Source organism: Bradyrhizobium sp. SZCCHNRI2009 (assembly GCF_032485115.1).
Classification (GTDB): Bacteria; Pseudomonadota; Alphaproteobacteria; order Rhizobiales; family Xanthobacteraceae; genus Bradyrhizobium.
Genome location: NZ_JAUEUH010000002.1, coordinates 688,444 through 744,368 on the forward strand (window position 1 = coordinate 688,444; position 55,925 = coordinate 744,368).

55 protein-coding genes (2 of these 55 only partly in view) are annotated in these 55,925 nt (G+C 65.7%); 33 read left to right on the top strand and 22 right to left on the bottom strand.

The window, feature by feature from the left end; all coding sequences use genetic code 11:
* The 6 genes from bamA to lpxB all read left to right on the top strand — a co-directional run.
* Window positions 1–188: the 3' portion of an outer membrane protein assembly factor BamA gene (bamA, locus tag QX041_RS10720; RefSeq protein ID WP_315711604.1), read on the top strand. The gene continues 2,353 nt to the left of window position 1, outside the view; only the last 188 of its 2,541 coding nucleotides appear in the window; its start codon lies off the left edge, out of view; it ends in the stop codon at window positions 186–188.
* 117 nt (window positions 189–305) lie between these two features.
* The gene (gene lpxD, locus QX041_RS10725) at window positions 306–1,373 is read left to right on the top strand and encodes a UDP-3-O-(3-hydroxymyristoyl)glucosamine N-acyltransferase (RefSeq protein ID WP_316165249.1); all 1,068 of its coding nucleotides are present in this window, start codon (window positions 306–308) and stop codon (window positions 1,371–1,373) included.
* The gene (gene fabZ / locus QX041_RS10730) at window positions 1,373–1,831 is read left to right on the top strand and encodes a 3-hydroxyacyl-ACP dehydratase FabZ (RefSeq protein WP_284418776.1); all 459 of its coding nucleotides are present in this window, start codon (window positions 1,373–1,375) and stop codon (window positions 1,829–1,831) included. The genes lpxD and fabZ overlap by 1 nt, the downstream gene beginning before the upstream one ends.
* Before the next feature lie 29 nt (window positions 1,832–1,860).
* The gene (gene lpxA / locus QX041_RS10735; RefSeq protein ID WP_315711606.1) at window positions 1,861–2,670 is read left to right on the top strand and encodes an acyl-ACP--UDP-N-acetylglucosamine O-acyltransferase; all 810 of its coding nucleotides are present in this window, start codon (window positions 1,861–1,863) and stop codon (window positions 2,668–2,670) included.
* Between the two features lie 4 nt (window positions 2,671–2,674).
* Window positions 2,675–3,532: an LpxI family protein gene (locus QX041_RS10740; RefSeq protein WP_315750910.1), complete on the top strand. Its 858-nt coding sequence runs from the start codon at window positions 2,675–2,677 to the stop codon at window positions 3,530–3,532.
* Between the two features lie 26 nt (window positions 3,533–3,558).
* Window positions 3,559–4,716 (top strand): lipid-A-disaccharide synthase, encoded by a 1,158-nt coding sequence (lpxB, locus tag QX041_RS10745; protein WP_316165250.1) that lies wholly within the window; start codon window positions 3,559–3,561, stop codon window positions 4,714–4,716.
* On the opposite strand, the gene QX041_RS10750 is transcribed toward lpxB, so the two are convergent.
* Window positions 4,717–6,198 carry a GAF domain-containing sensor histidine kinase gene (locus tag QX041_RS10750; protein WP_316165251.1) on the bottom strand — a complete coding sequence of 494 codons (1,482 nt, stop codon included), beginning with the start codon at window positions 6,196–6,198 and terminating at the stop codon, window positions 4,717–4,719.
* On the opposite strand from QX041_RS10750, the gene QX041_RS10755 reads away from it, so the two are divergent.
* On the top strand, window positions 6,092–6,457 hold the full coding sequence (locus QX041_RS10755) for a response regulator (RefSeq protein ID WP_315711610.1): 366 nt from the start codon (window positions 6,092–6,094) through the stop codon (window positions 6,455–6,457). The two genes, QX041_RS10750 and QX041_RS10755, sit on opposite strands and share 107 nt — an antisense overlap.
* Window positions 6,458–6,559: 102 nt before the next feature.
* Here QX041_RS10755 and gltA read toward each other — a convergent pair whose 3' ends face one another.
* Window positions 6,560–7,864, bottom strand: a complete 1,305-nt coding sequence (gene gltA / locus QX041_RS10760) for a citrate synthase (protein ID WP_315711611.1) — start codon at window positions 7,862–7,864, stop codon at window positions 6,560–6,562.
* A 303-nt stretch (window positions 7,865–8,167) separates the two neighbouring features.
* The gene (gene gltX / locus QX041_RS10765; RefSeq protein ID WP_316165253.1) at window positions 8,168–9,592 is read right to left on the bottom strand and encodes a glutamate--tRNA ligase; all 1,425 of its coding nucleotides are present in this window, start codon (window positions 9,590–9,592) and stop codon (window positions 8,168–8,170) included.
* A 136-nt stretch (window positions 9,593–9,728) separates the two neighbouring features.
* On the opposite strand from gltX, the gene QX041_RS10770 reads away from it, so the two are divergent.
* Complete coding sequence (locus tag QX041_RS10770; RefSeq protein WP_316165255.1) at window positions 9,729–11,417, top strand: glutamine--tRNA ligase/YqeY domain fusion protein; 1,689 nt, start codon at window positions 9,729–9,731, stop codon at window positions 11,415–11,417.
* A 30-nt stretch (window positions 11,418–11,447) separates the two neighbouring features.
* Here QX041_RS10770 and QX041_RS10775 read toward each other — a convergent pair whose 3' ends face one another.
* A complete protein-coding gene (locus tag QX041_RS10775) occupies window positions 11,448–11,660 on the bottom strand; it encodes a hypothetical protein (RefSeq protein ID WP_315711615.1) in 213 nt (70 codons plus the stop codon).
* A 142-nt stretch (window positions 11,661–11,802) separates the two neighbouring features.
* On the opposite strand from QX041_RS10775, the gene QX041_RS10780 reads away from it, so the two are divergent.
* Window positions 11,803–14,094 carry a ComEC/Rec2 family competence protein gene (locus QX041_RS10780; protein ID WP_316165256.1) on the top strand — a complete coding sequence of 764 codons (2,292 nt, stop codon included), beginning with the start codon at window positions 11,803–11,805 and terminating at the stop codon, window positions 14,092–14,094.
* Between the two features lie 393 nt (window positions 14,095–14,487).
* Here the strand turns inward: QX041_RS10780 and QX041_RS10785 are convergent, their stop codons facing one another.
* From QX041_RS10785 to QX041_RS10805, 5 genes are all read right to left on the bottom strand, one after another.
* A complete protein-coding gene (locus tag QX041_RS10785; RefSeq protein WP_316165257.1) occupies window positions 14,488–14,928 on the bottom strand; it encodes a hypothetical protein in 441 nt (146 codons plus the stop codon).
* A gap of 274 nt (window positions 14,929–15,202) precedes the next feature.
* Window positions 15,203–15,901, bottom strand: a complete 699-nt coding sequence (lexA, locus tag QX041_RS10790) for a transcriptional repressor LexA (RefSeq protein WP_172109545.1) — start codon at window positions 15,899–15,901, stop codon at window positions 15,203–15,205.
* Between the two features lie 205 nt (window positions 15,902–16,106).
* Window positions 16,107–17,318 carry a gephyrin-like molybdotransferase Glp gene (glp, locus tag QX041_RS10795; RefSeq protein ID WP_316165259.1) on the bottom strand — a complete coding sequence of 404 codons (1,212 nt, stop codon included), beginning with the start codon at window positions 17,316–17,318 and terminating at the stop codon, window positions 16,107–16,109.
* Between the two features lie 293 nt (window positions 17,319–17,611).
* A complete protein-coding gene (locus QX041_RS10800; protein ID WP_316165260.1) occupies window positions 17,612–17,845 on the bottom strand; it encodes a hypothetical protein in 234 nt (77 codons plus the stop codon).
* The gene (locus QX041_RS10805; protein ID WP_316165262.1) at window positions 17,811–18,008 is read right to left on the bottom strand and encodes an alpha/beta fold hydrolase; all 198 of its coding nucleotides are present in this window, start codon (window positions 18,006–18,008) and stop codon (window positions 17,811–17,813) included. Before QX041_RS10805 ends, QX041_RS10800 begins: the two co-directional genes overlap by 35 nt.
* A 16-nt stretch (window positions 18,009–18,024) precedes the next feature.
* Between QX041_RS10805 and QX041_RS10810 the strand changes: the two genes are divergently transcribed.
* The gene (locus QX041_RS10810; protein WP_316165264.1) at window positions 18,025–18,270 is read left to right on the top strand and encodes a hypothetical protein; all 246 of its coding nucleotides are present in this window, start codon (window positions 18,025–18,027) and stop codon (window positions 18,268–18,270) included.
* Between the two features lie 26 nt (window positions 18,271–18,296).
* Here the strand turns inward: QX041_RS10810 and QX041_RS10815 are convergent, their stop codons facing one another.
* The 3 genes from QX041_RS10815 to QX041_RS10825 all read right to left on the bottom strand — a co-directional run bounded on the left by QX041_RS10815 (window position 18,297) and on the right by QX041_RS10825 (window position 20,935).
* The gene (locus QX041_RS10815) at window positions 18,297–18,665 is read right to left on the bottom strand and encodes a hypothetical protein (protein WP_316165266.1); all 369 of its coding nucleotides are present in this window, start codon (window positions 18,663–18,665) and stop codon (window positions 18,297–18,299) included.
* 458 nt (window positions 18,666–19,123) lie between these two features.
* The gene (locus tag QX041_RS10820) at window positions 19,124–19,753 is read right to left on the bottom strand and encodes an HAD family phosphatase (protein ID WP_316165268.1); all 630 of its coding nucleotides are present in this window, start codon (window positions 19,751–19,753) and stop codon (window positions 19,124–19,126) included.
* Between the two features lie 45 nt (window positions 19,754–19,798).
* Complete coding sequence (locus QX041_RS10825) at window positions 19,799–20,935, bottom strand: alpha-hydroxy acid oxidase (RefSeq protein WP_315711627.1); 1,137 nt, start codon at window positions 20,933–20,935, stop codon at window positions 19,799–19,801.
* A 420-nt stretch (window positions 20,936–21,355) separates the two neighbouring features.
* Between QX041_RS10825 and QX041_RS10830 the strand changes: the two genes are divergently transcribed.
* Window positions 21,356–22,690, top strand: coding sequence for a S41 family peptidase (locus QX041_RS10830; RefSeq protein WP_315711628.1), 1,335 nt, complete (start codon window positions 21,356–21,358; stop codon window positions 22,688–22,690).
* A 241-nt stretch (window positions 22,691–22,931) separates the two neighbouring features.
* Here the strand turns inward: QX041_RS10830 and QX041_RS10835 are convergent, their stop codons facing one another.
* The 5 genes from QX041_RS10835 to QX041_RS10855 form a co-directional block, all read right to left on the bottom strand.
* On the bottom strand, window positions 22,932–25,643 hold the full coding sequence (locus QX041_RS10835) for an EAL domain-containing protein (RefSeq protein ID WP_316165270.1): 2,712 nt from the start codon (window positions 25,641–25,643) through the stop codon (window positions 22,932–22,934).
* Window positions 25,644–25,795: 152 nt separating this feature from the next.
* On the bottom strand, window positions 25,796–26,290 hold the full coding sequence (gene moaC, locus QX041_RS10840) for a cyclic pyranopterin monophosphate synthase MoaC (protein ID WP_316165272.1): 495 nt from the start codon (window positions 26,288–26,290) through the stop codon (window positions 25,796–25,798).
* 2 nt (window positions 26,291–26,292) lie between these two features.
* Window positions 26,293–27,111, bottom strand: a complete 819-nt coding sequence (gene trpC / locus QX041_RS10845; protein ID WP_315827486.1) for an indole-3-glycerol phosphate synthase TrpC — start codon at window positions 27,109–27,111, stop codon at window positions 26,293–26,295.
* 16 nt (window positions 27,112–27,127) lie between these two features.
* Entirely contained in the window at window positions 27,128–28,141 is a 1,014-nt protein-coding gene (gene trpD, locus QX041_RS10850; protein ID WP_315711632.1) for an anthranilate phosphoribosyltransferase, read from the bottom strand.
* 22 nt (window positions 28,142–28,163) lie between these two features.
* Window positions 28,164–30,071: a peptidylprolyl isomerase gene (locus QX041_RS10855; protein WP_316165447.1), complete on the bottom strand. Its 1,908-nt coding sequence runs from the start codon at window positions 30,069–30,071 to the stop codon at window positions 28,164–28,166.
* A gap of 222 nt (window positions 30,072–30,293) precedes the next feature.
* On the opposite strand from QX041_RS10855, the gene tpiA reads away from it, so the two are divergent.
* Window positions 30,294–31,049, top strand: coding sequence for a triose-phosphate isomerase (gene tpiA, locus QX041_RS10860; protein WP_315750930.1), 756 nt, complete (start codon window positions 30,294–30,296; stop codon window positions 31,047–31,049).
* 27 nt (window positions 31,050–31,076) lie between these two features.
* Here the strand turns inward: tpiA and QX041_RS10865 are convergent, their stop codons facing one another.
* Window positions 31,077–31,604, bottom strand: coding sequence for a GNAT family N-acetyltransferase (locus QX041_RS10865; RefSeq protein WP_315711635.1), 528 nt, complete (start codon window positions 31,602–31,604; stop codon window positions 31,077–31,079).
* 2 nt (window positions 31,605–31,606) lie between these two features.
* A complete protein-coding gene (locus QX041_RS10870; RefSeq protein WP_315711636.1) occupies window positions 31,607–32,173 on the bottom strand; it encodes an XRE family transcriptional regulator in 567 nt (188 codons plus the stop codon).
* Between the two features lie 210 nt (window positions 32,174–32,383).
* On the opposite strand from QX041_RS10870, the gene secG reads away from it, so the two are divergent.
* The 7 genes from secG to QX041_RS10905 all read left to right on the top strand — a co-directional run bounded on the left by secG (window position 32,384) and on the right by QX041_RS10905 (window position 39,870).
* A complete protein-coding gene (gene secG, locus QX041_RS10875) occupies window positions 32,384–32,767 on the top strand; it encodes a preprotein translocase subunit SecG (RefSeq protein ID WP_315711638.1) in 384 nt (127 codons plus the stop codon).
* A 167-nt stretch (window positions 32,768–32,934) separates the two neighbouring features.
* Entirely contained in the window at window positions 32,935–34,566 is a 1,632-nt protein-coding gene (locus QX041_RS10880) for a CTP synthase (protein ID WP_315750932.1), read from the top strand.
* Between the two features lie 127 nt (window positions 34,567–34,693).
* Window positions 34,694–35,851, top strand: a complete 1,158-nt coding sequence (locus QX041_RS10885; RefSeq protein ID WP_315759740.1) for an IS481 family transposase — start codon at window positions 34,694–34,696, stop codon at window positions 35,849–35,851.
* Between the two features lie 185 nt (window positions 35,852–36,036).
* The gene (locus QX041_RS10890; RefSeq protein WP_316165273.1) at window positions 36,037–36,363 is read left to right on the top strand and encodes an NIPSNAP family protein; all 327 of its coding nucleotides are present in this window, start codon (window positions 36,037–36,039) and stop codon (window positions 36,361–36,363) included.
* 117 nt (window positions 36,364–36,480) lie between these two features.
* Entirely contained in the window at window positions 36,481–37,344 is an 864-nt protein-coding gene (gene kdsA, locus QX041_RS10895; RefSeq protein WP_316165275.1) for a 3-deoxy-8-phosphooctulonate synthase, read from the top strand.
* On the top strand, window positions 37,344–38,552 hold the full coding sequence (locus tag QX041_RS10900; protein WP_316165277.1) for an MFS transporter: 1,209 nt from the start codon (window positions 37,344–37,346) through the stop codon (window positions 38,550–38,552). Before kdsA ends, QX041_RS10900 begins: the two co-directional genes overlap by 1 nt.
* 736 nt (window positions 38,553–39,288) lie before the next feature.
* Window positions 39,289–39,870: a hypothetical protein gene (locus tag QX041_RS10905; RefSeq protein WP_316165278.1), complete on the top strand. Its 582-nt coding sequence runs from the start codon at window positions 39,289–39,291 to the stop codon at window positions 39,868–39,870.
* Window positions 39,871–40,184: 314 nt separating this feature from the next.
* On the opposite strand, the gene QX041_RS10910 is transcribed toward QX041_RS10905, so the two are convergent.
* Both QX041_RS10910 and queF read right to left on the bottom strand, forming a co-directional pair.
* Complete coding sequence (locus tag QX041_RS10910; RefSeq protein ID WP_316165280.1) at window positions 40,185–40,490, bottom strand: hypothetical protein; 306 nt, start codon at window positions 40,488–40,490, stop codon at window positions 40,185–40,187.
* Between the two features lie 25 nt (window positions 40,491–40,515).
* The gene (queF, locus tag QX041_RS10915; protein ID WP_316165282.1) at window positions 40,516–40,992 is read right to left on the bottom strand and encodes a preQ(1) synthase; all 477 of its coding nucleotides are present in this window, start codon (window positions 40,990–40,992) and stop codon (window positions 40,516–40,518) included.
* 169 nt (window positions 40,993–41,161) lie between these two features.
* Here queF and eno point away from each other — a divergent pair, with 169 nt between their 5' ends.
* The 8 genes from eno to QX041_RS10955 all read left to right on the top strand — a co-directional run bounded on the left by eno (window position 41,162) and on the right by QX041_RS10955 (window position 48,936).
* Window positions 41,162–42,445 carry a phosphopyruvate hydratase gene (gene eno, locus QX041_RS10920; protein WP_315738192.1) on the top strand — a complete coding sequence of 428 codons (1,284 nt, stop codon included), beginning with the start codon at window positions 41,162–41,164 and terminating at the stop codon, window positions 42,443–42,445.
* A gap of 39 nt (window positions 42,446–42,484) precedes the next feature.
* Entirely contained in the window at window positions 42,485–43,627 is a 1,143-nt protein-coding gene (locus QX041_RS10925) for a zinc-binding dehydrogenase (RefSeq protein ID WP_315750942.1), read from the top strand.
* A 119-nt stretch (window positions 43,628–43,746) separates the two neighbouring features.
* Window positions 43,747–44,742: an MBL fold metallo-hydrolase gene (locus QX041_RS10930; protein ID WP_315750944.1), complete on the top strand. Its 996-nt coding sequence runs from the start codon at window positions 43,747–43,749 to the stop codon at window positions 44,740–44,742.
* 247 nt (window positions 44,743–44,989) lie between these two features.
* The gene (locus QX041_RS10935) at window positions 44,990–46,159 is read left to right on the top strand and encodes a serine hydrolase (RefSeq protein WP_316165284.1); all 1,170 of its coding nucleotides are present in this window, start codon (window positions 44,990–44,992) and stop codon (window positions 46,157–46,159) included.
* 147 nt (window positions 46,160–46,306) lie between these two features.
* Window positions 46,307–46,864, top strand: coding sequence for an NADPH-dependent FMN reductase (locus tag QX041_RS10940; RefSeq protein ID WP_316165286.1), 558 nt, complete (start codon window positions 46,307–46,309; stop codon window positions 46,862–46,864).
* Between the two features lie 145 nt (window positions 46,865–47,009).
* Window positions 47,010–47,801: an aldolase gene (locus QX041_RS10945; protein ID WP_316165288.1), complete on the top strand. Its 792-nt coding sequence runs from the start codon at window positions 47,010–47,012 to the stop codon at window positions 47,799–47,801.
* 26 nt (window positions 47,802–47,827) lie between these two features.
* Window positions 47,828–48,538, top strand: coding sequence for a GNAT family N-acetyltransferase (locus QX041_RS10950; protein WP_316165289.1), 711 nt, complete (start codon window positions 47,828–47,830; stop codon window positions 48,536–48,538).
* Window positions 48,539–48,618: 80 nt separating this feature from the next.
* A complete protein-coding gene (locus tag QX041_RS10955) occupies window positions 48,619–48,936 on the top strand; it encodes a septum formation initiator family protein (protein ID WP_315711657.1) in 318 nt (105 codons plus the stop codon).
* 134 nt (window positions 48,937–49,070) lie between these two features.
* On the opposite strand, the gene QX041_RS10960 is transcribed toward QX041_RS10955, so the two are convergent.
* Window positions 49,071–50,750, bottom strand: coding sequence for a methyl-accepting chemotaxis protein (locus tag QX041_RS10960; RefSeq protein ID WP_316165291.1), 1,680 nt, complete (start codon window positions 50,748–50,750; stop codon window positions 49,071–49,073).
* 480 nt (window positions 50,751–51,230) lie between these two features.
* On the opposite strand from QX041_RS10960, the gene pdhA reads away from it, so the two are divergent.
* The 6 genes in view from pdhA to lpdA are tightly spaced (at most 39 nt apart) and all read left to right on the top strand, a layout consistent with a single transcriptional unit that may run on beyond the window.
* Window positions 51,231–52,253: a pyruvate dehydrogenase (acetyl-transferring) E1 component subunit alpha gene (pdhA, locus tag QX041_RS10965; RefSeq protein WP_315711659.1), complete on the top strand. Its 1,023-nt coding sequence runs from the start codon at window positions 51,231–51,233 to the stop codon at window positions 52,251–52,253.
* Between the two features lie 30 nt (window positions 52,254–52,283).
* Window positions 52,284–53,678 (top strand): pyruvate dehydrogenase complex E1 component subunit beta, encoded by a 1,395-nt coding sequence (locus QX041_RS10970; protein WP_315827496.1) that lies wholly within the window; start codon window positions 52,284–52,286, stop codon window positions 53,676–53,678.
* A gap of 18 nt (window positions 53,679–53,696) precedes the next feature.
* Window positions 53,697–54,002 (top strand): DUF5076 domain-containing protein, encoded by a 306-nt coding sequence (locus QX041_RS10975; protein WP_015666657.1) that lies wholly within the window; start codon window positions 53,697–53,699, stop codon window positions 54,000–54,002.
* Between the two features lie 2 nt (window positions 54,003–54,004).
* Window positions 54,005–55,360: a pyruvate dehydrogenase complex dihydrolipoamide acetyltransferase gene (locus tag QX041_RS10980; RefSeq protein WP_316165292.1), complete on the top strand. Its 1,356-nt coding sequence runs from the start codon at window positions 54,005–54,007 to the stop codon at window positions 55,358–55,360.
* Window positions 55,361–55,399: 39 nt separating this feature from the next.
* Complete coding sequence (locus QX041_RS10985; RefSeq protein WP_210262323.1) at window positions 55,400–55,636, top strand: hypothetical protein; 237 nt, start codon at window positions 55,400–55,402, stop codon at window positions 55,634–55,636.
* Between the two features lie 32 nt (window positions 55,637–55,668).
* Window positions 55,669–55,925, top strand: partial view of a dihydrolipoyl dehydrogenase gene (gene lpdA / locus QX041_RS10990; RefSeq protein WP_316165293.1) — the 5' end (the start) only. It continues 1,165 nt past the right edge of the window; 257 of the gene's 1,422 nt are visible here — the first part of the coding sequence; it begins with the start codon at window positions 55,669–55,671; the stop codon falls past the right edge of the window.

The following is a 55,925-nucleotide window of genomic DNA, read 5'->3' on the forward strand; positions in this document are numbered from 1 at the left end:
CGAACAACGCCGGCACCTGCCTTGGTCTGCAGTTCGATGACCAGAACAAGGTCCGGACCTCGGTCGGCGTGGGTCTGGTGTGGGCGTCGCCGTTCGGTCCGCTGCGCTTCGACTACGCGATCCCGCTCACCAAGGGTCAGTTCGACCGGACGCAGGAATTCCGGTTCGGCGGCGGTACATCGTTCTGAGCCTGGGCCGATCGAATCCGGGTTGGCATCGACCAACCTCGCCGGTGTAAGAAATGGGAGCTCGGTTCCGGGACACCGGAGCCGGGCTCTGACTTTTTGTCTTGAGAGTACGACGGAATGGCCCAGCCGACCTTCTTCCAATCGCCGCCGCCCACGACCCTGGCAGCGATCGCCGCCGCCGCCAAGGCCACCCTGGTCGACCCATCCCGCGGCGAGCAGGTCGTCAAGGGACTGGCGTCGCTCGACGAGGCCGGCCCGATGCATCTGGCGTTCTTCGACAACCTCAGATACGCAGGCCAGCTCGCCGGGACCAAAGCGGGCGCCTGCTTGGTCAGTCCGCGATTCGAGGCGCGCGTGCCGTCCCATGTCGCAGTGCTTCGCGCCAATCAGCCGTTCCGCGCCTTCGTGCTGCTCGCGCGCGAGTTCCATGCCGACGCACTGCGGCCGCAGCCCTGGTTCGGCGACGATGGAATCTCGCCTCAAGCCATCATCGATCCCACCGCGCGGCTGGAGGACGGCGTCATCGTCGAGCCGCTGGCGGTGATCGGCGCCCATGTCGAGATCGGCTCGGGGACGATCGTTGGTGCGGGTGCCGTGATCGGTCCCCACGTCAAGATCGGTCGCGACTGCAATGTCGGCGCCCGCACCGTCATCCAGTGCGCGCTGATCGGCAACGACGTCCTGATCCATCCTGGCTGCAGCATCGGCCAGGATGGCTACGGCTTCATCTTCTTCGGCGCGGATGGGCACACCAAGGTGCCGCAGACCGGGCGGGTGCTGATCCAGAACCATGTCGAGGTCGGCGCCGGCACGACGATCGACCGTGGCAGCCTGCGCGACACGGTGATCGGCGAGGGCACCAAGATCGACAACCAGGTGCAGATTGGCCACAATGTCACAATCGGACGGCATTGCCTGCTGGCGGCCCAGATCGGGCTGGCAGGAAGTCTCACGATCGGCGACAACGTCGCGCTCGGGGCGAAGGTTGGTATCAACAATCACCTGACGATCGGCGATGGTGCGCAGGTGACGGCGATGAGCGGCGTCAAGGACGACATTCCGCCGAACGGCCGGTGGGGCGGTTTCTTCGCCAAGCCGACCAAGCAGTGGTTCCGCGAGATCGTTGCGGTGGAACGGCTGGTGCGAGATTCGACCGCGACGAACAGGGACGAGGGACGGGAGTGATGGAGGAGTCACCCATCAGGTTTGCGGACGTCGACATCAACGAGATTCTCAAGACGCTGCCGCACCGTTATCCATTTCTCCTGATCGACCGCGTGAAGAACATCCGGGCCGACTACAGCGGCATCGGCGTCAAGAACGTTTCGATCGGCGAGCCCTGCTTCCAGGGGCACTTTCCGGAGCGGCCGGTCTATCCGGGCGTGCTGATGATCGAGGGCATGGCCCAGACCGCCGGCGTGATCGGCATCAAGTCGGTCGAGGGCACGGAAAAGCCGCGCGCGGTGTATTTCCTCACCATCGACAAGTGCAAGTTCCGCAAGCCGGTGCTGCCCGGCCAGACCATCGAGTATCACATGCGCTCGATCGGCCGGCGCAAGACGATGTGGTGGTTCCACGGCGATGCCAAGGTCGACGGCGTCGTCGTCGCCGAGGCCGATGTCGGCGCTATGCTGACCGACTGACGGGCTGGTAGAAAGTTGATTGCGTCGAAATGAGCAAGATTGATCCCACCGCACGCGTCGAGGATGGCGCCGTCATCGGTGAGGGGACCGTGATCGGTCCTTACTGCATCGTCGGCCCCAACGTCGTGATCGGGGCCAACTGCAAGCTGATCAGCCACGTCCAGATCATGGGCCACACCACGCTCGGCGATGACAACGTGATCTCGCCCTTCGTCGTGCTCGGCGGCGCGCCGCAGGATCTCAGCTATCGCGGCGAGCCGCATCGGCTCGAGATCGGCTCCGGCTGCACCTTCCGTGAAGGCGTGACGATGAACATCGGCACCACGAAAGGCGGCGGCCTGACCAAGGTCGGCAATGCCGGGTTCTTCATGAACAATGCCCATGTCGCCCACGATTGCGTTGTCGGCGACAACGTGATCTTCGCGACCTCGGCGACACTTGGCGGCCATGTTGAGGTCGGTGATTCCGTCTACATCGGCGGCCTGTCCGCGGTGCATCAGTTCACCCGCATCGGCCATGGCGTGATGGTCGGCGGCGTCTGCGGCGTACGCGGCGATATCATTCCGTATGGCCTCGCCAACGGCCAGTATGCCGCGCTCGAAGGTCTCAACGTCATTGGCATGAAGCGCCGCAAGTTCACACGCGAGCGCCTCGCCACGGTGCGTGCCTTCTATCAAAAGCTTTTCCATGGCCCCGGCGTGTTCGCCGATCGCCTCGCGGCGGTGCGGCCGCTGGCCGGCGAGGATCCCGCCATTGCCGAGATCCTCGCCTTCATCGATGGCGGCCGACATCGCGCCTTGTGCCTGCCCGAGATCGGCAGGCCGGCCATCGAGCCGTAGCGCCATGGCGACGCCGGCCGCCGTGACCTCTCCGCCGATCGGCATGATCGCCGCGGGCGGGGTGCTGCCTTTCGCGGTCGCCGATGCCATCGTCGCGCGCGGCCAGACGCCGGTGCTGTTCGCCTTGAAGGGCATCTGCGATCCAAAGCCGCTGGCGCGCTTCCGTCATCACTGGATCGGCCTCGGCCAACTCGGCAATGCCCTGAAGCTCCTGAAGGCCGAGGGCGTTCGCGATCTCATGTTCATCGGCAATCTCGTTCGTCCGGCCGTGTCGGAGATCCGCTTCGACTGGGGCACGCTGCGCGAGCTGCCCTACATCTGGTCGGCCTTTCGCGGCGGTGACGATCATCTGCTGTCCGGCGTCGGCCGCATCTTCGAGCGTCACGGCTTTCACATGATCGGCGTCAAGGACGTCGCCCCCAATCTGCTCGTGCCCGAAGGGCGGCTGACGCGGAGCGGGCCCAACGATCTGGTGACTGGCGACATCGCCAAAGGAATGTCCGTGCTCCGCGCCATGGCGCCGTTCGATGTCGGGCAGGCCGTGGTCGTGATCGACGGCCACGTCGTTGCGCTCGAGGACATCGAGGGCACCGACGGGCTGCTGGCCCGCGTGGCGCGGCTGCGCGCCGATCGCCGCATTCGTGCTGCTGCCGGGCGCGGCGTGCTGGTGAAGGCGCCCAAGGCCGGCCAGGACCTCCGCTACGACCTGCCGACCATCGGTCCGCGAACCATCGAGGGACTTTCGGCCGCGGGTCTCGCCGGAGTCGCCGTCGCTGCCGCCTATACTCTGCTCGCCGATCCCCAGGAGACAGTGGCTGCCGCCGATCGGGCAGGCGTGTTCATCACGGGTGTCACGGCGTGACGCCCCGGCCTCCGGCAGGCCCGGCCATGCGCAGGATCTGCCTGGTCGCGACCGAAGAGTCCGGTGATCGCCTCGGCGCCAGCCTGATGAAGGTGCTGCGCCAGCGGCTCGGCGACGGCGTCGAATTCTCCGGCGTCGGCGGCCGCGGCATGACACGCGAGGGGCTCGCCTCGCTGTTTCCGATCGAGGAGCTCTCGATCGTCGGCTTCGCGGCGGTGCTGAAGCAGCTGCCCAAGATCCTCTGCCTGATCCGCGGCACCGTCGATGCGATCGTTGCGGACCAGCCCGACGTGCTCGTCATCATCGACAGTCCCGATTTCACCCAGCGCGTGGCGAAGCGGGTTCACGCGCGCGATCCCGAGATTCCGATCGTGAACTACGTGGCACCGACCGTATGGGCGTGGCGCCCGGGCCGGGCACGCGCGATGCGCGGCTACGTCGATCACGTGCTGGGCTTGCTGCCGTTCGAGCCGGAGGCGTTCCGAAGGCTCAATGGTCCGCCCTGTACCTATGTCGGCCATCCCCTGATCGAACAGCTCGCCAACCTGCGCCCCAATGCGGCAGAGCAGGCGCGCCGAGATGCCGACCCTCCCGTTCTGCTGGTGCTTCCTGGCAGCCGGCGCAGCGAGGTCGCTCGCCACAGCGCCGTGTTCGGCGAGACATTGGCGCGGCTGCGCGCCCAAAACCTGGCCTTCGAAGCCGTGCTGCCCACCACGCCGCATCTCGAAGCCGCGGTGCGGGCTGGAGTCGCAAACTGGCCGCTCGTTCCGGAGATCATCACGGGCGAGGCCGAGAAGCGGGCAGCCTTCAGGCGCGCGCGCGCCGCGCTCGCCAAGTCCGGCACGGTGACCCTGGAGCTCGCGCTGTCCGGCGTGCCGATGGTGACGGCGTATCGCGTCGGCGAGATCGAGGCGTTCATTCTCCGGCGAGTCGTCAACGTGCAATCGGTCATTCTCGCCAATCTCGTGATCGGCGAGAACGTCATTCCGGAATTCCTTCAGGAAGCCTGCACGGCCGACAATCTCGCGCCCGTTCTCGCCGATCTCCTGGGCGACGGTCCGATACGTTCGCGCCAGGTCGAAGCGTTCGATCGCCTCGACGCGATCATGTCCACGGGCGCGGCCTCGCCAAGCGTGCGCGCAGCCGACATCGTGCTGGCAACGATGCGCAACGGACGGCGCTGATCAGGCCTGAAGCGGCATCTTGAATTCGAAGGTCGCTCTGTCGCCGGTCGACGTGGCCTGGAGCGTGCCGCCATGCGCTCGCGCAATCTCAGAGGCGATGTAGAGTCCGAGCCCGAGACCATGCTGGCTCGGACGCTCGCCACGCATGTAGGGCTTGAACAGATTCTGCATCGCCTTGTCCGAGATCGGCGGTCCGTGATTGGTGACGGCGAGCACGAAAGAGCCTTCGCTCGTTGTTGCGGAGACCTGGATCGGCTTGTCCTTGTCGCCGTAGGAGATGGCGTTGCCGAGCAGGTTCGAGAACAATTGCCCGATCTTGCTGCGGTCGCATTTGACCGGCTCCGCGATGTTGATCCGGGTCTCGATCTCGTGATCGGGCCAGGCCAGCCGGATCTCGGAGATGACCTGCTCGATCACCGGCGCCAGCGGTTGCCGCGCGTCGGGCTTGATCGTCAGGCCGCCGCCGAGGCGCCCCCGGGCGAAATCCATGATGTTGTCGACCAATCCGGCCATGCGCATGACTGATTTCTGAATCATGGAAATGATCTCAGGCGCTCTGGCGCTGTCCTGACTGCGGAGCAGCACGCGCATTCCGGCGTCGATCGAGGCCAGCGGATTGCGGAGGTCATGGCCGAGAACGCCGATGAATTGCTCTCTCAGCTCGGCGGTCCGGCGCTCGTCGAGCAGGTCAGCCTGGGTGATCTTCAGCCGTTCCTCGGTCGAAAACCTGCGCTTCTCGCTGAGGCCGAGGCTGGCCTGACTGAGCGCGAAGCGCTGATGAAGCTCCAGCTGGGCCGCGATCAACTCCCCGAACAGCTGAAAGGTGCTGACGATCTCGGGCCGGTCAAGCTCGCGCGGCGCTGGATCGATCGCACACAGGGTGCCCCAGATGGTCCCGTCGGACAGGGTGATCGGAGCGGAGATATAGCTGCGAAAGCCGTAGAGCTTTGGCGTCGGGTGATCGCGAAACATGCGATCCGTCTCGACGTCACAGATGACGACAGCTTTGCCTCGCTCCCGGACCTCACTGCAGATCGTCGTCTTGACGCGCAGCTCGCCGCCCTCTTTCAGGCCGAAATTGATGTCGTCGCGAACCGCACAACAGACCCATCGATCCGAGGTCACGCGCGCGACCGCAACGAATCCCATCCCGGTGATCCTGCTCACCGAGTCCAGAATTTTGGGAACGGCGTCGAGCTGCTGGACAGCGTCGACGTCCGGGTTGGGATTGGTCGTCATCGTATGCTCGAGCTGGTCCCCGATCCAGGATGCAAGTCGTGTCTTCGATTTGCACCGTTCAACGCATTCAGCCCCGGAACGTTCGCCGGAACAAAATGATCGTCGTGCGATTGAATGAGATTGGACAGGAGACAGAGTGTCCCGCGTTCGGCTCACAAGAAAAACAGTTCTGGTCGTTGAGGACGAGGGGCTGATCCGCGCCAACGCTGTCGACATGATCAGAGACCTCGGTTTCGAAGTCATCGAGGCAGCTGACGCCGATCAGGCCATTTCGCTTCTCGAACGATGTGACCGCATATCGGTGGTCTTCACGGACGTCCAAATGCCGGGGTCGATGGATGGCCTGCGGCTGGTCGCCGTCATCAGGGACCGCTGGCCTCCGGTCGCGCTCCTGGTGACGTCAGGTCAGGTGACCCCTTCGGAACTGCCGTCCGGCGCGCGCTTCCTTGCCAAGCCATACGGGGCCGAGCAGCTCAGGTCTCATCTCGAGGCGCTGGCCTGATGCACTCCCGGCCGATGCCGCGAGTCAGAAAGCTGCGACCTCACAAACGAAACGGCGCCGTCGGGATCGACGGCGCCGTTCGAAAGCGGAGTTGCGCTGCGCTCAGCCGCGCTTGTCCATTTCGACATAGTCGCGCGTCGCGACGCCGGTGTAGAGCTGGCGCGGACGGCCGATCTTCTGTTGCGGATCCTCGATCATCTCGCTCCACTGGCTGATCCAGCCGACGGTGCGGGCGACGGCGAACAGCACGGTGAACATCGACACCGGGAAGCCCATCGCCTTCAGGGTGATGCCCGAGTAGAAGTCGACGTTCGGATAGAGCTTGCGCTCGATGAAGTACTGATCGCTGAGCGCGATCTTCTCGAGCTCCATCGCGACCTTGAGCATCTGATCGTCGGCGTGGCCCGTCTCCTTGAGCACCGCGTGACACATCTTCTGCATGATCTTGGCGCGCGGGTCGTAGTTCTTGTAGACGCGATGGCCGAAGCCCATCAGGCGCACGTCGCTGTTCTTGTCCTTCACCTTGGCGATGAAGTCCGGAATCTTGTCGACGGTGCCGATCTCGGCCAGCATGTTCAGTGCCGCCTCGTTGGCGCCGCCATGCGCCGGACCCCACAGGCAGGCGATGCCGGCGGCGATGCACGCGAACGGGTTGGCGCCCGAGGAGCCGGCGATGCGCACCGTCGAGGTCGAGGCGTTCTGCTCGTGATCGGCGTGCAGGATGAAGATCTTGTCGAGCGCGTCGGCGAGAACCGGGTTCGGCTTGTACTCCTCGCACGGCACGGCGAAGCACATGTGCAGGAAGTTCTCGGCGAACGAGAGCGAGTTCTTCGGATAAACGAAAGGCTGGCCGATGGTGTATTTGTAGGCCATCGCCGCCAGGGTCGGAATCTTCGCGATCATCCGCATCGACGCGATCATGCGCTGCTTCGGATCGTTGATGTCGGTGGAGTCGTGGTAGAACGCGGCGAGCGCGCCGACCGAAGCGACCATGACCGCCATCGGATGCGCGTCGCGGCGGAAGCCGTGGAAGAAGCGCGACATCTGCTCGTGCACCATCGTGTGGTGGGTCACGCGATAGTCGAAATCCTGCTTCTGGGCCTTGGTGGGAAGCTCCCCGTACAGCAGCAGATAGCAGGTCTCCAGGAAGTCGCCCTTCTCGGCGAGCTGCTCGATCGGATATCCGCGGTATTCCAGGACGCCCGCGTCGCCGTCGATATAGGTGATCTTGGACTGGCAGCTGCCGGTCGAGGTGAAGCCGGGATCATAGGTGAACATCCCGGTCTGGGCGTAGAGCTTGCCGATGTCGATGACGTCGGGACCCACGGTGCCGCTCAGGATCGGAAGATCGAAATTCTTGTTGCCGACGGTGAGGGTCGCGGTCTTGCTTGCGGATTTTGCGTCCATCGTTTGTCCCCGATGAGATCGTTAGGCTTGGCCCTTGTTCTTTTTGAGAGATGGCAGGGCAGGTGGACTTTATCTAGTGCGGTGGCTTTGACATTCGCGTCACTGTCGCTGCCAACAGCTTAAGCGAAGGTCAAATCCGAAACCGTACTGGAATCTTATACTTACTAGTGTCCTTCGGCCCTAACATCCGTCAACGAGCCCGCCGCAACGTGTGAAGGATGTTCGAGCCGGGAAAACCAGTGGGTGCCGCGCAAATGCGTATCGTATTGCCCTGTGCGCTGCAAGATGGGGGGCCATGAGACCTTATGAGGTGGTCTGGTCCTCCAGACGGCCCAAGGATTCATCACGCCCCAGGATCGCCAGAACGTCGAAAATACCGGGTGAGGTGGTTCGGCCGGTGAGCGCCGCGCGGAGCGGCTGCGCCACCGCGCCCAGCTTGAGATTGTTGGCTTCAGCAAACGCACGCAGCGCGGCTTCTGTGGCCGGTCCGCTCCAGGACGCGACAGCAGCCAGCGCGTCACGCAGCCGGCCGATCAAGGCGCGGCTGTCCGGCGTCAGCAGGGCGGCGGCCTTGGCGTCGATCGGAAGCGGCCGGTCGGCAAAGATGAAGGCGGCGCCGTCGATCAGCTCCAAGAGCGTCTTGGCGCGCTCCTTCAGGCTCGGCATCGCCAAAGTGAGCTGCGCGCGCGTGGCGTCGTTGAGCTTGGCCTTGAGAGCCGCGCCGTTCGGCACGTAATTCAGCACGTCCTCGAACTGGCGCACCAGCGCCGCATCGTCGCTGTGGCGGATGTAGTGGCCGTTGAGATTTTCCAGCTTGGCAAAGTCGAACCGCGCCGCCGAGCGGCCGATCGCCGGCAGGTCGAACGCCTTGATCATCTCCTCGGTCGAGAAGATCTCCTGGTCGCCATGGCTCCAGCCGAGCCGCACCAGGTAATTGCGCAGTGCCGACGGCAGATATCCCATCGCACGGTAGGCGTCGACGCCGAGCGCGCCGTGGCGCTTCGACAGCTTCGAGCCATCGGGCCCGTGAATCAGCGGGATGTGCGACATCGACGGCACCGTCCAGCCGAGCGCATCGTAGATCTGCTTCTGGCGCGCGGCGTTGATCAGATGATCGTCGCCGCGGATGACGTGGGTGACGCCCATGTCGTGGTCGTCGACGACGACCGCCAGCATGTAGGTCGGATTGCCATCGCCTCGCAGCAGCACGAGGTCGTCGAGGTTCTCGTTCTGCCAGACCACGCGGCCCTGCACCTGATCCTCGATCACGGTCTCGCCAGTCAGCGGCGCGCGCAGCCGGATCGTCGGCTTGACGCCTTCGGGCGCCTCCTTGGGATCGCGGTCGCGCCACATGCCGTCGTAGAGCCGGGTGCGGCCTTCCGCGCGCGCCTTCTCGCGCATCGCGGCCAGCTCCTCGGCGGTGGCATAGCAGCGATACGCCATGCCGCTGGCGAGCAGTTGCTCGGCGACCTCGCGATGGCGCGCGGCGCGGCTATATTGGTAGATGACCTCGCCGTCCCAATCGAGCTCGAGCCATTTCAGGCCGTCGAGGATGGCGTCGATCGCCGCACTGGTCGAGCGCTCGCGGTCGGTGTCCTCGATCCTGAGCAGCATCTTGCCGCCGCGGCCGCGCGCATACAGCCAGTTGAACAGGGCGGTCCGGGCGCCTCCGATGTGGAGAAAGCCGGTCGGGGAGGGGGCAAAGCGCGTGACGATCGGGGTGGTCATGGGCGGCAGCACGAAATCCAGGCAGGGGCTCAAGAGGGCGGGGGGTGTATAGCAGGCCTATCGCATAACTAAAGCCTTCCTTGGGGGAAGCGGATTTGGCAGATAGGCTGCCAAATTCCGGAGCAGGATATTCTTGATGACCACGACGACAGACACGGCGGCGACGGCAGAGGCAGGGCGCGACTTCATCCGCGACATCGTCCAGGCCGATCTCGACAGCGGCAGGCACAAGACGGTCGTCACCCGGTTCCCCCCGGAGCCGAACGGCTACCTGCATATCGGCCATGCCAAGTCGATCGGCCTCAACTTCGGCATTGCCCAGGAGTTCGGCGGCCGCTGCAATCTGCGCTTCGACGACACCAATCCGACCAAGGAAGAGCAGGAATATATCGATTCCATCCAGGCTGACGTGCGCTGGCTCGGCTATGACTGGGGCGAAAACCTGTTCTTCGCCTCGGATTACTTCGAACGCCTCTACGACTGGGCCGAGGGCCTGATCAAGGCCGGCTTGGCCTATGTCGACGACCAGTCTCAGGAAGACATTCGGCTGTCGCGCGGCACGCTGACCGAGCCCGGCAGGAACAGCCCGTTCCGCGACCGTTCGGTCGAGGAGAATCTCGACCTGTTCCGGCGCATGAAGGCCGGCGAATTCCCGAACGGCGCGCGCGTGCTGCGCGCCAAGATCGACATGGCCGCCGGCAACATCAACCTGCGCGACCCCGTGCTGTACCGGATCCTGCACGCCCACCACCCGCGCACCGGCGACGCCTGGAAGATCTATCCGAGCTATGACTACGCGCACGGGCAGTCGGACGCGATCGAGGGCGTGACGCACTCGATCTGCACGCTCGAGTTCGAGGATCACCGTCCCCTCTACGACTGGTTCCTGGACAAGCTGCCGGTGCCGTCGCATCCGCACCAGTACGAGTTCGCGCGCCTCAATCTCACCTATACTCTGCTATCCAAGCGCGTGCTGACGCGGCTGGTGCAGGACGGCCATGTCTCCGGCTGGAACGATCCCCGCATGCCGACCATCGCCGGCCTGAAGCGGCGCGGCGTGCCGCCGGCGGCGGTGCGCGAGTTCATCAAGCGCATCGGCATCGCCAAGGCGAACAGCATCGTCGACGTCGGCATGCTCGAATTCTGCATCCGCGAGGAGCTGAATCGCACGGCGCTGCGCCGGATGGCGGTGCTGCGGCCGCTGAAGGTGGTGATCGAGAACTATCCGGAAGGCCAGGTCGAGGAGCTCGAGGCGATCAACCATCCCGACGATCCCGCAGCCGGCACGCGCAGGATCGCGTTCGGCCGCGAGCTCTATATCGAGCAGGACGACTTCATGGAGAATCCGCCGAAGAAGTTCTTCCGTCTGTCGCCGGGCAACGAGGTGCGGCTGCGCTACGCCTATTTCATCAAGTGCCGCGACGTCATCAAGAACGACGCCGGCGAGATCGTCGAGCTGCGCTGTACCTATGATCCGGCGACCAAGGGCGGCAACGCGCCTGATGGCCGCAAGGTCAAGGCGACGATGCACTGGCTGCCCGCTGCACAGTCGCTGACCGCCGAGATCCGCCTCTACAACCAGCTGTTCGCCAATCCGAGCCCCAATGCGGCCGACTTCACCGCCGATCTCAATCCCAACTCGCTCGAGGTCCTGACCGACGCGCGCATCGAGCCGGCGATCGCCGAGAGCAATTCCGACGCGCCGATGCAGTTCGAGCGCCAGGGCTACTTCGTGCGCGATCCGGATTCGACACCCGACAAGCTCGTGTTCAACCGCACCATCGGCCTGCGCGACACCTTCGCCAAGGAAGTCGCGAAGGGGTGAGGCAAGCGGAGACCGCGGGACGCGTGTGGCTCAGCTGATCGCGTCCTGCCCGGCCTCGGTCAGCGTCGGCACGCCGTCGGTGAGTTCGACGAGGCCGCGCTCGGTGAGCAGCGAAAGATCTTCGTCGGCGACAGGGGACAGCGTCAGCCGGTGGGCCTTGATGTCCCGGAGAGTCCAGCGCAGGTGGATCGCCTTCTCGAGCGCGAGGTCGGCGAAGGGGTCTTCAGGGTCGTGGGCGTCCATCCCCTGAAAAGCACGTGCGGCGCAAAAAGTTCCCCCGCAGCGGCCGTGCAGATTTCCAGGATTCCCGTTCCGTTCTGCTAGGCGCGCTCGCGCAGCTTCCGGTAGCCTTTCCGCCCGTCGGGTAACGGGTGGTGTGGGGGCAATGGCGGAGCCGGTCAGGCCGCCGGGAGGGCGTCGCGGGATCGCGGGCGTGATGGCCGATGTCTGGCCGCCGCGCGGCGCGCTGGCCGGCGGCTGGCCCGCGATCGGGGCCGGTGCGTCGTCGGTGTTCGCCGCCCGCCTGAAGAGCTGGGCGGCCGAGGAGGCCGGGGCGGGCCGGCTGCTACCCTGGGTGCCGGTGGCGTTCGGGGCCGGCATCGCGCTGTACTTCACCGCCGATCACGAGCCCGTGCTCTGGATTGCCGCCACCACCGCGGCGCTGCTCGGCATCGTCGCCATCATGATGCGGCGGCATCGGCTGTTTCCGGTTGCCGTGATGATCGCGGCGGCGGCGTGCGGCTTCGCCGCGGCGACCGTCAAGACCGCGCGCGTCGCGCATCCGGTGCTGGCGCGGCCGTTGTATTCGGTGGCGCTGTCCGGCTTCGTCGAGGCGCGCGACATCCGCGAGCGCAGCGACCGCATCGTGCTGCGGGTGACGTCGATGGAGAGCCCGCGCAACGCCGTCACCATCGCGCGTGTCAGGCTCGCGGTGCGCAAGGGCGCGGCGCCCGAGGTCGGCAGCTTCGTGCAGCTCAAGGCGCGGCTGCTGCCGCCGATGGCCCCGGTGCGGCCGGGATCCTACGACTTCGCGCGCGACATGTTCTTCCAGGGCATCGGCGCCTCCGGCTTCGTGATGGGCGCGATCACGACGGCGACGCCGCCGCAGGCCGCCGGCTTCGGCCTGGGCTATGCGGCGGCCATGCAGGGTCTGCGCGATGCGATCGACGCACGCATCCGCGGCCGCCTGTCGGGCGACGAGCGCGCCATCGCCACCGCGCTGCTGACCGGCCGGCGCGACGCCATCACGCCCGATGTCAACGACGCGATGTTCGTCTCCGGTCTCGGCCATGTGCTGTCGATCTCCGGCTATCACATGGCGGTCGTCGCCGGCGTCGTGTTCTTCGCCGTGCGCGCGCTGCTGGCGCTGATCCCCGGCCTCACCATCAGCCATCCGATCAAGAAATGGGCGGCGGCCGCGGCGCTGGTCGCGGCGGCGTTCTATCTGTTGCTCTCAGGCGCGGAGGTCGCGACCCAAAGGTCGTTCTTCATGACGGCCGTCGTGCTGATCGCGGTCATGGTCGACCGCCGCGCCGTCACCTTCCGCACGCTCGCGGTCGCGGCGATGATCGTGCTGGTGGCGGCCCCGGAAGCGCTCGTGCATCCGAGCTTCCAGATGTCGTTCGCGGCAACGCTCGGCCTGGTCGCGCTGGTGCAGTTCGGCCTGCCCAGACTGTTCGCGACGCCGGACAGCTCGGCCACCCAGCGCATCGCGCTGTGGGGCGGCCGCGAGCTTGCGATGCTGTTGCTGGCCTCGCTGATCGCGGGGCTCGCCACCACGCCCTATGCCGCCTTCCATTTCCATCGCGCCACGCCCTATGGCGTGCTCGCCAATCTCGCAGCGATGCCGGTCGTCTCGGCGCTGGTGATGCCGGCCGGCCTGATGGGCCTCGTGGCGGCGCCGTTCGGGCTCGACGGTCCCTGGTGGACGCTGATGGGCCTCGGCATCGACTGGATGATCGCGGTGACGCGCTGGGTGGCGGCGCTGCCCGGCGCGGTCGGGCGCATCCCGGCCTTCGGCATCGGTCCACTGATCCTGGCCAGCCTCGGTGTCATCCTGATCGGCCTGCTGCGCACACCGCTGCGCTGGTCGGGCGCCGTGGGGCTCGTGGTGGCCACCGTGTGGGCCGCCGCGACGCCGCTGCCCGACGTGCTGATCGCCGGCGATGGGCGCGCGGTGGCGGTGCGCGGCCGTGACGGGCGTCTGCATGCGATGCGCATCGGCAAGGACGTGTTCGCCACCAAGGAGTGGCTCGCGGCCGACGCCGATGCCCGGCTGCCGGCGGATTCATCGCTCACCGATGGCGTCTCCTGCGACGAGGCGGGCTGCGTGGTCGCAATGGCCGACGGCCGATTCGCCGCCCTGACCCTGCGCGCCGAGGCGCTCGCCGATGATTGCGCCCGCGTCGCGCTCATCGTCACCGCGCGCGCCGCGCCGTCATCCTGCGCGGCGGCCGTCATCGATCGCGAGCGGCTGCGACAGCAGGGCGCCTTGATGCTGGTGCAGCGGGGCAGGAGCTTCGCCGTCACGCCGGCGCGTGCCGGCGGCACCGACCGCCCATGGTGGCCGGCGCCCGCCGAGGCCGGCGAGTTCGACACGACGCTGACGCCGCGCGCGCCGGCCGTGCGGCCTCAGGACGCGACGCCGCCGGAGACGGAGCAGGGCGAGGAAGACTGAGTGCCGGGCAGCTCGAACGTGCCGAGATGATACTCGGTGTCGCCAGGTCCATGTTGCCAAGTCCATCGAACAGCGAGGGGCTTTCGGCCAGCGTGAACGCAGCGCGCGGATAGCGTTGCCAGATGGCGATGTCGTCAGCCGTGACTGTCAGCCATCCGAACACAAGCATATTGCAGCCGGGCTCGGTGATCCCGGCGGCCTTGTTCCAATCGATCTTGTTGACCACGGCGGCAGGCTCCCCCGGCACATCATGCCGGCCGAGGGATGTCGTTCCTATCCGATGCGATGCCGGGGCGTGAGGTTCGCCCGAGAGGACTTTGCGCTTGCAGAACCCAAATCTCCCACGGTCGAAAGCTCGTTCACGACCGAGAGAAATGCCGATGCGGAGACCCCTCAGGTGATGCTGATGCGGCGAATCGGTGTGGCCTGCGAAGGCGGCACGTCCTCGGCGATGTCCGGGCGTCGCTGCGCTGGCTGCTTGCTGACCGGCAATTGCAGCACGGTGACGCGCTGGCCCTCGCAGAGCTGGGTCACCAGCACGTGGCGGCCATCGGCGAATTCGATCGCGTCGTGATGGCGATCGGGAATGTGAGTCTCGATGCTGTTGAACTTTGCGACGCGCTCGCGGATCGTCCGGGTCCAGAGCCAGCGGCTGTCGTAGCGGACGTCCTCGGCGAAGGCCAACTCGGTGCCGGGCAGCATGCAGACTGCGACGGTCGGCTCGCTCTCCAGCGCGAAGCCGCGGGTGGCGGTGCCACGGAAGGTCATCGAGATCAACGTCTCGCCGACCTTGGCGGGACGGGACGCAACCGCATGGAGGCTGTAGTCACACATCGGATCGCTCCTCGTTGAGAGATAGCCGACCCACGCTCCCCCCGGACAGGCGCAGGCCTCTATCAGAGTGGACATCGATGGTGATGTTAGCGCGCGCTTCGCGGCAATTCTGCGCTGATCTGCATCGCGTGTGCCCGCGGCCGATCACAAGCGTTTGAGCATGCCGCGCTGCACATCATGAGGTGCATTCGCGCGTGACGTATTTTGCTGGGCAGCCTCCGATCGGCGGCGAAAGCGCGTGCGCCCGCCGCCCATCGACCGATCCCATTCGCGATCAGTACTTGCGGTACAGCCCGACCAGCTTGCCTTGGATCTTCACCCGGTTCGGCGGCAGGATGCGTACCTCGTAGGCGGTGTTGGCCGGCTCCAGCGCGATCGATGCGCCGCGGCGGCGGAAGCGCTTCAGCGTCGCTTCCTCATCGTCGATCAGCGCCACCACGATGTCGCCGGTGTCGGCGGTCTCGTTGCGCTGTATCAGCGCCATGTCGCCGTCGAGGATGCCGGCATCGACCATGGAGTCGCCGCGTACCTCGAGCGCGTAGTGATCGCCGTTACCGAGCATGTCGGCAGGCACGCTGATGGTGTGGCTGCGGGTCTGCAGCGCCTCGATCGGGGTACCGGCGGCGATGCGGCCCATCACCGGCACTGCGACGGGGCGCTCGCCATCGTCCAGCGCGGGAGTGCTGGTGCGCACCTTGCCGAGATTGCCCTCGATCACCGATGGGGTGAAGCCGCGGCGGTTGTTGGCGGCCTGTGACAGCTCGGGCAGCTTGATCACCTCGATCGCGCGGGCGCGGTTGGGCAGCCGGCGGATGAAGCCGCGCTCCTCGAGCGCCGTGATCAGGCGATGAATGCCGGACTTCGAGCGCAGATCGAGCGCATCCTTCATCTCGTCGAAGGACGGCGGCACGCCGGCTTCCTTGAGCCGCTCGTTGATGAACCGCAGAAGTTCGTACTGTTTGCGCGTCAGCATCTCGACCTGGTCCCCGGTTTGTTGTCGTCCGAGTCCAGGAGCTGCGCCTCGCGCACAAACCGGCTGAGAGCGCCCTGGAGTCGGACCGTCATCGCGTCGCCCGCAACATACTAAAAACAAATCATGAACGGACACTATATGTTCGATGTGTGTTCCGCAATCCTAAAAATATGATGAACAGACCGGGCTTTACCGGGGAAGCGGCTCAGTTCGGCAGGCGCAGGATCTCGCACGGGCTGCCGGCAGGCGCCTTCGGAGCAAACGCCGGCCGGATCACCACCGCCTGCGAGAGCGCGAGATTCCCAAGCAGCGACGAATCCTGCTGGCTCACCGGGGTCGCAACCAGCGTGCCGTCGGCGCGCTCTTCGAGCCGCGCCCGCAGATAGTCCTCGCGCGAATCGTTCGGCCCGAGCTCGCGGCCGAGCAGGGCGGTCTCGCGCGGCATCACGGCCTCGTCGCGGCCGAGCAGCCGCCGAATCAGCGGCACCAGGAACAGGAGGGCGCAGACATAGGACGACACGGGATTGCCGGGCAGTCCGATCACCCTGACGTCGCCGAGCCGTCCGTGCATCATCGGCTTGCCCGGCCGCATCGCGATCTTCCAGAACGCCATCTCGACGCCCTCGGCTTCGAGCGCCTGCTTGACCAGGTCGTGATCGCCGACCGAGGCGCCGCCGGTCGTGATCAAGATGTCGGCCTTGGCCTCTCGGGCCCGGCGGATGCCGGCGATCGTCGCCTCCATCGTATCCGCGGCGATGCCGAGATCGATCGGGGTCCCGCCCTCGTTGCGCACCAGCGCCCGCAAGGCGTAGCCGTTGGAATAGACGATCTGGCCCGGGCCGGGCGTCGAGCCCGGCATCACCAGCTCGTCGCCGGTGGCGAGCAGCGCCACCTTCGGCCGGCGCCGCACCGGCAGCGCCGGATGATTCATGCTGGCCGCCAGCGACAGGTCGCGGTCGCTGAGCCGGCGCCCGGACTTCAGCAGCACCATGCCCTGGTGAAAGTCGACGCCCGCCGGCCGGATATGCCGGCCCTTGATCGCGGCCTCGGTGATCACGACGTGGCCATCTTCGGCGATCGTGTCCTCCTGGATCACCACCGCGTCCGCACCCTCCGGAACAACGCCACCGGTGAAGATCCGCGCCGCCTCGCCGGGTCCAACCACGCGATCGAACGGCCGCCCTGCCGCAACCTCGCCGATGACCTTCAGCCGCGCCTTGGCCTGGGCGGCGTCCGCCGCGCGCACGGCATAGCCGTCCATCGCCGACATTGCCTCGGGCGGCTGCGTCCGCAGCGCCGCGAGGTCCCGCGCCAGGATGCGGTGAAACGCTTCGTCCAGCCCGACCTGCTCCTCGGCCAGCGGCTCGGCGCCGGCGAGCACGGCGGACAACGCATCAGACACCGGCATCAGGGCCATGGGATTTCCTTCGGACGGAGACGGCAGATCGAATGAATCGCCTTCTAACCGAACGCGCACGGCGCGGCCAAGGGCCTAGGCCGCTCCCTGCGTTCTGACCGTCTGCTGTGGGCCGTTTCCGGGCCGCTGCCTCACGATCGCGCGAGAAAGTCTGCAATCAACCGCATGACCTCCTGCGGACGTTCCAGGCTCGGCAGGTGCGCCGTTCCGGCCAGCTCATGTCCTGACCCGTTCGGCATTGTTGCGGCGAGCAGCCTGCTTCGCTGCTGGATGTGAGGAAAGTCCAAGTCCCCCTAGATGACGAGCGATGGCGCGACGATCTCCGCGAGGCGCGGGAAGGCTGGTGCCATATCGAGAGTCGCGCCGGTTGGCGGCGCGCGGAGTGCGGCGGCGTTCTTCTTCAGGAACGTCTCGCGCGGCTCGCCGGAGATGCGTCCCTCGCGCTGCAAAGGACCGTCGACCCACAGATGCGCCTTGATAGCGCTGACCCGATCACAATCCTGTGCGGCCTCCTTGCGAGCAGGCAATCAGCGTCGCCGGCCGCCCCGGCGCGAGCGCGTCGACGACGGCGAGCAGGTCCTCGACCGGAGAATGAGCTTCCTCATAGGCGACCGTCTCACCAAATCCGCGCCGGTCATAGGCGATCGTCATATGCGTTGCCGCGACGCCCTCGATCTGCGCGCGCCACATGGACGAGCATTGGACCGTGGACCAGCCGATCTACGATCCCAGCACGATCGACTGCCCGGTTCTCGTGCTCGCGGCGGAATGGGACGTGGATGTCCGCTTCGGGATGGCGCACGACCTGTTCGTTCGCCTCGGGAGCGCGCCGTACAAGCGCCTGGTCGAGATCGGGCAGGGCACGCACATGATCCTGATGGAGCGGAATCGACGGCAGGCGTTCGACGCGGTGATCGGATTTCTGGACGAGCGCGTCGTGCCGGCGCGTTGATCGTCGCGCGGACGACCTGCACCGCGTCAGAGCGGATGCCGAATCCAGACATTCGGCTCGACATAGGCGGCATGGTCGTGCTCGACCGACGCGAGCACGGGGACGAGAGCAGCGGGCACCTCGATCTCACCCGAGCGATCGAAGGTCACGCCGGTCCATTGCGACCACTCGGCGAGCGTGCCGACGATGGTCATCGAGCACGGCGCGATCTTGACGATCTCGGCGCCGATGCCGGTGTGCTTAGGCGCCGGCTCGTCTGCGACCAGCGGATGTGGCGGGAGACGGGCCGGATGGTGCCGTTGCCGGCCGTCGCATTTAGGATTCGCTTTTTCGGAAAAAGCTGCTATGCTGATTTGGTCCCGTGCTCGACAGGAGGGGCGCTTCGCGATCGTCACGGACGTGGAGCGCGGGATGCGGTGGCCGCGACGTGTCGCAGCGTGCTCTGATGGCGCGCGGACGAACGGCATGGCGCGGACGTGAAGTCGCGTGGTCCTGGCATCCCGACGCTGATGCCAAGCCGGCGGGTACTGATGATCCCGTCGGCGACGGTGGCCAACAAGCCGAGCACCGGGGAGATCGCGTATAAGCGTGAAGACCATCGCGCAGGGAATGCCGGATGTCGGCTGGACCTGTGGTGACTGCCGCCTGCTTTTTTTCTGCAGGCGGGCCATGGGTTGCGGCCTGCAGCCCGGCATTCCCTGCGCCCTCCGATTGGAGGAGGGTGAAATGAGAGCAGCAAAGCTCGGGCACATCGTGCCGCGAGAACAATTTTGCACGAGTGGGCACCGTCATTGCGAGCGCAGCCCTTCAGAACGTCACGCCGCTGGCCATGACGCACCCTTGCGCGACGCGATCAGATCCCGAGCGCCTCCAGCGCCGCGGCGATGTCGGCCGTCGAGCGCACCAGCACCGCCTGCAGCCCGCTCGTCCGCGCGCCGTCGATGTTTTCAGCGAGATCGTCGAAGAAAACGATCCGCTCGGCCGGCACGCCGATCGCCCGCACCACGTGATCATACGCCTCGGCATCCGGCTTTCGCAGGCCGATCGACGACGACAGGAAGATCTCGCGAAAGTGACCGAGCAAGTCGGCATAGCGCGGCGAGAAGTGATCGATGTGCGGCTGGTTGGTGTTGGAGAAGGCATAGAGCGGCAGTCTCGAAGCCGCGCGTGCGAGCAGCGGGGCGATGCCCGGCATCGGGCCGACGAAGATCGCGTTCCAGCCCTCGAGAAACTGCGCGTCGGTGATGTCGATGCCGAGCTGCCGGCGCAGGTTGGCGAAGAACGCGGCATCGGAGACGGTGCCGCGCTCGTGCCCGTGATAGATCTCGTCGCGCACGAAGCGCGCGGCGATGCGCTCCGGCGGACAGCCGGCATGCGCTGCCCAGCGCGAGACCACCTGGACGAAATCGATGTCGATGACGACGCGGCCGAGGTCGAACAGCAGCGCGTCGGCGACGCCGGGGCGGAGAGCGGAGGCGGGCATGGGGCGGGTCGACGATGCCTTGCGTGGGACGGAAGCGGCGCCTCCTCAATAACGGTAGGGCTCGATGTCGACCAGCGGAAACGCGCTGACCACGCTGGGCAGGTTGGTGGCGGCCGCCGGATGCAGATAGGACGCGTTCAGCTCCGCGAACGAGGTGACGCCGAGCAGGCCGAGCGTGCGGATCACCTCGTCCTCCAGCAGCTCGAGCATGCGCAGGATGCCGTCCTCGCCTGCGGCCGCCAGCGCCCAGCATTGCAGCCGGCCAATGCCGACGAGATCGGCGCCGGCCGCAATCGCCTTGACGATGTCGGTGCCGCGGCAGAAGCCGCCGTCGACCATGATCCTGGCCCGGCCCTTCACCGCCGCGACGATCTCCGGCAGCACGTGCATCGCGCCGCGGCCATGATCGAGCTGGCGGCCGCCATGGTTCGAGACGTAGATCCAGTCGACGCCGTGATCGACGGCGATCTGTGCGTCCTCGGCGGTCGCGATGCCCTTGATGATCAGCGGCAGCTTGAACTTGTCCTTGATCAGCTTGACGGTATGCCAGCTCAGCGCCTTCTGATGATCGCCGCCGGTCGCGCGCAGCCGGCTTTCGCGCACGTAGCGCTTGGCGATGTCGCGCTCGCGCCGGCTGTAATGGGCGGTGTCGACGGTGAGGCAGAACGCCGTGTATGTGTTGGCGATGGCGCGGCTCACATAGTCCTCGACGAAGGCGTCGTCACCGCGGACATAGAGCTGGAAGATGCGCAGCGCGTCGGGAGCGGCCTGGGCGGTCTTCTCCAGCCCGGGCTCGGACACCGAGCTCAGCATGTGCGCGACCCCGAACCGGCCCGCTCCACGGGCCACGCTGGCGGCGCCTGCCGGATCGAAGATTTCGAGCGCACCGACCGGGGCCATGACCACCGGCAGGCGGAGCCTGCGGCCGAAAGTTTCGACCGAGGCATCGACCCTGGAGACGTCGCGCAGCACGCGCGGACGGAATGCGATCTCGTCGAGCGCCATCCGGTTCCGGCGCAGCGTCGTCTCGGTCTCGGCCCCGCCGATGATGTAGTCCCAGGCATTCTGGTTGAGCTGGGCTCGCGCCTTGCGGATGAACTCGTGAAGGTTCTGGAACTTCTCGTCGCTCGAACCGAGCTCGACGTTCCTCCACCCGGCCTCGATCGGGGTCCGTTGGTTCATGGTTGCCTCCCAGCGACTGTCCTGTTTGCGGTTTTGCCGCGGAGCATTGCCCATCGAGCGGTCCGGGTGCAAGGCATTCCGAACTGGAGTTCGCCGCCGCGCGCGGGGGCGCCGCCGCAGGCGCAGGCCATCAATCGCGTCGCTGCACACGGCTCGTCGAATTGTGATGACAGGTGCCGTGAAAGACCGGATATGTGCAGCCGGGCCCTGGAGGACGACAGGCGCAGCCTTGATCTTGATTTCAGCCTGCGAACGTCCATTTCGGATACGGCGCCGGCGGTCGGGCTCCGGTACGGCGGCGCAATATCGGCCTTGAAGAAACCGGAAATGTGGTGTGAGTTCGCAACACAAATCGCGCCGGCGATGCGTGCGGACCCTTTAGATCGGCCGGCCATCCAACAAACGCTCGGGAAGCAAACAATGCGGAAAAACTGGCTGTTCTTGGCGGGCACGATGACCGGCGTCGGTCTGACCCTGATGGTGACGGGTCCCGACGGCGCGCAACTCGTGGCCAAGGCCAAGGCCGCGGCCGGCATGGCCGACACCTATTCGCAGCTCAATCTGTTCGGTGCGGTGTTCGAGCGTGTCCGCGCCGACTATGTCGAGAAGCCCAGCGATCCCGCGCTGATCGAAGGCGCCATCAACGGCATGGTGTCGTCGCTCGATCCGCACTCGCGCTACATGAACGACAAGTCCTGGCGCGACATGCAGGAGACGACGTCCGGTGAGTTCGGCGGACTCGGCCTCGAGGTCACCATGGAGGAGGGCCTGGTCAAGGTCGTCGCGCCGATCGATGACACGCCCGCGTCCAAGGCCGGCATTCTCTCCGGCGATCTCATCGCCAAGATCGACGGCGAAGCCGTGCAGGGACTGACGCTCGAGCAGGCCGTCGCCAAGATGAAGGGCGGCGTCAACACCAAGACCAAGCTCACCATCATGCGCAAGGGCAAGGAATCACCGCTCGACGTCACGCTGACGCGCGAGATCATCAAGGTGCGCCCGGTGCGCTATCACACCGAAGGCGGCGACATCGGCTATATCCGCATCACATCGTTCAACGAGCAGACCACCGAGAGTCTGCGCAAGGCGGTCGCCAGCATCTCCAAGGAGATCCCGCAGGAGAAGCTCGCCGGCTACGTGGTCGACCTGCGCAACAATCCGGGCGGGCTGCTCGATCAGGCCGTGTCGGTCTCCAGCACATTCCTGCCGCGGGGCGAGGTGGTCTCCACCCGCGGCCGCAATCCGGAGGAGACGCAGCGCTTCACTGCGCGCGGCGGCGACCTCACCAAGGGCAAGCCGCTGGTGGTGCTGATCAATGGCGGCTCGGCCTCGGCGTCGGAGATCGTGGCCGGCGCGCTGCACGATCACAAGCGTGCGACCCTGGTCGGCACGCGCTCGTTCGGCAAGGGCTCGGTGCAGACCATCATTCCGCTCGGCGCCGGCAACGGCGCGCTGGCGCTGACCACGGCGCGCTACTACACGCCGTCGGGCCGCTCGATCCAGGCGCAGGGCATCGCACCGGACATCGAGGTGAAGCAGGACGTGCCGGACGAACTGAAGGATCGCGGCGATCTCAAGGGTGAGGCCGGCATGCGCGGCCATCTCTCGGCGCCCGACGGCACCGAGCAGACCGGCTCGCAGTCCTACGTTCCGCCGGACGAGAAGGACGACAAGGCGCTGCACGCCGCATTCAACGTGCTGCGGGGCGTCACGGTGAACGCCGACGTCCGCGCCAAGGCGGCCGTGCCGAACTGATCTGCGAAGCGGGCGGGTGTGCGGCTTGCGACGCGCGATGCTCACACCCGACGGGGCGGCCCTGAGGCCGTCCCGCCGTGGTTTTCGACCAGCGTGTACAGGCGAACACGGAGTATGTCCGTCTGTGTCCCGTAGATCATGGCGGAGCCGTGGACTTCAAGGCACGACCGGTCGGCAGGGTTTGAATCTGGCTTGCGGAAAAGCCTCAAATTGCAACGGTATTTATCGGTTCGGAACCGGATCAGGCGGCGTCCGAGCGCGAACGGCGGCCGGATGAGGGATTGGCGCGCTGCGCGGCGAACAATTGCCGCACGTCGGCTGCGGGCTTCGGAGGGCTGAACAGATAGCCCTGCATCTCCGAGCAGCCGAGCCGCTTCAGCAGCTGCCGCTGCGCCTCGGTCTCGACGCCCTCGGCGGTCGTCGACATCTTGCGGATGGCGGCGATGTTGACCACGGCCTGGACGATCGCCGCGGAACCCTCGCTCTCCGTGATGTCCTTGACGAAACAGCGGTCGATCTTGATCTTGTCGAACGGAATGCGCTGGAGATAGCTGAGGCTCGAATAGCCGGTGCCGAAATCGTCGAGCGCGATGCGGACGCCGAGCGCGCGCAACTGGTGCAGGGTGTCGAGCGCGTCGTCGTCGCGGATCAGCACCGCTTCGGTGATCTCGAGCTCCAGCCGATGCGGCGGCAGGCCGGAGGTCGCAAGTGCATTGGCGACCTTGAGCGCCAGGGTGCCGCTCTTGAACTGCACCGGCGAGACGTTGACGGCGAGCCGGATGTCGTCCGGCCAGCTCACCGCCTCGGTGCAGGCGACCTGGAGGACGCGTTCGCCGAGCAGGTTGATGAGGCCGGTGTCCTCGGCGATCGGAATGAACTCGGCCGGCGAGACTGCGCCGCGGGTCGGATGCTTCCAGCGCACCAGCGCCTCGCAACCGACGATGCGGTCGTCCTGCAGGCTCAGACAAGGCTGGTAGTAGACCTCGAGTCGATCGTCGGCCATGGCCTGGCGCAGGTCGACCTCGAGCTGGTGGCGCGCCTTGATCTGGGCGTCCATCTCGGGCTCGAAGAAGCGCCAGGTGCGCCGTCCCGCGGCCTTGGCGGCGTACATCGCCAGATCGGCGTCCTTCATGATCTGGTCGAGATCGGTGCCGTGCTCGGGGATCATCGCTACGCCGATCGAGGCGTCGGCCGTGAGCTGATGGCCGAGGCAGTCACGCGGGGCGCGGATCGCGCCGAGAATATCCTCGATCAGCTGTTCGACATCCTCCCGGTTGCGGATCGCCGTCTGGACCACGGCGAACTCGTCGCCGCCAAGGCGGGCGACGAACCCTGCGGTGCCGACACAGGCGCTCAGGCTCGCCGCGACGGATTTCAACAGCTCGTCGCCGATGAGGTGGCCGAGCGAATCGTTGACGCCCTTGAACTCGTCGATGTCGATGTAGTGCAGCGCGAGGCGCCGGCCTTGGGGGACGCCGGTCAGCTCCTCCTTGAGGCGCTCGTGGAACAGGGTGCGGTTCGGCAGATCCGTCAGGGCGTCGTAGTGCGCCAGATGCGTGATCTGCTCCTCGGACCGTTTGCGCTCGGTAATGTCCTCGTGGGTGGCGAGCCAGCCGCCGCCCGCGATCGGCTCGTTGACGATCTGGATCCAGCGACCGTCCGTGGTCTCGATGATCTGCGAGGTCTTGCGGCCGATGTCGCGCAGCACCGCATCGGCATATTCGACGTCGTCGCCCGCCAGCGATCCGGTGGCCTTGCGGTGCGCGATCAGCTTGCGAAACGTGCAGCCTGGTTTCACGACGTCAGCAGACAGGCCGTACATGTCGACGTAGCGCTGGTTGCTGATGACCAGGCGCTCCGATGCATCGAACAGCAAGAGGCCCTGGGTCATGTTGTTGACGGCCTTGTCGAGCCGTTCCTTCTCCAGCGTCAAGCGGCGGCTGGAGGCGTCGTGGTCGCTGATCAGCCGGCGCACCACGACGTAAAGCATGCCGGAGATCAGCAGCACCGACGTCACGCCGACGGCGATCAGGAAGCGCATCTGCTCGCGCCAGTCGGCGAGCGCCGCCGAGACCGTCGTCGTCGCGGTCACGATCAAGGGATAGCTCGTCAGCCGGTGCGATGCGCCGATGCGGTGCTCGCCGTCGACGGGGCTGCTGAAAATGCCCGTGGTGTTGCCATCGCCGGCCAGGATCTGGCGGAAGATCGGCGCGTTCTTGTAGTTCTGGTTCTGCATGCCCTCATGGCGTGGATGGCGGGCCAGAAGGGTTCCGTCGCGATGCATCATCGAGATCGCCGCGTCGGGCCCGAGCGCGACCGAGGCGAAGAACCGCTCGACATTGATTGGTTCGAGACTGCGGCTGATGATGCCCAGGAACTCGCCGTTGGGACTGGTCAGTTTCAAGGCAATGACTGCGACATATGTGCCGGTGATCCGGCCCACCACCGGTTCGATCAGCAGTTGCGGCGCGGTCGGATCGGATTTCAGCCGCTTGAAAAAGGTGCGATCGGCAATGTTGACGGGCGGCACCGGCCAGGCCGCTCCGGAGTTGATCAGGTTGCCGTCGGAGTCGAAGATGTTCAAACCGCCGACATAGGTCACCGCGCTCAGCTTGTCCTTCAGCATGGCATTGACGGCGGCGCTTCCCATCTGCTCCTTGAAGCGGGCGCCGCTGTCGATGTGGTTCTGTCGGACGTAGTTGGCGAGATCGCGCTGGATCGCGCCGAGATCCTCCATCTGCTGATCGAAATGGCGCGCCAGCAGAAGGACGGTGTTCTCCAGCTCACGCGTCGCGCTGTTCAGCGCGCGTTCCCGGAAACTGTCGGCCATGATGGTCGTACCGATCGCGATGGCTGCAATCAGCACGAGGCCTCCGCCGACCAGCCAGCGGATCGGTCCACCGCGGTCGGTCGAAGCTCTGAGGGCATTCCCTGGACTAGCGTTGGTCGTCATCGGTCCTGAATACGCTTGCGATCGGCGCTTCGGGATGGAACCGCTACGATGTCCCTCCCACAACCATTGCTATCGGTCCGCAATGGAAGTGAGGTTAGGAAGTTGAGTTAGCGAACAATTAATTCGAAGTTGTATTTGGCTTGGTAATCTCTTCAGGCGCGATAGTGCCCGGACTTGCCGCCGATCTTTTCGGTCAAGCGGATACCTTCGATGCGTACGCCGCGCTCGGCCGCCTTGATCATGTCGTAAATGGTCAGGCAGGCGACGGACACGGCCGTCAGGGCTTCCATCTCCACGCCGGTCGGCCCGGTCACCTTGACGGTGGCGCTGACGAGGCAGCCGGGTAGCGCGGCATCGGGCGTGATGTCGACGGTGACCTTGGACAGCGCCAGCGGGTGGCACAGAGGAATCAGCTCGGAGGTCCGCTTGGCGGCCATGATGCCTGCGATGCGGGCAGTGCCGAGCACGTCACCTTTTTTGGCGTTGCCGGACAGGATGAGCTCAAGCGTCGCCGGGCTCATGACGACGCGGCCCTCGGCGGTCGCGGTTCGCTCGGTCGCGGCCTTGTCCGACACGTCGACCATGCGGGCTTCGCCGCGGGCGTCGATGTGGGTGAGGGCGGGAGCGTCGGGCGACTTGTCGGCCATGGTCACTCAGCCGCGCTGGCGGAGGCGGCATTGCGCGCAAGCAGCGCGCGCGTCGCCGCCGTGACGTCCGCCTGCCGCATCAGGCTCTCGCCGACCAGGAAGGTCTGGATGCCGACGCGCGCCAGGCGCGCGAGATCGGCCGACGTGAAGATGCCGCTTTCGCCGACCAGAAGACGCTCGACCGGGACCAGCGGCGCCAGCGCTTCGGAGGTCGCCAGCGTGGTCTCGAAGGTTCGCAGGTTGCGGTTGTTGATGCCGATCATCGGCGAGCGCAGCTTCAGCGCGCGATCGAGCTCGGCGCGATCATGGATTTCGATCAGCACATCCATGCCGTGGGCGAGCGCGGCAGCCTCGATGTCCGCAGCGGCGGCATCGTCCAGCGCGGCCATGATGATGAGGATGCAGTCGGCGCCGTGAGCACGCGCCTCGATCACCTGGTAGGTGTCGAACATGAAGTCCTTGCGCAGCACGGGCAGGGCGGTCGCGGCCCGCGCGGCGACCATGAAGTCGAGATGGCCCTGGAACGACGGCGTGTCTGTCAGCACCGACAGGCAGGCCGCGCCGCCGGCCTCGTAGGCCTTGGCAAGCACCGGCGGATCGAAATCGGCGCGGATCAGTCCCTTGGACGGCGAGGCCTTCTTCACCTCGGCGATCAGCGCGTAGTCGCCGTTCGCATGCTTGGCTCGGATCGAGGCAACGAAGCCGCGCGGCGGCGAAGCGTCACGCGCGCGGGCCTCGAGCTCCGGCAACGGGCATGCCCGCTTGGCGGCCGCGATCTCCTCGCGCTTATACGCTTCGATCTTGGTCAGGATGTCCGACATGGCACGCTCCGGTGGATCAGCTGTTGGAGACCTCGATCAGCTGCTTCAGCCGCGCCGCCGCGGCGCCGCTGTCGAGCGAATCCCGGCCGATTGCGACGCCTTCCTTCAGCGTCTTGGCGCGTCCGGAAACGACCAGGGCCGCCGCGGCGTTCAGCAGCGCCACGTCGCGATAGGGGCTCGGCAGACCGTCCAGCACGCTCTGCAGGGCCACCGCGTTGGCTTCGGCGTCGCCGCCCTTCAGACCGTCGCTGCCGCACAGGCCAAGCCCGGCCTCTTCGGGCGTGACCTCGAAGGTGCGGATATGACCGTTCTCCAGCGCGGCGACAAAGGTCGGGCCGGTCAAGGTGATCTCGTCGAGCCCGTCGGAGCCGTGCACGACCCAGGCGGCCTCCGAGCCGAGATTCTTCAGCACGTGGGCCAACGGCTCGACCCATTGCCGCGAGAACACGCCGACCATCTGGCGCCTGACGCCGGCCGGATTGGACAGGGGACCGAGCAGATTGAAGATCGTGCGGGTGGCGAGCTCGACCCGGGTCGGCCCGACGTTCTTCATCGCCGGATGATGCGCGGGCGCGAACATGAAGCCGATGCCGGCCTCGCGCACGCAGCGCCCGACCTGGTCAGGCTTCAGGTCGATCTTGACGCCGAGCGCGGCGAGCACGTCGGCGGCGCCGGAGCGGGACGACAGTGCGCGGTTGCCGTGTTTGGCGACCGGCACGCCGGCGCCGGCCACGATGAAGGAGGCGCAGGTCGAGACGTTGACCGAGCCGGAGCCGTCACCGCCGGTGCCGACGATGTCGACCGCGCTCGCCGGCGCATCGACGCGCAGCATCTTCGCCCGCATCACGCTGACGGCGCCGGTGATCTCCTCGACCGTCTCGCCGCGCACGCGCAGCGCCATCAGCAGCGCGCCCATCTGCGACGGCGTCGCCTCGCCCGACATCATGCTGTCGAAGGCGGACGCCGCCTCCTCGCGGGACAGCGGCGCGCCGGTCGCCACCTTGCCAATGATCGACTTGAGATCGTCCATCACGCGTGCCCCTAGCAAACCGTCACTGATTGTTGCCGCCGACCACCTGGGCCACCGCAGCCTCGTTGATCGTCGTCCCGATGTCCTTCTCGAGCTTCATGACATAGGCCGTGCCTTGCTCGTCGGCGAGCGCGCGCTGCAACTGGTCCTTCAGCTTCTTGGTATCTTCGGACGCGAGGTCGACCTTAGGCTCGATGATGTCGGTGACACGGAACACAATCCACCGCCGGCCGCCATCAGCCTCGGTCTGGCCGACGCCGTCCTTCGCCGTGCGGAATGCGGCGGTGATCGCGCCGGTGGGGACGCCGGGCACCGAGGCGTCGCGCTTGAACGCACTGGCCGTCTCGACCTTCACGCCGAGCGATGCCGCCTCGTCGGCGAGCTTGCCGCCCTCGCTGAGCTTCTTGACCAGCTCGGTGGCCTTTGCGCGCAGCTTGGTGGCGACCTCGTCATCGCGCCAGCGCGCGGCGACCTGATCCTTGACCTCGTCGAGGGGGCGATCGCGCGGCGGGGTGATGCCGAGAACCTCGAACCAGACATAGCCGCCGCGGAACGAGATCGGCTCGTTGTCGACACCGACATCGCTGGTGAAGGCCTGCGCAACGACATCGAGGCCAAGCGGGATGTTCGAAACGGGCTGGCCGTTGGGTTGCTTGCCGGACCTGTCGACGGCTTCGAGCGTGATGGCATTGAGACCGAGCTTCTTGGCTGCCTCGGCGACGCTGGCGCCACCGCCGCGCTCGTCTTCCATCTTGTCACGAAGATTGGCGACTTGCGACTTGGCGCGGTCGGCTGCGATCTCCTTCTTGATGTCGGCAGCGACGCTCTCATATTCGGGCTGCTGGCCCGGCTGAATCGCGCTGACCTTGACCAGCGCCACGTTGAATGCGCCCTTGACGGGCTGGCTGACCTCGCCGGTCGGCAGCGAGAAGGCGGTATCGGCAACGACAGGGTCGAGAATCGCCGATTTCGTCACCAGACCAAGATCGAGATCGGCTGGGTTGAGGTTGCGCTCCTTGGCGAGTTCGTCGAACGTGACTTCACCCGCGGCGATCCGGGCGCGCGCCGCTTGTGCCTCCTCCATGGTGGAGAAGGTCATCTGCTGGACTTGGCGCTTCTCCGGCGTGCCCATCAGCGCCTTGCGCTGGTCGAACAGCTTCCTGGCGTCCTCGTCAGATACGTCGGTCCACTTGCCGATCTCTTCGGGCGTCACCACGACGAAGGAGATCTTGCGATATTCCGGCGCCTTGAACTGGGCTTTGTGCTCTTCGAAATAGGACGCGAGAACCTCGGGCGAGGGCGCATCGATGGTGCCGGCCTGCGCCGCGTCGAGCTTGATGTAATCGATCGAGCGCTGCTCGTTCTGGAAGCGGCCGAGCGCCTCGAGCATCGTGTTGGACGGCTCCAGCCCGGCCGCGATCGTGCCGGTGATCTGCCGCCGCAGCGACTGTCGGCGCTGGTCAGCCAGGTAGCGCTGCTCGGTGAAGCCGAAATTGCGGATGATGGCCTGGAAGCGCTGCGGGTCGAACGCCCCGTTCGGGCCCTTGAAGTTGGGATCGCTGAGGATCACCCGCATGGTCTCCGCATCGGACTGGGCGAGACCGAGACGGCGAGCCTGCTCATCGAGGGCGGCTTCCGCAATCGTCTGCTGCAGCACGGAGCGGTCGAGCCCGAACATGCGGGCCTGCTCGGTGGTCAGCGGACGACCGAGCTGGCGGCCGATCTGCTGCAGCCGGTCGGTATAGATCTGCCGGAACTCGTTGACCGAGATCTCCGTGCGTCCCACGGTTGCAGCCGTCGACTGCCCGAAGCCGCGGAAGATGTCGGCGATGCCCCAGATGCCGAAACTGACGATCAAAACGCCCATGACCACCGCCATGATGGTCTTGCCGAGCCAGTTTGATGAGGCCTTGCGTAATCCTCGAAGCATGGGTCCAGTCTGTCTGCAGGAAAAAGGATGAAGAGGCCGCGCCTTAAAGCAGATTCCGCAAAAGGCCGTCACCGAGTTGAAACGGCTTATAAAGAGGCGGCCGCCCGGTCGCAACCTCGGCCCTGAGGCCGATTGAAGCGGTGGGAAGACGGCTCCCGCTCTGGTGCTCGTCGAAGGGCTCTGCTAGCCGATGTCCGTCACAACATTTGCTGGAATCCCGCCATGACCGACCGCATCCGGCCGCTGATCGCCGGCAATTGGAAAATGAACGGCCTGAAGGCCTCGACCGCCGAGTTCGACGCCATGCTGGCCGGAGCCGCCGAGGTCACCGGAAAGGCCGACCTGCTGGTCTGTCCTCCCGCCACCCTGGTGGCAGGCTTCGCCGAAAGGGCGCGCGGCTCCCACGCGATCGCGGTTGGCGCTCAGGATTGCCACCCCAAGGCGTCGGGAGCCCATACCGGGGACATTTCGGCGGAGATGCTGGCCGATGCTGGCGCCACCGCCATCATCGTCGGCCATTCCGAGCGGCGTGCCGATCATGGCGAAAGCGATGTTGTGGTGCACCAGAAGACCGAGGCGGTGTGGCGCGCCGGGCTGGTCGCGATCGTTTGCGTCGGCGAAACCCAGCAGCAGCGCGATGCAGGGCAGACGCTCGACATCCTGCGCGGCCAGCTCAACCTCAGCCTGCCGCAGGAATCACGGGCCGGCAACCTGGTCGTGGCCTATGAGCCGGTTTGGGCGATCGGCACCGGCCTGACCCCGACTGCCAAGGATGTCGAGCAGATTCATGCCTTTATCAGAGAGCTGCTGATCGATCGCTTCAAGCAGGAGGGAGCGCGGACGCGCATCCTCTATGGCGGCTCGGTGAAGCCCTCCAATGCGGCCGAGCTGATGGCGGTCGCGAATGTCAACGGCGCGTTGGTCGGCGGCGCCAGCCTGAAAGCCTCAGACTTTCTCGCCATTGCGAAGGGCTGTTGAGAAGCAACGTGAGCGAAAGCGCACGCCTCAGTCCGCCTGTTCGATTCGCTTCCAATAGATCTTCGTGCCGGTAAGGCCGCCATGCGGCTTCAAGGCATAGTCCGGAATGGTTCCGCTCAGCTGGAAGCCGACGCTTTCATAAAGCCGTGAGGCGCCCCCATCCTCGGCGGTATCGAGGACCAGCATCGTCCGACCGTGCGCGCGGGCGAGGTTTTCGGCCGCGCGCAGCAGCGCGGTCGCGATTCCGCGTTTGCGGTGGCTGATGCGCGTCATCATCTTTGCGATCTCGGCGCGGTGCGGCTGGTTCGGCGGCAGCTTCAGCTGCAACGTGACGGTCGCAATCACATCCTCGCCGTCGAAGGCGCCAAGAACGGCTCGTTCGCCGCGCGCCGCGGCCGAAAGCGATTCCCGCCAGAAGGCGTCGGCATCCTCCTCGCGAAGCGGGTGCATGAAACTGACCGAACCACCATCGGCGACCGTTTCGATCAGCATGGCGCGAAGCGCGCTTCGCACGACCGGTGTGTCCGATAGGGATGCAATTCGAATCGCGGACATTCTCAACTCCGGGCAAGCGCCACGACATAGACGCAGGGTGCGTCCGACTCGTTGGCAAAGGTGGTGTCGATCGGTGGGCCGAAGCCGAGGCAGTCGCCGGGGCCGAGGACGTGGCGTTCCGCGCCTTCCGTGATGGTCAATTGCCCGCTCTGCACCCAGAGAAGCTGGCGGATGTGGATGTAGGAGGAGGCCGGCAAGGTCACGCTGCGGTGCGCCGGCATCTCGACGGTCACCAACTCGATCGGATGATCCGGCCTGAGAAAGACCTGGCGCCGGACATAGCCCGTGTCCGGATCGCGCCAGACCGGCTGCTCGGCCGCCTTGGACAGGCGCTCCGACTGGGCCTCGGCTCGGAGCATCAAGCCGGCCAGCGTGAGATCGAACGCGCTTGCCAGCTTGACCAGGATGACCGCCGTCGGGCTGACCTCGGCGCGCTCGATCTTACTGATGGTGGCCTTTGACACTCCCGAGCGCTCGGCAAGGTCGGCCAGCGACCAGCCGCGGCTGTCCCGTTCCAGCAGCAGGCGGCGCGCCAGCCGCTGGCTGAAGTCGTCTATTATTTGATCCATATGTCTCTAATAGTAGAAAATGGATGGTCGGGCAAGCCTCGACGACGGGCGGCGCGGCAGCGCTTGTGAGAAGCGCGGCTGCGATTATCTGCGGGGTGGCGTTGCCCGACATGATCGTGTAACACCGCGCAAATTTCCGAATAGCCCGCGAAGCTCTCGCGATCCCGGCCTCCGGCCGGGGCCTGCGAGGGCTTGTGACGGAAGGTCACCATGCAGACTGTCTTGATCGTCATCCACCTCATGATTGTCGCCGTCCTGATCGGTACGGTGCTGTTGCAGAAATCCGAGGGCGGTGGCCTTGGCATGGGCGGCGGCGCCGGTTTCATGTCGAGCCGCGGCACGGCCAACCTGTTAACGCGCACGACCGCGATCCTGGCACTCCTCTTCTTCCTCACCAGCCTGGCGCTGACTTGGCTCGCGGGTCTGGATCGCAAGCCGACCTCGATTCTCGGCACCTTGCCTGGGCAGACCCAGTCAGGCGGTGCGACCCCGGTGGCGCCGACCGGGGGCGGCGTGCTCGACCAGCTCAAGAAGGCCGACGAGCAGCAGGCTCCCGCGGCTCCGGCTGCGCCGCAGGCACCGCAATCGCAATAACGCGGATAAGCCATGCAGGAACGCAATTGGCGTCCTGCGTCATGAAGCGGTCTCAAGTACCTGAGACCATTCAGATTTTGAAGTAACCCACAGGCCCGCGACAGCGTTGCGGGCTGCAAGCGATTCGTTTTGGCGAATCGAGCGCGCGGCATTAAAGGTAGGGTCCCATGGCGCGGTACATCTTCATCACCGGCGGCGTGGTTTCCTCGCTCGGAAAGGGTCTGGCTTCAGCCGCGTTAGGCGCGCTGCTGCAGGCCCGCGGCTACAAGGTCCGGCTTCGCAAGCTCGACCCCTATCTCAACCTCGATCCAGGCACGATGTCGCCGTATCAGCACGGCGAAGTGTTCGTGACCGATGATGGCGCCGAGACCGATCTCGATCTCGGACATTACGAACGCTTCACCGGCCGACCGGCGACCAAGGCCGACAACATCACCACGGGCCGGATCTACCAGGACATCCTGACCAAGGAGCGGCGCGGCGACTATCTCGGTGCGACCATCCAGGTCGTCCCGCACGTGACGAACGCGATCAAGGATTTCGTCCTGTCCGGGAATGACGAGTACGATTTCGTGCTGGTCGAGATCGGCGGCACCGTCGGCGACATCGAGGGCCTGCCGTTCTTCGAGGCGATCCGGCAGCTCGGCAATGAGCTGCCGCGCCATCACGCGATCTACATCCACCTCACGCTGCTGCCCTACATCCCGAGCGCCGGCGAGTTGAAGACCAAGCCGACGCAGCATTCGGTCAAGGAGCTGCGCTCGATCGGCATCCAGCCTGACATCCTGCTGTGCCGCACCGACCGCCCGATCCCGAAGGAGGAACGGCGCAAGCTCGGCCTGTTCTGCAACGTGCGCGAAAGCGCCGTCATCGAGGCGCGTGACGTCGACAACATCTATGCCGTGCCGGAGGCCTATCATGCCGCCGGCCTCGACGACGAGGTGCTGGCCGCGTTCGGCATCGAGCCGCGGGTGCCGCCGGCGCTTTCGAGCTGGCACACGATCAACGAGCGCGTCCGCAACCCGGAAGGCGACGTCACGATCGCGATCGTCGGCAAGTACACCGGCATGAAGGACGCCTACAAGTCGCTGATCGAGGCGCTGTCGCATGGCGGCATCGCCAACAAGGTCCGCGTCAAGCTCGACTGGATCGAGAGCGAGGTGTTCGAGAACGAAGACCCCGCGCCGTTCCTCGAGCACGTCAATGGCATCCTGGTGCCCGGCGGCTTCGGCCAGCGCGGCGCCGAGGGCAAGATCCGTGCGGCGCAATTCGCGCGGGAGCGCGACGTGCCGTATTTCGGCATCTGCTTCGGCATGCAGATGGCGGTGATCGAGGCGGCGCGCAATCTGGTTGGGATCACCGAGGCCAACTCGACCGAGTTCGGCCCGACCAAGGAGCCGCTGGTCGGCCTGATGACCGAATGGCTGCGTGGCAACGAGCTGGAGAAGCGCTCGAAGAGCGGCGATCTCGGCGGCACGATGCGGCTCGGCGCCTATCCTGCGGCGCTCAAGCGCGGCAGCCGCGTCTCCGAGGTGTATGGCGGCGCCACCGAGATCTCCGAGCGCCATCGCCACCGCTACGAGGTCAACACCGCCTACAAGGATCGGCTCGAGCAGCACGGTCTGAAGTTCTCCGGCCTGTCGCCGGACGGCGTGCTGCCGGAGATCGTGGAATACGAGGACCATCCCTGGTTCATCGGCGTGCAATTCCATCCCGAGCTGAAGTCGCGCCCGTTCGAGCCGCATCCCTTGTTCGCGTCGTTCATTCAGGCCGCGGTGGTGCAGAGCCGGCTTGTGTAGCAGGCCTTTGTCGCCAAGTGCCGTCATTGCGAGCGGAGTGTTCAGCCCGGGGACATAGCTGACGGGTGTTCGGGGAGATGGTTGACACTTCAAAATCGGCTCGATTCGTCAAGCAGAGGGGCGAGCGATGCCGTGGCGAGAGGTGTCTGTCATGGACCAGCGACGAGAGTTTGTGATGCTTGCCAAGCAGGAAGGGGCGAACCGGCGGGAGCTGTGTCGGCGGTTCGGCATCAGCCCTCAGACGGGCTACAAATGGATCCAGCGGCACGACGCTGGGGACACGGCGCTGGCGGATCGGTCGCGGCGGCCTCATCGAAGTCCGGAGCGCACCGCGGCTGCGACCGAGCAGCAGATTGTCGCATTGCGCGATGCTCACCCGGCCTGGGGCGCGCGCAAGCTTGCACGGTGTCTTGAGCGTGATGGTCAAGCTGTCCCGGCGATATCTACCGTGCACACCATCCTGCGCCGCTACGATCGAGTGGTCGAGCCTGCAGGCACGCCCGGACAGCCCTACACGCGGTTCGAGAAGGATGCGCCCAATCAGCTGTGGCAGATGGACTTCAAGGGGCACAGTGCGCTGGAGAATGGTGTGTCCTGTCATCCGCTGACAGCGTTGGACGATCACTCCCGCTTCTCGTTGTGCCTGGCGGCTTGTGACAACGAGCGCGGCTCTACGGTCAAAGGACATTTGGAGACGACGTTCCGCCGTTATGGACTGCCGGATGCGATGTTCGTCGACAATGGTGGCCCCTGGGGATTTACCCTCGAAGACCCCTGGACCGCGTTGACGGTCTGGCTTCTGAAGCTCGGCGTTCGAACGATCCACAGCCGGCCCTACCATCCTCAGAGCCGCGGCAAGAACGAACGCTTCCACCGTAGTCTGAAGGCCGAGGTGTTTGCCTTCAGGCGCTACCGTGATCTTCCCGATGTCCAGCGGGCACTCGACGGATGGCGCTCCGTCTACAATCTCGACCGGCCGCACGAGGCCTTGAACTTCGACGTGCCGGCAAGCCGCTATCAACCGAGCCAACGTGCGATGCCAGACCGGCTTCCGATCGTCGAATACGACGAGGGTGAGAGCATCCGTTCCGTGTCGAGCACGAAGGCCTACGTCAGTTTCGAGGGGCGGCTCTGGAAAGTCCCGCAAGCCTTCCGAGGTGAGCGGCTGGCTATCCGGCCACTCAGTGCCGACGGAAAGTTCGGAATTTTCTTTGCCGCACATCAGATCGCAGCGATTGATCTGCGCGACCCCAAAACTGTCAACTATGTCCCCGAACAGGTGTAAGCTATGTCTCCGGGCTGAACAGGAGCGAAGCAATCCAGAGTCGCGGGCGGGACTCCGGATTGCTTCGTCGCTGACGCTCCTCGCAATGACGGCCGAGGCGCGCAACGCGACCTTTGACGGCCGCGACGATTGTTGCGACAACGCTCCCCGATCGCGCGAAGCCAGAAAAGATCAGGGAGGATCAGATGATCTACGAGAGCCGCATCTATCGCTGCATTCCGGGCCGGCTGCCGGCGCTGCTGAAGCGCTTCGAGACCACGACGCTGAAGCTGTGGGAGAAGCACGGCATCCGCCCCGTGGGCTTCTTCACGACCCTGATCGGCGAATCCAACCAGGACCTGACCTATTTCCTGGCCTGGGAATCGCTCGCCGAGCGCGAGACCAAGTGGACCAAGTTCATGTCCGATCCCGACTGGATCTCGGCGCGTGCCAAGAGCGAGGAGGACGGCCAGATCGTTGCCAACATCACCAGCCAGTTCCTGGTGCCGACGGCGTTCTCGGCGTTGAAATAGAGCCCGGGGAGGGGCTGGGATGACCGATCCCCGCAACCCTGCTATTCGCTGGCAAACGCCGGTTGATCCGGCAGCCGGCGCTGGGCCATGGTCGCGCGCTCTCATGAGGATGATGTCGTGAACGCTTCGATCTCTGCCGCGCCGGTCGTCAGCCTCGGCTCCGTCAAGTTTGGCAACCACCTGCCGCTCGCCGTGATCGCCGGCCCATGCCAGCTCGAGAGCCGCGCGCATGCGCTCGAGGTCGCCTCGGCGCTGAAGGCGATCGCGGCGCGGCTGAACATCGGCCTCGTCTACAAGACCTCGTTCGACAAGGCCAACCGCACCTCCGCCTCGGCGGCCCGCGGGCTGGGGCTTTCGCAATCGCTGCCGATCTTCGCCGAGATCCGGTCTTCGCTCGGCCTGCCGGTGCTGACCGACGTGCATGACGCCAGCCAGTGCGCCGAGGTGGCGCAGGCCGTCGACGTGCTGCAGATCCCCGCGTTCCTGTGCCGGCAGACCGACCTGCTGCTCGCGGCCGCGGCGACGGGTAAGGTCGTCAACGTCAAGAAGGGCCAGTTCCTGGCGCCCTGGGACATGGCCAACGTGGTCGCCAAGATCACGGGCTCCGGCAATCGCAACGTGCTGGTCACCGAGCGCGGCGTCTCGTTCGGCTACAACACGCTGGTCTCCGACATGCGCGCGCTGCCGATCATGGCACGCACGACGGGCGCGCCGGTCATCTTCGATGCGACCCACTCCGTGCAGCAGCCGGGCGGCAAGGGCACGTCCTCGGGCGGCGAGCGCGAATTCGTGCCGGTGCTCGCACGCGCGGCCGTTGCCGTCGGCGTCGCCGGTGTGTTCATCGAGACCCATCCCGATCCCGATCACGCGCCCTCCGACGGGCCGAACATGGTCCCGCTCGCGCAGTTCGAGGGGCTGCTGCGAACGCTGATGGCCTTCGACGCACTCGCCAAGGCGCCGTCGGCGGACGCCGGGCGCTGATGCACCAGACCGTCGCCAAGTCCGCGGGAAAGTTTCCACCAGCGGTGAACATCATCGCGCTGGCGGGCTTCTCGGCGGCGCTGTCGACGCGGGCGCTCGATCCGGTGCTGCCGCATGTCGCCGAGGATTTCGCGATCAGCATCACCACGGCGGCGAGCATCGCCGCCGGCTATGCGCTGATCTACGCATTGATCCAGCCGGCAATCGGCGCCGCCGCCGATCTGTTCGGCAAGGCGCGGCTGATGACGCTGTGCCTGGCGCTGCTCGGCGTCGCCAGCATCCTCGGTGCGCTCGCCACCTCGTTTCCGCTGCTGTTCGCGACGCGCATCCTCGCGGGCATCGCCTCGGGCGGCGTGTTTCCGGTGGCGCTCGGGCTGACCAGCGATCTCGTCGCGCCCGACAAGCGGCAGGTCGCGATCGGCCGCACGCTCGCGGGCTCGATGGCGGGCAACCTGCTCGGCGCGACGGCATCCGGCATCATCGGCGATTTCATCGGCTGGCGTGGCGTGCTCGCGATCCTCGGCGCGCTCGGGCTGATCGCCTCCTTCGCGGTGGCGGCAGGCTTTCGCGGCGCCAAGGTCACGCATGCGCCGACCACCGATCTCGCCGCGCTGAGGAAGGGCTACCGCACCATCTTCACCAACCCCAATTCGCGCTTCTGCTTCTCGGCGGTGTTCGTCGAAGGCTGCTGCGTGTTCGGGCTGTTTCCGTTCATCGCCTCGTTCCTGTTCGATCTCGGCGAGACCTCGCTGTCGATCGCGGGCATCGTCATCGCAGGCTTCGCGGTCGGCGGCCTGTTCTACACGTTCACGGTCTCGAACTTCCTGCCGCGGCTCGGCGTCAAGGGCATGATGATCACGGGCGCTGCCCTGGTCGGGTTGCAGCTCGCCGCGCTCGCCTTCGGCCCGGGCTGGAAGCTGCAGTTCGGCTGCATGCTGCTGATGGGCTGGGGCTTCTACATGATCCATGGCTGCCTGCAGGTGTTCGCCAGCGAGCTGTCGATCGGGGCGCGCGCGACCGCGATGTCGCTGCACTCGTTCTTCTTCTTCATGGGCCAGACGGTCGGCCCGATCGCCTACGGCTTCGGCCTGGTCCACGGTGGCAAGCAGCCGACCTTGCTGATCGCCGCCATCATGATGGTCGTGCTCGGCTTCGCCTGCGCCGCGCTGCTGCGGCAGCGGCCGCCGGCAGATGCGGCGGTCAGCTGACGGCCATGTCGGACACGGGCGCGGGCCCATTGCATCTGAAGACATGGTCCCGTCGCGGCAGCAACGCCTGCTAATTTGTTGCTCTGTCATGGCCGGGCTTGTCCCGGGCATGACGACGTGGAGACGGGCGAGGGTAAAATGCCCATCGTTAGCTGCGATGGTCCTGGGGAAGTGCGGCGAGGGCGTTTCTCGCTCTCGATGCTGAAGATGCGCGGCTGAGACATATCGGCGCTTTCGTTGGCCGCGGGACGCACCGCCGCCATCTCGCGGCGCGTCTGCGTCCGAGCTTTGCCTTGGGACATGCCCTCTTTCTGAGAAGAGGGCGCGGGGAATGCCGGGAGCTGGCCGCCCCCATGGCCCGCCTGCAGAAAAAAATGCAGGCGGCAGGAACCACAGGTTCAGCCGAGACATCCCGGCATTCCCCGCGCGATGGTTGGGCGGCTTATACGTACTCTCCCCGGGGACCGGGCTGTCTTGCCCCCGTGACCGGCGGATCATCATCACCGCCAGCGGAGCCTCAGCGTCGGGAGGCCAGGACCATACGACTTCGCCGGCGTATCAGGCTCGTTCGTCCGCATGACTGATCACGCTGCGAACCCGACACGCCCACCGCATCCCGCCTCAACGTCCGTGACGACCGCGAAGCGCCCCTCTGATCGAGACGGGACGACGATAGTCAATCACGAATTCTGATAAAACGAAAGTAGAATATTTTTCGCGGAAGGTCTGGACAGGGGTGATCGGTTTGAAGGCGCAGGAAAAATCGGCTTTCAGGAGCAGCGGTTTGGTGGTTGCAGAGAACGGGAAAGTCAAACGGGAACGCACCCGTCGGGCGACTCAGAACCATGGATCGACGCTGGGCTGCGGCTGCTGTACCCGCATTTACGGTCCGCCACCGCTGGTCGTCCCACGACGCTGCAACGCCATCGCGAGGACCCAAGCAAAGAAGCGTTTGGAGTTCACTGGGTTCGTTCCGGCGGTCATTGAAAGCCTTTGTGGCGCAACCTTTGGCGTTGCCGAAGCACCTCGGTTGAGCTTGAGTGGTATTAGGCTAAGCACCGGCGAAACGGGCAAGCAGAAGCCGCTCTTGTATTTCGACGAAAATATTCCAGCGTCGATCATTGATAATTTTAGGAAGCGATCTTGGTGGAAAAAGAAGGTGAAGGTGCTTAGTGCGGTAGAGCTAGGCAATCAGGGTCGGTCTGACGACTTTCATTCCAGTACTGCTCGCGGCTCGGATACACGCTCGTCTCTTTTGATACCGACTTCAATGATGATGCAGCCTACCCGTTTTCAAACGGAAGAATGTACGGGGTAATCATGTTGAAGGGGTCGAAGAAGAACTCGAATCGATCGAAAAGCGATCTTGCCTCCCTCCTGGATTTCGTTTTGGCGACTCCTTTCCCGAAGTCGTTTTTGCAGGAAAGCAAGTTTGTCATAAGCGGAGAAGGATGTGTGATGCGGGGGAGAGATGTAAAAACGAAAGAGATCAAATCCATGCAAATTGAATCTCCTAAGACCCGCCTGGGAGAGGTTTGGAAGCACTTCTCAATAATGTAGTTTAGCGGTAGTGCGAAAGTGCGTACGAGGCGCCGGGGACCGGCGGCCTTCAGGCCCGCGCGCGATCGGCGACTACCAGTCGAGATTTGCCGACCGGCACATCTCGCAGACGATCACATCGTCCTTCCGGGAAAGGGGACGGCGGCAGCGGTGACACGTGCCCGCGGTCTGTGTGACGTGTAGCGTCAGGGCCTTTGCTTCCGCCATGGAGAAGCCGAACTCGGCGGCGAGCAATTTGTGGCCCGCAATCTGACTGCGGCGGATTTCCCTTGCGATCCTCGCCTTGTGTTCTGCTGACAGCGAGGGCGGCCACGTGACGGTTATGGTGCACTTGGGACAGTGCACCGACAGGCGGGCATGCTTTACTGCGCCGTTCACGGCGTACCTCCTTCCTCGATCAGCTTCACCCCCGCCCACGATACGGCGCCACGCCCTGGTCTGGCACCCACAGGCCCTTCGGCAGCTTGCCGGTCTGCCAGAACACGTCGATCGGGATGCCGCCGCGGGGGTACCAGTAGCCGCCGATGCGCAGCCATTTCGGCTTGATCTCGGCGGCGAGGCGCTTGCCGATGGCGACGGTGCAGTCCTCGTGGAACGCGCCATGGTTGCGGAAGCTGGCCAGATAGAGCTTCAGCGACTTGGATTCCACCAGCCAGGGGCCGGGGGCATAGTCGATGACCAGATGGGCGAAATCCGGTTGTCCCGTCACCGGGCACAGCGAGGTGAACTCGGGCACCGTGAAGCGGGCCAGGTAATCCGTGTCCTTCTGCGGATTGGGAACGCGGTCGAGCGTTGCCGTTTCCGGACTGTCGGGGGCGGCCACATGGCGGCCCAGCTGAAGGCCGGCCGATGTCATGGTGGTGTTGGATCTTTTCGCCATATGTCGTGTCACCTGTCGCGATTGGCGCCCGTTTAGCCAATCGCCGGGCGTGCGTCATCCGGTTCGTGATTTCGACGCGAGTTCTGCTCCACTTGGCCTTTTCGCCCCCGTGACCTTGCGGTAGAAGCGGCGCAGCAATGCCCACCCGGAAACGCCGTAAGAGGACCCCATGACCGCCATCGTCGACATCATCGGCCGCGAAATCCTGGACAGCCGCGGCAATCCCACGGTCGAGGTCGACGTCGTGCTGGAGGACGGCTCGGTCGGCCGCGCCGCGGTGCCGTCCGGCGCCTCCACCGGCGCCCACGAGGCGGTCGAGCTGCGCGACGGCGACAAGCACCGCTATCTCGGCAAGGGCGTGCTGAAGGCCGTCGAAGCCATCAACGACGAGGTCTATGAGGCGCTCAGCGACATGTCGGTGCAGGACCAGGTCCAGATCGACCAGATCCTGATCGAGCTCGACGGCACCGAGAACAAGAGCCGGATCGGCGCCAACGCGATTCTCGGCGTCTCGCTCGCCTGCGCCAAGGCCGCGGCGATCTCCTACGACATGCCGCTGTATCGCTATGTCGGCGGCACCTCGGCCCGCACCCTGCCGGTGCCGATGATGAACATCGTCAATGGCGGCGTCCACGCCGACAATCCGATCGATTTCCAGGAGTTCATGATCATGCCGGTGGGCGCGCCGAGCTTCGCGGAGGCGCTGCGCTGCGGCTCGGAGATCTTCCACACGCTCAAGGCCGAGCTGAAGAAGGCGGGCCACAACACCAATGTCGGCGATGAGGGCGGCTTCGCGCCGAACCTGCCGTCGGCGGACGCAGCCCTCGACTTCGTCATGAGCGCGATCGGCAAGGCCGGCTACACCGCCGGCGAGGACGTCATGCTGGCGCTCGACTGCGCCGCGACCGAATTCTTCAAGGACGGCAAGTACGTCTACGAGGGCGAGAACAAGTCGCGCTCGCGCTCCGAGCAGGCCAAGTATCTTGCGGATCTGGTCGCCCGCTACCCGATCGCCTCGATCGAGGACGGCATGTCGGAGGACGACATGGACGGCTGGAAGGAGCTGACCGACCTGATCGGCCACAAGTGCCAGCTCGTCGGCGACGACCTGTTCGTCACCAACGTCAACCGTCTCGCCGACGGCATCCGCAACGGCCGCGCCAACTCGATCCTGATCAAGGTCAACCAGATCGGCACGCTCACCGAGACGCTGGCCGCGGTCGAGATGGCCTACAAGGCCGGCTACACCGCCGTGATGTCGCATCGCTCCGGCGAGACCGAGGATTCCACGATCGCCGATCTCGCGGTCGCCACCAATTGCGGGCAGATCAAGACCGGCTCGCTGGCGCGCGCCGACCGCACCGCCAAGTACAACCAGTTGCTGCGCATCGAGCAGGAGCTGGACGCGCAGGCCAAGTATGCGGGCAGGGCGGCGCTGAAGGCGCTGGCCTGAGTCTGGACCAAGCTAAAGCAAAGAAAAAGGGAGGCACGCATGGGTGTCGAGACACAGGGCCTGCAACTGCGGACGTTGATCAGGCGCAGCGGCGAGCTCGAGCTCTCGCTGGTCGACGTGCCGACCCCCGAGCCGGGACCAGACGAGGTCGTGGTGCGGATCGAGGCGGCGCCGATCAACCCGTCCGATCTCGGCCTCCTCGTCGGCGCGGCGGACCTCGCGACCATGCAGGCGTCCGGCACCAAGGAGCGGCCCGTGATCACCGCCAAGGTGTCGGAGGCGGGGATGCGGGCGATGGCCGGCCGGCTCGACGAGTCCCTGGCCGTAGGCAACGAGGGCGCGGGCGTGGTGGTCAAGACCGGCTCCTCGGATGCCGCCAAGGCGCTGATGGGCCGCACGGTCGCGGCCATCGGCGGCGCGATGTACAGCCAGTATCGCTGCCTGAAGCTCTCCGAATGCCTGCCGCTGCCGGCCGGCACCACGCCGGCCGAGGGCGCCTCCTGCTTCGTCAATCCGCTGACCTCGCTCGGCATGACCGAGACGATGCGGCGCGAGGGCCATACTGCGCTGGTGCACACGGCCGCCGCGTCCAATCTCGGGCAGATGCTCAACAAGATCTGCCTCAAGGACGGCATCCCGCTCGTCAACATCGTGCGCAGCGCTGATCAGGCCGAGCTGTTGCGCGGCATCGGCGCGAAATACATCGTGGATTCGACGGCGCCGACTTTCATGGACGACCTGATCGCGGCGCTGGTCGAGACCGGCGCGACCATCGCCTTCGATGCGATCGGCGGCGGCAAGCTCGCCGGCCAGATCCTCAACGCGATGGAAGCTGCGATCAACAAGTCCGGCAAGCATCCCTACAGCCGCTACGGCTCGAACGTGCACAAGCAGGTCTACATCTACGGTAGCCTCGACACGCGCCCGACCGAGATCACGCGCGGCTTCGGCATGACCTGGAGCGTCGGCGGCTGGCTGCTGTTTCCGTTCCTGATGAAGATCGGCAAGGCGGATACCGAGCGGCTGCGCCAGCGCGTCGTCGACGAGCTGAAGACGACCTTTGCGAGCCACTACACCAAGGTGGTTTCCTTGTCCGAGGCGCTCGATCCGGCCAACCTTGCCGTGTACGCCAAACGGGCCACCGGCGAAAAATTCCTCATCGACCCCAACAAAGAGAAGTGACCTAACGTCGCTCCTCGGACGTTGCTGACGGGCTTGCGTTTGGCCCGCATGCGGAGACAATCCGCCCCGTTTGTCTGGGGGCGGTGTCAGCCGCATGGAGCACTGAGGAGAGATTTGTCATGACCCGATTGGATCGCCGTCGATTTCTGGCCGGTGCGGCCCTCGCCGGGGCTGCAACCGCTTTGCCGCCGCTGGCCGGACGGGCACGCGCAGCGGTTGCACCCGCCGGCGCGCAGGCGCCCGGCTTCTATCGCTACAAGGTCGGCGACTATGAATGCACCTCCGTCAATGACGGCGCGCGCACCTTCCCGATGCCCGACACGTTCGTCGTCAACACGGCGAAGGACGACGCGCTCGCGGCTGCCGAAAGCGCCTACATGCCGAAGGGCATGATCACGATCCCCTTCAATCCGCAGCTGATCAACACCGGCTCCAAGCTGGTCCTGATCGACACCGGCAACGGCGCTGGCGCCTTCGAGGCCAGCAAGGGCGCGGTTGGCCGCACGCTGCAGAACCTCGCTGCCGCCGGCGTCGATCCGAAGAGCATCGACGTCGTCGTGCTCTCCCACATGCATGGGGACCACATCAACGGCCTCAAGCTCGCGGACGGCTCGCTGGCGTTCCCGAACGCCGAGCTGAAGGTGCCGGCTAAGGAGTGGGCGTTCTGGAATAGCGACGAGAACGCCGCCAAGGCGCAGACCGACTTGATGAAGGGCAACTTCGCCAACTTCAAGAAGGTGTTCGGCGGGCTCGAGAGCAATATCACTCAGTACGAGTGGGACAAGGAGGTCGCGCCCGGCATCACCGCGCTCGGCACGCCCGGTCACACGCCGGGACACACCTCGTTCGCGGTCGCGTCCGGCAACGCCAGGGTCCTGATCCAGGCCGACGTCACCAACGTTCCCGAGCTGTTCCTGCGCAACCCCGACTGGCACGTGATGTTCGACACCGATGCCGAGATGGCGCAGGCCACGCGGCACAGGTTCTACGACATGGCCGCCGCCGAGAAGGCCAAGGTGATCGGCTTCCACTTCTCGTTCCCTTCAGTGGGCTATGTCGAGAAGGACGGCGCCAAGTACCGGCTGATTCCGGCGCCGTGGAATCCGGTGATCTGAATATCGGTTAGCGTCATTGCGAGGAGCCCCCGGGTCTCGCCTCCGGCGAGCCCGAGGACAGGCTCCGCGACGAAGCAATCCAGAGTCCCAACCGAGCCCTGGATTGCTTCGCTTCGCTCGCAATGACGGAGGAGAGAGGGGGCCGCCTTCGGGCGGCCTGAGCGTTTTTGCATATGCGAAATGCCGGGCTTTCCGGGCCTGTTGCGAACCCCTATGTCGAGCACCTCGGAAATCCCGCAGGATTCGTATGTCGACCGATCCCTCTCCCTCCAACGCCGATCTCTCCAACTGGCGCACTGCGCCGTTCAGCCGCTGGGCCTTTCACAACATCCGCGCGATCCTGCCGGTCGCCGACATCGAGAGCGCGCCGGGCAGCGCCTGGACGCTGCCGTCGAGCCTCGTGTCGTTCGACGATTTCAGCGTGCGGCTGCCCAAGGGCGGCACGCTCGATCTCGACGGTTTCCTGAAGGCGACGGCGACCGACGGGCTCCTGATTCTGCAGGACGGCCGCATCGTCTTCGAAATGTATGACGGCGGCACCGACCGCGACACGCCGCACATCCTGATGTCGGCGACCAAGTCGATCACCGGCCTCATGGCCGGCATCCTGACCGGCCGCGGCGAGCTCGATGTCGACGCCGAGGTCACGCGCTATGTGCCGGAAGTGGCCGCCACGGCCTATCGCGGCGCTACGATCCGGCAGCTGCTCGACATGCGTGCGGGCGTCGTGTTCGATGGTGCCGGCCTGCAGGCCTATGCCGACGCCGCGGGCTGGGAGCCGGTCGCGCCGGGCACGACGCCGAACCTGCACGATTTCTTTGCGACGATGCGCGCTCAGGCGGCGCCGCATGGCGGCGCCTTCAGCTACGTCTCGTCCAACACCGATCTGCTGGGATGGGCGATCGAGCGCGCCACCGGCCGCAGCTTCGCGAGCCTCGCCGGCAGCCTGCTGTGGAAGCCGATGGGGGCGAGCGGCGAGGCCTTCATCACCCTCGACCGCAACGGCGCGCCGCGCTGCACCGGCGGCTTCTGCGCCACCTTGCGCGACGTCGCCCGGCTCGGCCAGCTCCTGCTGTCAGGCGGGCGGCGGGGCTCTCACACGATCATTCCCGAAGGTTGGATCGACGACATCAGGCGCAATGGCGATGTGCAGGCCTGGCGCGACGGCCAATGGCGCGACAGTTTTGCCGCGATCAGCCGCAACATGCACTATCGCAGCGGCTGGTACGTCACAAACGACGCGCCGCAGCTGATGTTCGCGATGGGCATTCACGGCCAGAACCTGTTCGTCGATGCCGCCAACGGCATCGTGATCGCCAAGGTCTCGTCGTGGGCGCAGCCGGTCGACGGGCAGGCGATCTGGCTCACACATCAGGCGGTGGCGGAATTCACGCGCTGTCTCAAGGGGACCGGCTGAGCTCCACGACGCGGGCAAGGGTCGGGAACACTCGGGCGTTGCTTGCGATGAAACGCAGTGTTTCGCGTGAGGATGGTCCATGCACTTGCATGTTCCTGCTCGCGCGCCTTAAGTGCGCTCCACACCCCGCTCCTCAAAGGATTCCCCATGCCCGCACCTTATTCGATCGTCGCCCTCGTCGGCAGTCTCCGCAAGGAGAGCTTCACCCTGAAGATCGCCAATGCGCTCGCCAAGCTGGCGCCGGCCAGCCTGAAGATCGACGTGACCACGCTCAACGGCCTGTCGTTCTTCAACCAGGATCTCGAAGCCAATCCGCCGGCCGACTGGCTCGCCCTGCGGGAGAAGCTGAAGGCCTCGAACGGCGTGCTGATCCTGACGCCGGAATACAACCGCTCGATTCCCGGCGTGCTCAAGAATGCGATCGACGTCGCCTCGCGTCCCTATGGGCAGAGTTCGTTCCTGGGCAAGCCGGTCGGCCTCATCTCCAATTCGCCGGGCCCGCTCGGTGGCGTGGCGGCGGCCAAGCATCTGCAGAACATCATGCCTGGCATCTCGGGCCCGGTCATGGGGCAGCCGGAAATCTACCTGAATGGCGTCGGCGACGCCTTCGACGCCCAGGGCGAGCTGGTCAAGGATTCGCTCAAGACGGTGTTGCAGCAATATCTGGATGCATTCGCCGCATTCGTGGCCAAGCAGAACGGCTGATCGCGTTCGCCGCCGCCGCGTCCACCTGCGGCGGTCGGCAACTGCATGACGGGTATGATGCGGGCAGGGCGTTGACGCGCCTTGCCCGATCCGTTTCAAGGCGATGCCGGACTTGCGCAAGGATGCGCGTTGCCAAGGAAGCACGATGGCCCATTCGTTCACACCCGCGTCGTCGTCGAGGCCCGGCCCGAACCAGCCGGATCTCGACTCGGAGGCCGTCTGGCAGACGCGGATCGACCTCGCGGCCTGTTTCCGGATGGCGGCACGGCACGGGTTCGAGGAGGGCATCTGCAACCACTTCTCGGCGCTGGTCCCCGGCTATGACGACCTCTTCATCGTCAATCCCTACGGCTATGCGTTCCGCGAACTGACGGCCTCGAAGCTCCTGGTGTGCGACTTCGACGGCAACGTCGTTGCCGGCGACGGCCGCCCGGAGGCGACCGCCTTCTACATCCACGCCCGCATCCACAAGGCGCTGCCGCGCGCCAAGGTCGCGTTCCACACCCACATGCCCTACGCCACCGCGCTGTCGATGACCGAAGGCGACCCGCTGATCTTCGCCGGGCAGACGGCGCTGAAATTCTATGGGCGAACCGCGGTCGACGCGAACTACAACGGGCTGGCGCTCGACGCGCGGGAGGGGGATCGCATCGCCGGGGCTGTCGGTGATGCCGACATCGTCTTCATGAAGCATCATGGCGTCATGGTTCTGGCGCCGACCATCGCCGAAGCCTGGGACGATCTCTACTACCTTGAGCGCGCCTGCCAGGTGCAGTGCCTGGCGCTGTCGACCGGCCGCAAGGTGGTGCCGGTCGCGCCCGAGATCGCCGAGGCCGCCTATCGCCAGATGCGCGAAGGAGATGCGGAATCGGCTCGGTTGCACCTCGAGGCCGTCAAGCGCATGCTCGACCTCGAAGAGCCGGTCTACCGGAGCTGAGGACGGATCGTCTGGAGGCTGGTTCGATGTCCAAATTGGAGCTTTCTGCCGAGCAGCACGCAGCGCTGGATCGCCCCGTCTGGTCAGCCCTGACCACCGGGCACCGAGCGCTTGCGGAGGGCGCCGCGCATGCTCGTCGCTATCCGGCGGCGATTGCGCCATTTGCCGCCATGTCGGACGACAGCGATGCTGCGTGGTCTGAGCTCGCCGACCTTGCCAACGAGGATGTCGTTGCGATCGTGACCCCTGCACCCCCGGGCGATGTGCGCGGCCTTGGCGTCCGGCTCAGAGCCAGCGTCCGCCAGATGGTTGCCGTCGGGGCGGTCGATCCCGTGGGGGATGCCGCGGTCGAGGTGCTGGACGAGCGCGACATCCCGGCGATGCTGGAGCTGACTGCACGGACCAAACCCGGTCCGTTCCTGGCCAGGACCCGCGAGCTGGGCCGCTACATAGGTATTCGTGACGGGGAGCGCCTGGCCGCCATGGCCGGGGAGCGCATGCGCCTCGACGGGTTCACGGAAATCAGCGCGGTCTGTGTCCATCCGGACTATCGCGGCCTTGGCTATGCCCAGAGGCTCGTCACGGTCCTGATGACGGCCATCAGGGGCAGGGGCGAGACGCCGTTTCTCCACGTCATAGACGACAATCATGCCGCGATCGCGCTGTATGAGCGTCTCGGCTTCGTGTCGCGAGCCACCTTGTGTTTCACGGTGCTTCGGCAATCCGTCAGCCAGTGACGCGTGATGGGACCTTCGGAACGAAGCCGCCGCGGCGCAGATTAGCAGATCCTTAACCAAGCCCCCCCATCTTCCGGCCCATGGTCTCCCGCGCGCGGCTCAAATCGTTCCTGACCGGGCTCGCCCTCTACACGATGGCGGCCGCCATCATCGGCTATTTCGGCATCAACGCCTATACCGGCCGCTACGGCCTGACCGCGCGTCAGGAACTCGACCAGGAGATCATTGCGCTCACCTCCGAGCTCGCCCGGCTGAAGCAGGAGAGGGCGGAGGGTGAGAAGCGCGTGTCGCTGCTGCGCTCCGACCGGGTCGATCCCGACATGCTCGATGAGCGCGCCCGCTTCCAGCTCGGCTACGCTAACCCGCGTGATCTGATCCGGATCAATCGGCCGAACTGAGCGAGCCGGTCTCCGCGATGCATCCGTTGTGAGACTCGCCTCGCGTCTGCGTAACGAACGCAGGCACGACAAGCCCATGACGAGGAAGACCCGCGCTGCGCGCGGGCCTTCGACGATCGCTGATGGGCTGCCCCTTATGCGGTCCGCACGGTGGCGAGGAACTTGTGGACCTCGGCCTTCAGGCGGTTGCTGTCCTGGGACAGTGACTGCACAGCGTTGAGCACCTGGGACGAAGCCGTCCCCGTCTCGGTCGCTTCGCGCTGGACGTCGGCAACATTCGCGGAGACCTCTTTCGTACCGCTGGCGGCTTGCTGGATGTTGCGCGAGATTTCCTGGGTTGCGGCGCCCTGTTCTTCGACAGCGGCTGCGATGGTGGCGGCGATTTCCGACATCCGGCCGATCGTGTCGCCGATTTCCTTGATGGCGGTCACCGAATGCTGAGTGGCGGTCTGGATGGCGCCAATCTGCTGGCTGATCTCTCCCGTCGCCTTGGCAGTCTGCTCGGCGAGCGCCTTGACCTCCGAGGCGACAACGGCGAAGCCGCGGCCAGCTTCACCCGCCCGCGCCGCCTCGATGGTGGCGTTCAAGGCCAGCAGGTTGGTCTGGCCGGCGATGGTGTTGATGAGCTCCACCACGTCGCCGATGCGAGCCGCCGCTTGCGACAATTCGCCCACGCGTTCATTGGTCTTGCGGGCCTGCTCAACGGCTTCACTGGCGATCGCCGAAGACTGCTGCACCTGTCGGCTGATCTCGTTCACGGAGGAGGACATTTCCTCGGTGGCGGCGGCGACCGACTGGACGTTGTTGGAGGCGGCGCCTGAGGCGCCGGCTACGACGGTGGCAAGACCCTTCGAGCGCTCGGCCGTTGCGCTGAGCGACTGGGCCGATGACTCCAGATCGGTCGCTGCCGACGACACCGTCTCGATGATCTGGCCGACCGCTGTCTCGAAATCGTTCGCAAGGCGCATCGTATCGATCTTGCGCTGCTCGGCCTGGCGTGCCTCCAGCTCGTTCTGCTCGGCCTCGAGCCGCTGGCGGGCGACGGCATTGACCTTGAACACCTCGACGGCACGGGCCATCTCGCCGACCTCGTCGCGCCGTTCCGAGTTCGGGATCTGCACAGCGAGATTCCCGTTCGCAAGCTCGGTCATCGTCCGGGTGATCGCTTGCAGCGGCCGGACCAGGCCGCGCGCGATCATCAGGGTCGCAACGCACAGCAGGGCGATCAGTCCGACGGCCCACATCAGCGTCACCTTGACGGAGGCGTAGAACGCCTCGTCGAGATCGTCGACATACACGCCTGTGCCCACAACCCAGTTCCACGGATCGGCCTTCATGGTGTAGCCGAGCTTCGCCACCGGGACGCTGCTGCCGGCGCGCGCGAACATATAGCTGACGAAGCCGCCACCAGGCTGGGTCGAAGCCGCGATCAACTCGCGTACGAAGGGCAGACCATTGGCGTCCTTTTCGTTGAGCAGACCCTTGCCCTCCCAATCCGGCTTCGGGCCAAGCACGAGGTTCACGCCGTCCGGCTGGTAGACGAAGATGTAGTCGTTCTTGCCGAACCGAATGCCGCGGAGCACGGCCTTGGCGCGGTTCTGCGCCTCGTCCGCGGTCAGGGCCCCCTTCGCCGCCGCATCGGCAAAGCCCTTCACGATCGACACGGCAGATTGCACCTGTCCGACGACTGCAGCCTTACGCTCTTCGACCAGGGCTGTTCGGGTGGCCAGCAGCTGGCTGACCACGGCGACGATACAGACGCCGATGGATAACGCGACCAGAACCGCAAAGCGGCGAGGGATGGTGAGAACCATGTTCGTTCCTGTCAGAGGGCCCAGGCAGCCGGACAGTCCAGGCAGCCAGGGATTTTCGTTGAGTTGTTTGATTTCGTTGATGAATTCGGAAAAATTGTGCGCTGCGGAAGGTTTAGAATTGATTGATTCGAAGGCCCGTAGGAACACGGAGACCCCCTGCCGCTGCTCGGTCGGAATATCCGTTATGCCGATGTTCGATATGTCGGGTTTTTTGGTCGCTGTCGGCGTCGTCGAGATCCCAACGATGAGGGTGTCGTCGAGGGCGTCGCCGGCTTGGCCTCACGCGTCCCATCCGCTGAGATGGCTGCTCTTTTTTGTAGCGGCCTGCGGTCGGATTCCAAAAATGGTGGAATTGTATTTGCAATATTTCGTGTGCATTGCAGCGCGGCACGCCAAAGCCTTCGGACGCGCCACGCGGTCCTTTTACGTCTCCTGGAGTTGAGCTAGAGAGAGCTACTTTTTCTCTCATCCGGAATTGCCATGGCCGCACCGAAGAAGACCGCCGCAAAGGAACAAGGGCAGGACAGAGACAACGGCCCGCCGCCGGAATTCACCAGAGAACAGGAATTGGCTGCGCTTCGCGACATGCTGCTGATCCGCCGCTTTGAGGAAAAGGCCGGTCAGCTTTATGGCATGGGTGCGATCGGCGGCTTCTGCCATCTTTACATCGGCCAGGAAGCCGTCGTGGTCGGCATGCAGATGGCGCTGAAGCCGGGCGATCAGGTCATCACCGGCTATCGTGATCATGGCCACATGCTGGCCACCGGCATGGACGCCAAGGGCGTGATGGCCGAGCTCACCGGGCGCCGCGGTGGATACTCCAAGGGCAAGGGCGGCTCCATGCACATGTTCAGCATGGAGAAGAACTTCTTCGGCGGCCACGGCATCGTCGGCGCCCAGGTCTCGCTCGGCACCGGCCTTGCGCTCGCCAACCGCTACCGCGGCAACGACTCGGTCAGCGTCGCCTATTTCGGCGATGGCGCGGCCAACCAGGGGCAGGTCTATGAGAGCTTCAACATGGCGGAGCTCTGGAAGCTGCCGGTGATCTACGTCATCGAGAACAACCGCTATGCGATGGGCACGGCGGTGTCGCGCGCCTCGGCGCAGACCGACTTCTCCAAGCGCGGCATCTCCTTCAACATCCCGGGCGAGCAGGTCGACGGCATGGACGTCCGCGCCGTGAAGGCTGCGGGCGAGAAGGCCGTTGCCTGGTGCCGCGAGGGCAAGGGCCCGTACATTCTGGAAATGCAGACCTACCGCTATCGCGGCCACTCGATGTCGGACCCGGCGAAGTATCGCACCCGCGAGGAGGTGGAGAAGGTCCGTCACGACCAGGATCCGATCGAGCAGGTGCGCAACCGCCTGCTGGCGGCCAAGGTCAGCGAGCAGGATCTCAAGACGATCGATGCCGACGTGCGCAAGATCGTCAACGAGGCCGCCGATTTCGCGCAGGCCGATCCCGAGCCCGATGTCGCCGAGCTCTACACCGACGTTTACCGCTGAGCGCGCGCAAGCTGTTTCTCTGGAGCTGATATGCCTATTCAAGTTTTGATGCCTGCGCTGTCGCCCACGATGGAAAAGGGCAATCTCGCCAAATGGCTGAAGAAGGAAGGTGAGGCGATCAAGTCGGGTGACGTGATCGCCGAGATCGAGACCGACAAGGCCACGATGGAGGTCGAGGCGACCGACGAGGGCACGCTCGGCAAGATCCTGATCCCCGAAGGCACCGCCGACGTCGCGGTCAATACGCCGATTGCGACCATCCTCGCGGATGGCGAGAGCGTGGCCGATCTCGGCAAGGCGGCACCCGCTGCCGAGATGAAAGCCGCGCAGTCGGCGCCGCCGGCCGAGCCGGCTGCTTCGGTGTCGGCATCGCCTGCGCCGACCGGCGTGGCTGCGCCGCAGAGCGTGGCCGAGCCCGATCCCGAGGTGCCAGCGGGCACCGAGATGGTGACGCAAACCATCCGCGAGGCGCTGCGCGACGCCATGGCCGAGGAGATGCGCCGAGACGGCGACGTCTTCATCATGGGCGAGGAGGTCGCCGAATATCAGGGCGCCTACAAGGTCACCCAGGGCCTGCTGCAGGAGTTCGGCGCCCGCCGCGTGATGGACACGCCGATCACCGAGCACGGCTTCGCCGGCATCGGCGTCGGTGCGGCGATGGCCGGCCTGAAGCCGATCGTCGAGTTCATGACCTTCAACTTCGCCATGCAGGCGATGGACCAGATCATCAACTCCGCGGCGAAGACACTCTATATGTCCGGTGGCCAGATGGGCTGCTCGATCGTGTTCCGTGGTCCGAACGGCGCCGCCGCCCGCGTTGCCGCGCAGCATAGCCAGGACTACGCGTCCTGGTACTCTCACGTTCCCGGCCTCAAGGTGATCGCGCCGTACTCCGCGGCGGACGCCAAGGGCCTGCTGAAGGCCGCGATCCGCGATCCGAACCCGGTGATCTTTCTCGAGAACGAGGTGCTCTACGGCCACTCCGGCGAAGTGCCGAAGCTCGACGACTATGTGATCCCGATCGGCAAGGCGCGCATCGCCCGCAGCGGCAAGGACGTCACCATCATCTCGTGGTCGAACGGCATGACCTACGCGCTGAAGGCCGCCGATGAGCTTGCCAAGGAGGGCATCGAGGCCGAGGTGATCGACCTGCGCACGCTGCGTCCGATGGACACCGAGACCATCGTCGCCTCGGTCAAGAAGACCGGCCGCGCGGTGACGGTGGAGGAGGGCTGGCAGCAGAGCGGCGTCGGCGCCGAGATCGCCGCGCGCATCATGGAGCACGCCTTCGACTATCTCGATGCCCCAGTCGCGCGCGTGTCCGGCAAGGACGTGCCGATGCCGTATGCGGCGAATCTCGAGAAGCTCGCGCTGCCCTCGGCCGCGGAGGTCGTTCAGGCCGCCAAATCCGTCTGCTACCGGTAAGCCGTCGAGGACGCCCAGATGGCCGGACCCAAGGAGCAGCCGCTGCCGCCCGATGTGATCGGCCGCGAGGACGCCACCGAAGTGTTGCGCGCCTTCGTGCTCGATGGCGGGCTCTCGATCGCCTTCCAGCGCGCCTTCGAGGAGCCCGACGTGTGGGGGCTGCTCCTGGTCGACGTCGCCCGTCATGCTGCGCGCGCCTATGCGCGCGAGAGCGATTATTCCGAAGACGAGGCGCTGCAGCGCATCGTCGAGATGTTCGAAGCCGAGCTGGCTCGGCCGACCGATACGGGCACCACCAGCCCCAGGTCGAAACAAGGTCACTGATCATGCCGATCAACATTCTCATGCCCGCGCTGTCGCCGACGATGGAGAAGGGCAACCTCGCCCGTTGGCTCAAGAAGGAAGGCGACCAGGTCAAGTCAGGCGAGGTCATCGCCGAGATCGAGACCGACAAGGCCACGATGGAAGTCGAGGCGGTCGACGAAGGCACCCTCGCCAAGATCCTTGTGCCGGAAGGCACGCAGGACGTGCCCGTGAACGACGTGATCGCGGTGCTCGCCGGCGAGGGCGAGGACGTCAAGGCGGCCGGCAGCGCGCCGGCGGCGGCCGCTCCCAAGCCCGAGGCCAAGCCCATCGCCTCGGCGGCTCCCGCTGCGACAGCTGCACCGGCCGCGGCGCCCGCGCCGAAGCCGGCTACGGCTCCTGCGCCAGCCGCGCCTGCGGGGCCCCCTCAGGTCAACGGCCATGCGCGCATCTTCTCGTCGCCATTGGCGCGCCGTCTCGCCAAGGATGCCGGCATCGATCTCGGCCGCATCACCGGCACCGGCCCGCATGGTCGCGTCGTCGCGCGTGACGTGGAAGAGGCGAAGTCCGGCAAGGGCCTGAAGGCCGCGCCGTCGGCGGCTCCCGCCGCGGCAGGCGCGCCGGCGCTGGCGCCGTCGATGTCGGACAAGCAGATCCTGGCGCTGTTCGAGCCCGGCTCCTACGAGGTCATCCCGCACGACGGCATGCGCCGCACCATCGCGCAGCGCCTGACGGCGTCGGTGCAGAACGTCCCGCACTTCTATCTCACGATCGACTGCGACATCGGCAAGCTCCTGGCTGCGCGCGAGGAGATCAATGCGGCGGCTCCCAAGGACAAGGAGAAGAAGCCGCTCTACAAGCTCAGCGTGAACGATTTCGTCATCAAGGCGATGGCGGTGGCGCTGCAGAAGATCCCGAACTGCAACGTCAGCTGGACCGAAGGCGGCATGGTCAAGCACAAGCATTCCGACGTCGGTGTCGCCGTCGCAATGCCCGGCGGACTGATCACGCCGATCATCCGCAAGGCCGAGACCAAGACGCTATCGGCGATCTCCAGCGAGATGAAGGACTTTGCCGCGCGCGCCCGCTCGCGCAAGCTGAAGCCGGAGGAATATCAGGGCGGCACCACGGCCGTCTCCAACCTCGGCATGTACGGCATCAACCACTTCACCGCCGTGATCAATCCGCCGCATGCGACGATCCTCGCGGTTGGCACCTCGGAAGAACGCCCCGTGGTGCGCAACGGCAAGATCGAGATCGCGAGCATGATGAGCGTGACCCTGTCGTGCGATCACCGCGCGATCGACGGCGCGCTCGGCGCCGAGCTGATCGGCGCCTTCAAGCAGCTGATCGAGAATCCCGTGATGATGATGGTGTGATCTTGCTTTCCGGAGCGGGATGGCAAACGGGGCCAACGCATGCGCATCAGAACGCGATGGCCCTGGATCACGGCGCTGGTGAGCGCCGCGCTGTTCGCCAATCCGCTCGGGATCGACGTCATCCATTCTGCCTTCTTCTCCGGCGAGGCGCTGTCGCGCGGCATCTGGGCGCCAATCGCGCTCGCCGGATTCGCTATCTGCACCCTGCTGATGCTCCTGGAAGCCGTCATGCGAGCCATGATCTGGCGACGCTCCGTCCGCAGCCCCACCGTCTGATTTCCGACTGCTTAAGTTGAATGGGAGCCGTCATGGCCGACACATCCTTCGACATCATCATCATCGGGTCCGGCCCGGGCGGCTACGTCGCCGCGATCCGCGCCGCCCAGCTCGGCTTCAAGACCGCGATCATCGAGAAGTCCTACCTCGGCGGCATCTGCCTGAACTGGGGCTGCATCCCGACCAAGGCGCTGCTGCGCTCGGCCGAGATCTATCACTACATGCAGCACGCAAAGGACTACGGGCTGTCTGCCGAGAAGATCTCCTACGATCCAAAGGCGGTGGTGGC

What these genes read in the sequence shown, in the direction of transcription:
- QX041_RS10770 (WP_316165255.1), top strand. Translation starts at nt 9,729, where the DNA reads ATGACCACGACGACAGACACGGCGGCGACGGCAGAGGCAGGGCGCGAC.
- QX041_RS10885 (WP_315759740.1), top strand. Translation starts at nt 34,694, where the DNA reads ATGCCGTGGCGAGAGGTGTCTGTCATGGACCAGCGACGAGAGTTTGTG.
- QX041_RS10955 (WP_315711657.1), top strand. Translation starts at nt 48,619, where the DNA reads ATGGTCTCCCGCGCGCGGCTCAAATCGTTCCTGACCGGGCTCGCCCTC.
- QX041_RS10985 (WP_210262323.1), top strand. Translation starts at nt 55,400, where the DNA reads ATGCGCATCAGAACGCGATGGCCCTGGATCACGGCGCTGGTGAGCGCC.
- trpD (WP_315711632.1), bottom strand. Translation starts at nt 28,141, where the DNA reads ATGGACGATCTCAAGTCGATCATTGGCAAGGTGGCGACCGGCGCGCCG.
- gltX (WP_316165253.1), bottom strand. Translation starts at nt 9,592, where the DNA reads ATGACCACCCCGATCGTCACGCGCTTTGCCCCCTCCCCGACCGGCTTT.
- QX041_RS10975 (WP_015666657.1), top strand. Translation starts at nt 53,697, where the DNA reads ATGGCCGGACCCAAGGAGCAGCCGCTGCCGCCCGATGTGATCGGCCGC.
- lpxD (WP_316165249.1), top strand. Translation starts at nt 306, where the DNA reads ATGGCCCAGCCGACCTTCTTCCAATCGCCGCCGCCCACGACCCTGGCA.
- QX041_RS10820 (WP_316165268.1), bottom strand. Translation starts at nt 19,753, where the DNA reads ATGCCCGCCTCCGCTCTCCGCCCCGGCGTCGCCGACGCGCTGCTGTTC.
- QX041_RS10775 (WP_315711615.1), bottom strand. Translation starts at nt 11,660, where the DNA reads ATGGACGCCCACGACCCTGAAGACCCCTTCGCCGACCTCGCGCTCGAG.
- QX041_RS10780 (WP_316165256.1), top strand. Translation starts at nt 11,803, where the DNA reads ATGGCGGAGCCGGTCAGGCCGCCGGGAGGGCGTCGCGGGATCGCGGGC.
- QX041_RS10950 (WP_316165289.1), top strand. Translation starts at nt 47,828, where the DNA reads ATGTCCAAATTGGAGCTTTCTGCCGAGCAGCACGCAGCGCTGGATCGC.
- QX041_RS10925 (WP_315750942.1), top strand. Translation starts at nt 42,485, where the DNA reads ATGGGTGTCGAGACACAGGGCCTGCAACTGCGGACGTTGATCAGGCGC.
- eno (WP_315738192.1), top strand. Translation starts at nt 41,162, where the DNA reads ATGACCGCCATCGTCGACATCATCGGCCGCGAAATCCTGGACAGCCGC.
- QX041_RS10805 (WP_316165262.1), bottom strand. Translation starts at nt 18,008, where the DNA reads ATGTGGCGCGCGCAGATCGAGGGCGTCGCGGCAACGCATATGACGATC.
- secG (WP_315711638.1), top strand. Translation starts at nt 32,384, where the DNA reads ATGCAGACTGTCTTGATCGTCATCCACCTCATGATTGTCGCCGTCCTG.
- fabZ (WP_284418776.1), top strand. Translation starts at nt 1,373, where the DNA reads ATGGAGGAGTCACCCATCAGGTTTGCGGACGTCGACATCAACGAGATT.
- lpxB (WP_316165250.1), top strand. Translation starts at nt 3,559, where the DNA reads ATGCGCAGGATCTGCCTGGTCGCGACCGAAGAGTCCGGTGATCGCCTC.
- QX041_RS10830 (WP_315711628.1), top strand. Translation starts at nt 21,356, where the DNA reads ATGCGGAAAAACTGGCTGTTCTTGGCGGGCACGATGACCGGCGTCGGT.
- QX041_RS10835 (WP_316165270.1), bottom strand. Translation starts at nt 25,643, where the DNA reads ATGACGACCAACGCTAGTCCAGGGAATGCCCTCAGAGCTTCGACCGAC.
- QX041_RS10980 (WP_316165292.1), top strand. Translation starts at nt 54,005, where the DNA reads ATGCCGATCAACATTCTCATGCCCGCGCTGTCGCCGACGATGGAGAAG.
- QX041_RS10940 (WP_316165286.1), top strand. Translation starts at nt 46,307, where the DNA reads ATGCCCGCACCTTATTCGATCGTCGCCCTCGTCGGCAGTCTCCGCAAG.
- QX041_RS10785 (WP_316165257.1), bottom strand. Translation starts at nt 14,928, where the DNA reads ATGTGTGACTACAGCCTCCATGCGGTTGCGTCCCGTCCCGCCAAGGTC.
- queF (WP_316165282.1), bottom strand. Translation starts at nt 40,992, where the DNA reads ATGGCGAAAAGATCCAACACCACCATGACATCGGCCGGCCTTCAGCTG.
- lpxA (WP_315711606.1), top strand. Translation starts at nt 1,861, where the DNA reads ATGAGCAAGATTGATCCCACCGCACGCGTCGAGGATGGCGCCGTCATC.
- glp (WP_316165259.1), bottom strand. Translation starts at nt 17,318, where the DNA reads ATGGCCCTGATGCCGGTGTCTGATGCGTTGTCCGCCGTGCTCGCCGGC.
- trpC (WP_315827486.1), bottom strand. Translation starts at nt 27,111, where the DNA reads ATGTCGGACATCCTGACCAAGATCGAAGCGTATAAGCGCGAGGAGATC.
- QX041_RS10825 (WP_315711627.1), bottom strand. Translation starts at nt 20,935, where the DNA reads ATGAACCAACGGACCCCGATCGAGGCCGGGTGGAGGAACGTCGAGCTC.
- QX041_RS10740 (WP_315750910.1), top strand. Translation starts at nt 2,675, where the DNA reads ATGGCGACGCCGGCCGCCGTGACCTCTCCGCCGATCGGCATGATCGCC.
- QX041_RS10890 (WP_316165273.1), top strand. Translation starts at nt 36,037, where the DNA reads ATGATCTACGAGAGCCGCATCTATCGCTGCATTCCGGGCCGGCTGCCG.
- QX041_RS10855 (WP_316165447.1), bottom strand. Translation starts at nt 30,071, where the DNA reads ATGCTTCGAGGATTACGCAAGGCCTCATCAAACTGGCTCGGCAAGACC.
- gltA (WP_315711611.1), bottom strand. Translation starts at nt 7,864, where the DNA reads ATGGACGCAAAATCCGCAAGCAAGACCGCGACCCTCACCGTCGGCAAC.
- QX041_RS10930 (WP_315750944.1), top strand. Translation starts at nt 43,747, where the DNA reads ATGACCCGATTGGATCGCCGTCGATTTCTGGCCGGTGCGGCCCTCGCC.
- pdhA (WP_315711659.1), top strand. Translation starts at nt 51,231, where the DNA reads ATGGCCGCACCGAAGAAGACCGCCGCAAAGGAACAAGGGCAGGACAGA.
- QX041_RS10900 (WP_316165277.1), top strand. Translation starts at nt 37,344, where the DNA reads ATGCACCAGACCGTCGCCAAGTCCGCGGGAAAGTTTCCACCAGCGGTG.
- QX041_RS10880 (WP_315750932.1), top strand. Translation starts at nt 32,935, where the DNA reads ATGGCGCGGTACATCTTCATCACCGGCGGCGTGGTTTCCTCGCTCGGA.
- lexA (WP_172109545.1), bottom strand. Translation starts at nt 15,901, where the DNA reads ATGCTGACGCGCAAACAGTACGAACTTCTGCGGTTCATCAACGAGCGG.
- QX041_RS10935 (WP_316165284.1), top strand. Translation starts at nt 44,990, where the DNA reads ATGTCGACCGATCCCTCTCCCTCCAACGCCGATCTCTCCAACTGGCGC.
- QX041_RS10945 (WP_316165288.1), top strand. Translation starts at nt 47,010, where the DNA reads ATGGCCCATTCGTTCACACCCGCGTCGTCGTCGAGGCCCGGCCCGAAC.
- QX041_RS10970 (WP_315827496.1), top strand. Translation starts at nt 52,284, where the DNA reads ATGCCTATTCAAGTTTTGATGCCTGCGCTGTCGCCCACGATGGAAAAG.
- QX041_RS10750 (WP_316165251.1), bottom strand. Translation starts at nt 6,198, where the DNA reads ATGACTTCGAAACCGAGGTCTCTGATCATGTCGACAGCGTTGGCGCGG.
- QX041_RS10870 (WP_315711636.1), bottom strand. Translation starts at nt 32,173, where the DNA reads ATGGATCAAATAATAGACGACTTCAGCCAGCGGCTGGCGCGCCGCCTG.
- moaC (WP_316165272.1), bottom strand. Translation starts at nt 26,290, where the DNA reads ATGGCCGACAAGTCGCCCGACGCTCCCGCCCTCACCCACATCGACGCC.
- QX041_RS10865 (WP_315711635.1), bottom strand. Translation starts at nt 31,604, where the DNA reads ATGTCCGCGATTCGAATTGCATCCCTATCGGACACACCGGTCGTGCGA.
- tpiA (WP_315750930.1), top strand. Translation starts at nt 30,294, where the DNA reads ATGACCGACCGCATCCGGCCGCTGATCGCCGGCAATTGGAAAATGAAC.
- QX041_RS10960 (WP_316165291.1), bottom strand. Translation starts at nt 50,750, where the DNA reads ATGGTTCTCACCATCCCTCGCCGCTTTGCGGTTCTGGTCGCGTTATCC.